Consider the following 57,671-nt stretch of genomic DNA (forward strand, 5'->3'; position numbering starts at 1 on the left):
AGTAACGAAAGCTAGATCTCTATAATAAGGCGCTGTAATATCACCTTCTTCTAATGCGTATGCCATCCCAATCTGAGTTGCTTCTTGTCCTTGACCACTTACAACAAATGGAATTTTACCTGCACGGTTCAATAACCACAGTCTTTCATCTATTTTTCTACCTAAATCCATCCATTTATATATTACTTTTAGGTCTTCTTCGCTAAGGCCTAATGATTTATAATCAATCATGTTAAATCCTCCTATTTATACGTGAATAGCTCTACTTTCTGCTTTCAATCCTAATTCCATCAACACTTCAGAGATGGAAGGATGTGCGTGTGTTGTTAGTCCTAATTCTAATGCCGAGCCATTCATGAACTGTAACAGTGATGCCTCATTAATCAATTCTGTTACATGTGGACCAATCATATTAATACCCACAATTTCTTCAGTTGATTGATCAATCACCATTTCGCTATACCCTTCGTTTGCGTCATGGCTATCAATCACTGCTTTACCAATTGCTTTAAATGGTACTTTAAAACTTTTAACTTTCATTCCCTCTGCCTTTGCTTGTTCAATGTTTAAACCGATAGAAGCAATTTCAGGTTGTGAATAAATACACTTAGGCATCATGTTATAGTTTACTGGGATTGGGTTCCCCTCAAACATATGATCAACAGCCACAACACCTTCTTTTGATCCAACATGTGCCAATTGTAATTTTCCTATACAATCACCAGCTGCATAAATATGTTTATCTTCAGTTTGTTGAAATTCGTTCGTTAAAATATGTCCTGATGTAGAAAGTTTTATTTTAGTGTTGTTTAAACCAATATCTGATGTGTTAGGTTTTCTACCAATCGATAGCAACACTTTATCTACTTTAATTATGTCTGAAGAAATTTCAAACGTAACACCATCTTCGTTAACATTTATATCATTTTCAGAAAGTTTTATTCCCTCATAGAATTTAACACCACGTGCTGACAATGATTTTTTTAATAGTTGTGAAGCTTGTTTACTTTCAGTTGGTAAAATTCTTTCACCTGCTTCTATAACTGTTACGTCAACACCTAAATCTATCATCAATGATGCAAATTCCATTCCGATAACACCACCACCAATAATACCAATACTTGATGGTAACGTCTTTAATGATAATATATCATCGCTAGATAAAATTTTATCATGATCAAATGATAAGAATGGCAACTCTGCAGGCGAAGAACCAGTTGCAATTAATACAAATTGGTTGGGTAATAAGTCTGATTCACCATCTTCATATTCGACAGAAATTGTGCCACTTTGAGGTGAAAATATAGATGTACCTAGAATACGTCCCGTGCCATTATAAATGTCAATGTGATTGTGTTGCATTAAATGCTTTACACCTTGATACATTTGATTAATAATGTCTTCTTTTCGTGCCAACATATTTTCAAAATTAACATTAGCATCTTTGACATCAACGCCAAACATTGCTGCCTGTTTTACTGTTTGAAATACTTCAGCAGATTTAAGCAGCGATTTAGTAGGAATACAACCTTTATGGAGACAAGTACCTCCTAATAGTTGTCGTTCTACTATTGCCACTTTCTTACCTAATTGAGACGCACGTATCGCAGCAACATATCCTGCAGTACCTCCACCGAGAACGACTAAATCATATTGTTTCTCTGACATGTTCTTACTCCTAACTAATGATATATATCCATTGAAAATTTATTAATACATAGTTTTCATGTCCATTAATTACCTATTTTACATGATTGTCTATTTAGTTTGAATGCACATAAATAAATCCATAAATGAGTATTCAACACACTTTGGAAATTATCTACGTCTTTGATTGTGTTGTATCATTTCTCTTGCATTTTCTCGAGTTAAATCAGTAACACTTGCACCTGAAATCATTCGTGCAATTTCATCTACTTTATCATCGCCAATTAACTCTTGAACTTGTGTTGTTGTACGATCATCTTTTGATGACTTCGAAATTAATAAATGATGGTCGCTCATCGATGCAACTTGTGGCAAGTGAGAAATACAAATAACTTGTATATATTCTGCTATATCTCGCATTTTCTCTGCCATTTTTTGTGCGGCTTGTCCAGATACACCTGAGTCAACCTCATCGAATAAAATTGCAGTTTGACCTCTCGATTTAACAAAAATACTTTTTAACGCTAACATAATTCTAGAAAGTTCTCCACCTGATGCAATTTTATTTAAACTTTTTAATGGTTCCCCTTTATTTGGACTGATTAAAAATTCTACAAATTCGATTCCATCAATATTCGGTTCTTCTAATTTTTTAAATGAAATCTCAAGATTTGCGTCTTTCATTTGTAAGTTTTGAATTTCCGATACAATGTGGTCTCTTAACTCCCTAGCGACTATACGACGCTGCTTTGATAACGCTTGTCCAACCTCTATAACTTGATTATACAATGCATTTATTTCTTCTCGTAACTGCGATGTACTTTGTTCATAGTTTTCAATTTTATTGATTTCATTATTAAGCTTTTCTTGATATGCGATTAATTCTGAAATATCTTTTCCATATTTACGTTTTAAATTATTCAGCAAATTCATACGAGATTCATACTCGTTTAACACTTGTTCGTCGAATTCTGTATTAGCCATTTCATCATATAACTCATGTTTTGCATCTTCTAAAATGTAATAAAATTGATCAATATCTTCTTTTAATTTGTCATATTTATTTGGAACTATATCGTTTATTGTTAACAAATGGTTGCTTAGTTCATACAAACGATCAGTGATAGCATTTTCATCCGTTAATGTCATATGTGCGTTATTAAGCGCTAAGCTTAATTTTTCAGAGTTTTGAATGCGTTTAATATCTATTTCAAGTTGCTCTATTTCGCCTTCTTTTAGATGTGCTTCAGACAATTCTTCTAATTGGAATTTCATTAAATCTAAACGCTGCAGCAATGCTTGGTCTGCTGATTCTAAATCTTCTAACTCTTGCTTTTTGGCTTTATAATTTTGAAAAGTTTGGTGATATTTATCCAACAAATCTTGATAACGTGATTCTGCGTAATTATCCAATAATGTTAAATGGTATTTTTGTTTCAACAAAGACTGCGTTTCATGTTGGCCATGAATATCTAATAATTCTTGCATAACTTTTCGTAAATCTTGTAAAGTAACTGTTTGATTATTAATTTTACAAAGACTTTTACCAGAGCTAAAAATTTCCCGTTTAACTAATAAAAAATCTTCATCTACATCAATATCCATATTTTTCAATATATGTATAGCATCTTTACTCTCGTCAATATCAAATATACCTTCGATGACAGCCTTTTTTTCACCATGTCTTACAAAATCAGATGAAGCTCTCATTCCAATTAATTGTCCAATTGCATCTATAATAATTGACTTACCTGAACCCGTTTCACCACTTAAAACAGTTAAACCATCAGAAAATTGAATTTCTAATTCTTCAATAATAGCAAATTGCTTGATTGATAAGGTTTGTAACATAAACTCATCGCATCCTTATAACAAATTGAAAATTCTTGACTTGATTTCATCACTTGCCTCTTTGCTTCGACAAATAATTAAACAAGTATCATCACCACAAATTGTGCCTAGTACTTCTTCCCAATTGATTTGGTCTAATATAGCTCCAATAGATTGTGCATTACCAGGTAATGTTTTTAGAACAAGTAAATTATCAGTACCATCTATATTAACAAAGGAATCCATTAAATAACGTCCCAATTTTTCTAAAGGATGGAATTTTCTATCATTTGGTAAACTATAAACATATTGACCTGAAGGTATAGGTACTTTAATAAGTTGTAGTTCTTTAATATCACGAGAAACAGTTGCTTGAGTGACATTTAAATCATAATCGTTTAATCGTTTAACTAATTCATCTTGTGTCTCTATCTGTTCATTTGAAATAATTTCTCTAATTTTTATATGCCTAACCGATTTTTTGGGCACAGTAAACACCTCTGATTACGAATATTTATACATTTATTTTAACACATGCACTGATTTACGACTACTAAACACCTTTACGTAAAAAGGGTAAACATGGTTTATCTATCTTGGTTATCTATTTATAAATATTTTTCATATTACGCATAACAATTGCTTAAAATATGTATAAAAATGAATATATGTGTAATAAACTTGCTAATTATTAGATTTAATAAGCGTCAATTGTTTGAACATATTTAATTAAAATCACTTTGATGTCACAGATACGAATATTGTCGTATAGAAATTGAAAATTCTATTTTTTAAATGAAAGTCTTCAACATAATTTTAAGTTTCAACATGAGAAAAATCGATTAACAAACAACGTCAGTTGAATATGCCTTTTGAGACATTTCAAACTTTACAATTGTTGCTAATCGATATATTTGCTTTTAGTGATCCCTGCTATAAAATAAATCAACGATTTCTAATAAGTGTTTTGTATTGAATTGTTCATCAATTTGCGTTAGTTCATCCACTGCTGCGTCTCTATGATAAGTCAATTTATCTTCTGCGCCATCTTTCCCTAATAAACTCACGTACGTACTTTTATTATTTTCAAGATCGCTGCCCACTTTTTTACCTAACTTTGCTTCATCACCATAGCAGTCTAATAAATCATCTTTAATCTGGAACATCATACCTAAATGATAACTATAACTTTCTAAATGTTCTTTAGTTGCATCATCGACATTAGCGATATCTGCTGCACTCATAACCGCAAAAGTTAATAATGCTCCTGTTTTTGTTTTGTGTATCATTTCCAAAGTTTCAAGATCAATTGGTTGGCCTTCGCTTTGCATATCTAACATTTGACCGCCGACCATTCCAACATGACCACTTGCTATTGACAGCCGTTGTAGAACTTTTATTTTTACTTCATCAGTTAATCTATCATCACTTGAAATAAGTTCAAATGCTTTAGTTAATAAAGCATCACCTGCTAATATCGCAGTCCACTCACCATATACTTTATGATTTGTTAATTTCCCTCGTCGATAATCATCATTATCCATCGCTGGTAGGTCATCATGAATAAGTGAATATGTATGAATCATTTCTAGTGCAATTGCGCTCTTCACACCTAACTCATACTCGGTATTTAGTGAATCTAAAGTGAGTAATAACAGAACTGGTCGGATGCGTTTACCTCCAGCATTTAATGAATACAACATGCTTTCTTCTAGCTGAGTATCCATTACTGATTTATTTATCGCAACCGATAATTCATTATTGACTTCATCTATTAATTTATTCATCGGTAGATTCGTCATTTTTTACATCCTCAGCTTCTTCTTTTATTAAGTCATTCACCTTTTTTTCGGCATTTTTTAAAGTTGTGTCACAAGCTGCTGATAGTTTCATACCACGTTGATATAAATCTAATGATTCCTCTAAAGATACTGTTTCATTATCTAATTTTTGAACAATTTGCTCTAATTCTTGCATCATTTCTTCAAAACTTTGCGTTTCTTTAGTCATTATTACACCTTACTTTCGTAACTTTTGCATCTACTAAGCCATCTTTCATTGTTAACGTCAATTGATCATTTTCTGTTAAATCTTTAGTACTCGTAATGACTTCGTCTTTTTTATTAACAATTGCATATCCACGCAACATTGTATTAGTTGGACTTAAATTGTTTAAGTTTTCTACTTTATTTTTCAAATCATTTTTATAACTTAATATCTTAGAATTCAATAATTTAACAAGTTGGTTTGTCAATTGAAGATTATTTTGTTGTTCTTGATTAACACTACTTAGTAATGCTTTTAAATTATAACGTTGTTGCAACAGCATTAATCGATGTCTCTGTTGTTCAAAAGTTGCCTGAATTTGTTGTTTCAGTCTCTTTTCTAAATCATCTCGACGTTGTATCTGTTGATCATACAATAAAGTTGGTTGTTTAAACTTGTAATACGATGACAAATGTTCAACATGTTTACGTTGTTGTTCTAAATGTTTCTTGATGAAACGAGTCAATGTAAACTGATATTGCTGTATTTGTTGCAGCAATTCATATTGGTCTGGTGTTGCAATAACAGCAGCTTGAGTTGGAGTCGCAGCTCTGATGTCTGCAGCAAAATCACTTAATGTAAAGTCTGTTTCATGACCTACTGCTGATATAATCGGTGTCTTACAATTATATATTGCACGGACGACAGCTTCTTCGTTGAAATTCCATAAATCTTCTATGGATCCACCACCTCGACCTACAATAATGGTATCTACACCTAAACTATCTGCATATTCAATTTTTTCAATAATGTCGTCTTTTGCTTTTTCACCTTGAACCAAAGTACTAATTTGTATTTGTTCAGCTAATGGAAAACGACTATTTATCGTTGAATGGATATCTCGAATTGCGGCACCTGTACTCGCTGTTAAAACTGCAATTTTTTTAGGAAACTTAGGTATTGATTTCTTATTCGCTTTATCAAAACAACCTTCTTCAGTTAATTTTTTCTTTAATGCTTCTAATTTTTGATATAAGTTCCCTATACCATCTAATTGCATTTTATTTACATAAATTTGATAGTTTCCACGACGTTCAAAAACAGAAACACGTGCTTCTAATAAGACTTCATCTCCTTCTTTAGGTTCGAAGTTTAATTTAGAAGCACTACCTTTGAACATCATGGCACTTATAACGCTCTCTTTATCTTTCACATTAAAGTATAAATGACCACTTGAATGCTTTTTGAAATTTGAAAGCTCACCTTTAATCAATACAGATTGGAGATGTGGATCTTGATCAAATTTATATTTAATATATTTCGTTAAAGCTGAAACACTTAAATAATCTGACATATAACATCACTCAATTTTATTTTTTTATATTACTCAATACACCATTTATAAATTTATAATGATCATCATCACTGAATTGTTTTGTTAATTCAACTGCTTCATTCATTACGACTTTAGCAGGTGTATCACTGTGTAATATTTCATATGTTGCCATTCTTAAAATAATACGATCCGTTTTTAATAAACGTGCAATAGTCCAATCTTTTAAATAAGGACTAATTGTCTCGTCTAATACAGGTTCGTGATCTTTAACGCCAGAAACTAGCCAATGAATAAATTCAAAGTCTAAATCTGGATTATCGTCTTTAATAAAACTTATCGCTTCATTTATCGTTAAATCACTGTCCTTCATTTCTAATTGAAATAAAGTTTGAAAAGCTTGCACTCGGGATTCTTTACGACTCATTTTTAACTCCTTCAAACGTTTGTATTTTTCTTTATTTAATTACTGAATTAGGTATGACATTACTTTTCAATAACGATTTGTGTAATGTGAATATTAATTTGCTTAGGTTCTATCGCTGTCATATTAGAAATTGAATTAAAAATTGACGTTTGAATTTTGTTTGCAGTTTTTGAAATATTAACACCATGTTTTAATGCACAATATACATCTATATATATGCCATCTTCTTTACTCTCGATTTTTAAATCACGGCTTAAATTTTTACGACTAACTTTTTCTAAATTTGTTTCTTTTAATTCAGCAAAATGGCCAGTGATGCCTTCGACTTCCGAAGTAGCTATACTTGCAATAACAGATAGCACTTCTGGCGCTATTTCTACTTTACCTAATTTTGAATTTGAATAATCAGTTACTTTGACCATGGATTGACCTCCTATTAACCTTCATCATTCATAATGCTATTTTGCTCTAAAAAGTTTGTATTAAATTTACCGCTTCTAAATATATCGTTATTCAATAATTTAATATGGAATGGAATAGTTGTATCAATACCAAGAACCACAAATTCACTTAATGCACGAATGCCAGCCATAATCGCTTCATCTCGTGTCGGTTCATGTATGATTAATTTCGCTACCATCGAATCATAATATGGCGGTATCGTATAATTAGTATAACATGCTGACTCTATTCGAACACCATATCCACCTGGTGCAAGATATTGCTCAATTTTACCTGGTGATGGCATAAAGTTCTTGTAAGGATTTTCAGCATTAATTCTAAATTCAATTGCGTGTCCTGTTAATTTAATATCTTCTTGTTTATACGGTAACACGTCACCCATAGCAACTTGTAATTGTAATTTAACTAAATCAATTCCTGTTACCATTTCAGTTACAGGATGTTCTACTTGAATACGTGTATTCATTTCCATAAAATAAAATTTATTATCATTTAAATCATATATAAACTCAATTGTTCCCGCATTTTCATAATTTACAGCTTTCGCTGCACGAACTGCGGCATTTCCCATTTCACGACGTGTTTCATCATCTAAAATTGGGGAAGGTGCTTCTTCCACTAATTTCTGCATACGTCTTTGAATTGTACAATCACGTTCTCCTAAATGAATTACATTACCATAGCTGTCCCCAACAATTTGGATTTCAATATGGCGGAAGTTTTCGATGAATTTCTCCATATAAAGTCCACCATTACCAAATGCAGTTTGAGCTTCTTGTTCTGTCATTCGGAAGCCAGTTTCAAGTTCTTTTTCATCACGAGCAACACGGATACCTTTTCCGCCACCACCAGCAGTAGCTTTAATGATGACCGGATAGCCAATTTTCTTAGCGATTTTCTTAGCTTCTGAGACGTCTTTCATTAAACCGTCACTACCAGGAACAACTGGAACATTGGCTTTGATCATTTCTGCCTTAGCAACATCTTTGATACCCATTTTTTGGATAGATTGATAACTTGGTCCAATGAACTTCAATTGGCATGCTTCGCATAATTCTGCAAAGTCAGCATTTTCAGCTAAAAAGCCATAACCCGGATGAACGCCATCACAACCTGTAGAAGTTGCAATAGATAAGATGTTCGGAATATTTAAATATGAATCTTTAGACAAAGTGGGACCTACGCAATATGCTTCATCAGCAATTTGAGTATGTAGCGCATCTTTATCCCCTTCAGAATAGATTGCAACAGTTTGGATGCCTAAATCACGACAAGCGCGAATAATCCTAACTGCGATTTCACCGCGGTTTGCAATTAAAACCTTTTTCATTATTTCACCTTAAATAACGGTTGGCCATACTCTACCATTTGTCCGTCTTCTACTAAGATTTCAACAATTTCACCTGAAATTTCTGCTTGAATTTCATTAAATAGTTTCATTGCCTCTAAAATACACACTGTTGTTTCATTTGAAACAGTGTCCCCAACTTGCACATATGCTTCTTCGTCTGGAGATGGCGATTTGTAAAATGTACCTACCATAGGTGCATTAATTGTTTTGTGATTATCTGAAGTTGGCTTTGGAGCTTCAGTTTTATTGCTATCAGTTGATTGTGCTTGAGGCATAGGCATTGCCGCAGCTTCAACTGGCATTTGTGAGATTTGTGGCGTGATAATCTCAGTTTCTTTTTCTTTCTTAAGCGTCACTTTGCCTTTAGTATCTTCAATATTGATTTCCGTTAAAGTTGATTTATCCAGAATTTCAATTAATTCTTTGATTTCTTTAAAGTTCATTATTACTGACTCCTTCAGTTTGTTTTCATCTACCCGTCTATTTTACTTGAGACAACTCTTCAATTCAAGCATGTTCATATTGCTGGCGACATTATAAGTCTATCCCAAAGTTATAATAAAACCACATTTTAAATTAAAAACACTTGTGTATTTATTACTTAACATTGACTCATCTTAACTCTTGATTAAAAATTTTATGCATTCAGTTAAACATATCAATGTTATTTTTATTAGCTATTATGTTTTATCCTCAACAATATGATATGTAGATATATACCTTTACTCATGTCTATGTTTTTTCACTACCAATTAGACGATTCGTTTTATATTTTAAAAATTATTTTAAAAATAAAAAGCCTCATATCAGCATATAACCTATAATCATTTTAGGCAATAGCTTTATGAGACTTATTTAGAATATCTTACGTTAAATCAGTATAGTGAATACAAGCTATTTGTTAACAAATTAGAGATTATCCTCTTGAAATGTAGCTTCCATCACCAGTGTTGATAATTAAAACGTCACCTTCGTTTACAAATAAAGGTACATTTAATATATAACCAGTTTCAACAGTTGCCGATTTAGTGGCACCAGTTGCAGTATCACCTTTAATACCAGGTTCTGTTTCAGTTACTGTTAATTCAACAGTTTTAGGTAATTCAACACCGATAGTTTCACCTTCGTATGTTTGAATTTGTACTTCCATACCTTCTTTTAAGTAATTCAATTCTTCTTTTAAGTAATCACTTGAAAGTTCTGTTTGTTCAAAGCTTTCATTATCCATAAATACATGATTATCTCCGTCAGCATATAAATATTGCATGCGACGATTTTCAATCATTGCTGGTTCAACTTTTTCACCAGCTCTAAACGTTTTCTCTTGAATTGCACCAGTTCTTAAATTACGTAATTTTGAACGAACGAATGCTGAACCTTTACCAGGCTTTACATGTTGGAAGTCTATAACTTTCCAAATAGCGTTATCAACAGAAATTGTTAAACCTGTTTTAAAATCATTAACCGAAATCATTCAGTTTCCTCCTCATTTTACACGCTTATGTTAAAACTATAAGGTCTTTTGTGCATTTAGTAAAGACTTGACAACCATTTTCTGTAATTAAAATATCATCTTCTATTCTTATACCGCCCAAACCTTCTATATAAACACCAGGTTCTACTGTAACACAGTTGTTAACTTGAAGTTTATCTTGTATCGTACGAGCCAGCATTGGCCCTTCATGGATTTCTAAACCAATACCATGTCCTAGTGAATGTCCAAATTCTTTTCCATACCCTTTTGACTCTAAATAGTTTCTTGAAATGGCATCAGCTTCTGCACCAGTCATGCCAGGTCTAATCTCATTAATTGCTTTCATTTGAGATTCAAGTACTATTTGATATATTTCTTTCAGTTTAGGATCTGGTTCTCCAATAGCAAATGTTCTAGTAATATCTGAACAATAGCCGTTATAATACGCGCCAAAATCTAATGTAATCATGTCGCCTTTTTCAATAATTTTATCACTTGCAACACCATGTGGTAATGCACCTCTATGACCAGATGCTACAATCGTATCAAATGATGGTCCATCTGCTCCTAATTCTAGCATTTTACTTTCTAATATTGCCTTTAATTCTTTTTCAGTCATACCTGCTTTTACAACAGTTAAAATATATTCATATGTTTCATCAACAATATTAGCTGCTTTTTGAATTAAAGCAATTTCGTCAACATCTTTGACGTCTCTAATTTTATCTACAGTATTAGAAATGCTTATTAATGATATACGGCTTTTATTTAATTCAAGGTATGTATCATAACTTACATGATGCCCCTCAAAACCTATATTTTCAAAATTTTCTTGGTGTAGCAATTCTTTAATCTCACCAATAATAGTAGATTTACGATTAATAATTTCATAATTTGGCGCCTGCTTAGTTGCTTGATCAATATATCTAAAGTCTGTTATCAAATATTGTTTATCTTTAGATATGATAAGTGCTCCACTGGTACCAGTAAAACCTGATAAATATCTTCTATTGTAATCCGAAAGAATGATAATCGCATCTAAATGTTTTTGTTCTAAAATACGATGCACTTGTGTTATTCTGCTCATCTTATTACCTCCTAGTGAAACGTTTGTGCATTTCAACTTTATACATTAAAATAATATCATAATAAGGATAAAAAATAATAGATATTGATTTTAGGGAGATAGTAATGAAAAAATTGGTTTCAATTGTTGGCGCAACATTATTGTTAGCTGGATGTGGATCACAAAATTTAGCACCATTAGAAGAAAAAACAACAGATTTAAGAGAAGATAATCATCAACTCAAACTAGATATTCAAGAACTTAATCAACAAATTAGTGATTCTAAATCTAAAATTAAAGGGCTTGAAAAGGATAAAGAAAACAGTAAAAAAACTGCATCTAATAATACGAAAATTAAATTGATGAATGTTACATCAACATACTACGACAAAGTTGCTAAAGCTTTGAAATCCTATAACGATATTGAGAAAGATGTAAGTAAAAACAAAGGCGATAAGAATGTTCAATCGAAATTAAATCAAATTTCTAATGATATTCAAAGTGCTCACACTTCATACAAAGATGCTATCGATGGTTTATCACTTAGTGATGATGATAAAAAAACGTCTAAAAATATCGATAAATTAAACTCTGATTTGAATCATGCATTTGATGATATTAAAAATGGCTATCAAAATAAAGATAAAAAACAACTTACAAAAGGACAACAAGCGTTGTCAAAATTAAACTTAAATGCAAAATCATGATAGGAGTCTTTTAATGCGTAATATAATATTTTATCTTGTACTTATTATTGCTGCGATTGGATTAGTAATGAATCTAGATGCCTTTATTTTTTCAATCGTCAGAATGTTAATCAGCTTTGCTGTAATAGCTGGTATTATTTATCTGATTTATTATTTCTTCATCTTAACTGAAGACCAACGCAAATATCGCAAAGCAATGCGTAAGTATAAAAGAAACCAAAGAAGAAAATAGATAAAAAAACGGAAGCACTTGTAGGTAAAATAGTCTACGTGCTTCCATTTTTTATTCTAAAAACTACTTTCTAAACATCCATTCATCTGAACGATATTTTTCAGTTAATTCTTCCACTTCTGCCAATTGAGCTTCTGTTAATTCAAGTGGCTTTAATTCTATATTTAAACCTTTCTTAAAACCTTTCTCGAAAGCTTCTTCCATTTGACTAATAGTAATGTGTTCATCTGAAATATCATTGATGGCAACTGCTTTTTCAACGAATGCCTCTTTCATTTTTAATTTTAATCTTTCATTTTTATAAATAAACATATCAAACAGTTCATCAATATCAATATCTTGTAAAATCGAACCGTGTTGGAGGATTACGCCCTTTTGTCTCGTTTGAGCACTCCCAGCAATCTTACGGCCTTCAACAACTAGCTCATACCAACTTGGTGCATCAAAACACACTGAACTTCGAGGTTGTTTTAATTTTTGACGCTCTTCAGGCGTTTTAGGTACCGCAAAATAAGTATCAAATCCTAAGTTTTTAAATCCTTCTAATAATCCTTGTGAAATCACTCTGTACGCTTCTGTAACTGTAGAAGGCATATTCGGATGCGATTCAGGCACAATCACACTGTAAGTTAACTCTTTATCATGTAGCACCCCACGGCCACCAGTTTGACGCCTTACGAGACCAAAACCTTTCTCTTTAACCTTATCAATATCAATTTCTTTTTGTAGCCTTTGGAAATACCCTATTGATAATGTTGCAGGATTCCATGTGTAAAAACGTATAACTGGATCAATTTCACCTCTAGAGACAAAATTTAATAACGCTTCATCCATTGCCATATTATAATATGGGTCTTTACTTCCTGTATTAATAAAATTCCAAGTTTCAGTCATATTCAAGAACTCCTATCAGCAAAATGTATAATATTTGATTCGCTAATTAATCAATTTAACTAAATGAATAATAATTGCAATTCTTTAGTGAAATATTTTGATAATTTGACCTAACAGTCTTATAATTATATTATCGTTTAATTAGGGAGGATGCAAGATGAGTGCTAGTTTGTACATCGCAATAATTTTAGTTATAGCAATTATTGCTTATATGATTGTTCAACAAATTCTTAACAAGCGAGCTGTTAAAGAATTAGATCAAAATGAATTCCATAATGGGATTAGAAAAGCTCAAGTCATCGATGTTAGAGAGAAAGTTGACTATGACTACGGTCACATTAATGGGTCTCGCAATATTCCTATGACAATGTTCAGGCAACGATTCCAAGGATTAAGAAAAGATCAACCGGTATACTTATGTGATGCCAATGGGATTGCTAGCTATAGAGCCGCTCGTATTTTGAAAAAGAATGGATATACAGATATCTATATGTTAAAAGGCGGCTATAAAAAATGGACTGGAAAAATAAAGTCTAAAAAATAGTTTTTGTAAATTTAATATACGATTTAATAAAATCTGAGTGTTAATTGATCATCAATAACAATACTCAGATTTTAATTTTTTAACAAAGCCTGTTACTATATTTCTCTAGCTTCACTGATCATTAAACTTAGTTTCAGCATAATAAAGAAAGTTCAGCTCATTTTCAATACGATTCAATTACCGCAATCTAAAAAATGAAAAGACAATTTCTATGAAAGAATAATACCAAACCCTAAGAGTTATTACTTCGGTTTATTTTTCTTGTTCAAATAGAAATTGTCTTTTTCAATTGATTTTGAAACCATTATCCTTAAATCTTCATACAAAGTTAGAATAATAATTCTCGGAATATGTGTTTAATACTTTATTTTTCCTGTTTAAGATTTTCAAACTTTAATATTGGTTTACGAGCAGCTGTAGCTTCGTCTAATCGATCAATCACAGTTGTATGTGGTGCTTCTAGCACTTTATCAGGATCATTTTTAGCTTCTTCAGCAATACTAATTAATGTATCGATAAAATAATCAAGTGTTTCTTTAGACTCTGTCTCAGTCGGTTCAATCATCATACCTTCTTCAACATTTAATGGGAAGTATATTGTTGGTGGATGTACACCGAAATCTAATAATCGCTTAGCCATGTCTAAAGTACGTACACCAAATTCTTTTTGACGCACACCACTTAACACAAACTCATGTTTACAATATTGTTTATAAGGTATTTCAAAGTGTTCAGATAAACGTGCTTTAATATAATTCGCATTAAGAACCGCTGCTTCCGAAACCTCTTTAAGTCCAGTTGCTCCCATAGTTCGAATATACGTATAAGCTCTTAAGTAAATACCAAAGTTACCATAAAATGGTTTTACACGTCCGATAGAATTTTTAATGTCATTATCATATTTAAATTTGTCGCCATCTTTAATAACCATTGGCTTTGGTAAGTAACTTGCTAGTTCTTTTACTACACCGACTGGACCTGAACCAGGACCGCCGCCACCATGTGGACCAGTAAATGTTTTATGCAAGTTTAAATGAACAGCATCAAATCCCATATCTCCTGGGCGAACTTTGTCCATAATAGCGTTTAAATTCGCACCATCATAATATAATAGACCACCAGCATTATGGACGATTTCACGGATTTCCATAATGTTTTTTTCGAAAATACCTAAAGTATTTGGATTAGTTAACATAATAGCTGCTGTATTTTCATTTACAACACGTTTCAAGTCATCAATATCAACTTCGCCACGTTCGTTTGATTTTACAGTAACTGATTTAAATCCTGCAAATGAAGCTGAGGCTGGATTCGTACCATGCGCAGAATCTGGCACAATGACTTCATCACGATGACCTTCACCATTATTCTCATGATAAGCTTTAAATATCATCAATGCAGTCCATTCACCATGTGCACCAGCAGCTGGTTGTAATGTTACCTCATCCATACCAGTAATTTCTTTTAATTCTTCTTGCAAACTATAAATAATTTCTAATGAACCTTGAACTTGGTCTTCATCTTGTAATGGATGTGATTCACTGAATCCTGGTATTCTAGCAACCTTTTCATTAATTTTAGGATTATACTTCATCGTACATGAACCCAATGGATAAAATCCGTTGTCTACACCGAAATTTTTATTTGAAAGTTCAGTATAATGACGTACTAAGTCTAGTTCAGCAACTTCAGGAAACTCCGCTTTGTTTTTACGAATAAATTTATCATCTAACAATGACTCAACAGAATTTGTTTTAATATCACTTTTTGGTAATGAATATGCATATCTGCCTTCACGAGATCTTTCAAAAATTAATGGACTTGATTTACTAGTCATTTAACTCACCAGCCTTTTCTACAAATGTATCGATTTCATCTTTTGTTCTTAATTCAGTTACAGCTATTAACATGTGATTTTTAAAGTCGTCTGAAACAACACCTAAATCAAAACCACCGATAATATTGTACTTCACTAATTCCTCGTTAACTTGTTGAATTGGTTTGTCAAATTTGACTACAAACTCATTGAAAGATGTACCATCTAATACTTCAAAACCTTTTTTAATAAATTGTTGTTTAGCATAGTTAGCATGTTCTATATTTTGAACTGCAATATCATAGATACCTTGTTTACCAAGTGCTGACATTGCAATTGATGACGCTAAAGCATTTAATGCTTGGTTAGAACAAATATTAGATGTCGCTTTATCGCGTCGAATATGTTGTTCACGTGCTTGTAATGTTAATACAAAGCCACGATTACCTTCATCATCTTGTGTTTGACCGACTAATCTACCTGGCACTTTACGCATTAACTTTTTCGTCGTTGCAAAATATCCACAATGTGGCCCACCGAATTGAGCAGGAATTCCGAATGGCTGAGTATCACCTACAACAATATCTGCACCAAATGAACCTGGAGGTGTAAGTAATCCCAATGCTAATGGATTTGCATATACGATAAATAATGCTTTTTTATCTTCAATAAAGCTTTGAATCTTTTCAAGATCTTCAATTGAACCGTAAAAGTTTGGATATTGTACTGCAACAGCTGCTGTTTCATCATCCACTGCTGCTTCTAATTTTTTCAAATCTGTAACAGTGCCATCTAAATCGATTTCCACTACTTCGAATTCCTTACGCGTCTTAGCATAAGTATGAAGTACTTGTAATGCTTGATAATGTAAACCTTTTGAGACTACAATTTTATTTTTCTTTGTTTGACTAAATGCTAAGATACATGCTTCAGCAAAGCTAGTCATCCCATCATACATAGAAGAATTTGCTACATCCATATCTGTTAATTCACAAATTAAAGTTTGGAACTCAAAAATGGCTTGTAATTCACCTTGAGAAATTTCCGGTTGATATGGCGTATATGCTGTGTAAAATTCTGATCTTGAAATCATAGCATCCACAACTGATGGCGCGTAATGATCATAAACACCAGCACCCAAAAATGATGTATGCGTTTCTTTAGTGATATTCTTGCTTGCAATGCGATTTAATCTTCTAAGTAACGTTGTTTCCGCTTCGCCTTCAGCAATATTTAAATCTCTATTTAATAAAATGTCACTTGGTACATCACCGAATAATTCTCCTATAGATTTTGCACCAATTGTTTGTAACATTTCTTGCTTGTCTTTTTCAGTTAAAGGTATATAACGATGACTCACAATGCACACCCCTTTTTAATTATTTATCAATTTGATTTTTCTTAACAATTTTCGCTTTTAATTGACGCTTACGAACTTGAACAAGCAACTCTCTACCCATTTCAAACTCATCTCTTTTTATCATTGCAAGTGCAATTGATTTTCCTGATGATGGAGACTGTGTTCCTGAAGTTACTTCTCCAATAATATTTCCATCTAAATCCATAACTTCATAACCAGTTCTTGCAATTCCTTTTTCAAGTAATTCTAATCCCACTGTTCTTCTTGGTGCACCATTTTCTTTTTGATCTTTTAATACAGATTTACCAATAAAATCAGCATCAATTAATGGTTTACTTGCAAAAGCGATACCACCTTCATATGGTGTAATTGATTCAGTTAAATCTTGTCCATGTAATGGCAATCCAGCCTCTAATCTTAATGTATCACGAGCGCCTAACCCACATGGCATAACATTATACTCTAATAAACCATCCCAAATTTTTTCAGTATCATCGATATTACAATAAATTTCAAACCCATCTTCACCTGTGTAACCTGACTGAGATAAAATGACGTTTGCTCCAAATAATTTGACACCCTGTTTAAATTCAAACATTTTCATTTCAGTTACATCTTCATCAACTAATTGATTAATTAAATCTCTAGCTTTTGGTCCTTGTATTGCTAATTGACCATATTGGTTTGATACATTTTGTACTTCAACATCAAATTTCTCTTTGTGTTTTAAAATCCAATTAAAATCTTTTTCAGTATTAGCAGCATTAACAACTAATAAATAATTGTCGTCAGCTAATTTATATATTACTAAATCATCAATAATACCGCCTTCTTCATTACATAAAGCAGTATATAATGCTTTTGAAGTAGTTAAATTATCAGTATCATTTGATAATAAATATTGCACAAACTGACTAGCATCTTTACCTGTTACTTCAATTTCACCCATATGACTAACATCAAACAGGCCAATTTCGTATCGAACAGCATTATGCTCCTCTTTAATACTTGAAAATTGAACAGGCATCGCCCATCCTCCGAATTCCACAATTTTTGCACCTCTATCAACATAATTTTGATATAAAGGTGTTTGTTTTAAATCACTTGACATTGAAATACCCCCTTAAAATTATAAAAACAGGATAGCAATCGCTACCCTGTTTATAAATCACCAATTCAGGAACGCGTTACAGTATTATCCTTTTGCCTGAGAGTTTCGTAATAAATTACTTGCACCTTCGGCGATAGAGTCTTAACGCTCTATTCTCTCTAATACTGATCACTCGCTTTTATTAAATTTAGCAATTCATAATATATTTCTGAAATTGATAGCAAATGACTATCAAATTTCTTGAATGCGATTTCATTATATCTTAAAATCCGCGAGCAATACAAGTCATTTAACTGCTTGATTGTCTTATTATTTGCATTAGGTCGATGTGGGTCATCATTGATTCGACTATATATAATATCAATATTACAATCTAACCAAATAATGTTTTTTTGATTTTTCAAAAAATTAAATGCCTCTTCACTTTCAATAATACCACCACCAGTAGCAATTATATCTGCAGTGTTAATACATTCTTGCAAACATGTGAACTCTAAATTCCTGAAATATTGTTCACCATGTTTACTAAATATTTCTGGTATTGTTAACTTATACTTCTCTTCGATATATGAATCTATATCAATAAATGATAAATTTTGCTCATCTGCAACGTATTTACCAATCGTAGATTTACCGGTACCCATGAAACCAATTAAAATTATTGGTGATTTATCATGATTCATGCGTTTCCCCTTCTTTCAATAACAAAACAATCTTATAGTTATAGTCAGTTTCAATATTATATAATGTCTTTAATTTTAAACTATATTGACTGATATAAAAAGTGAAAATGGAAAAATAAATTGCTGTTAGCATCAATAAGAACGGAGTTACATATCCTTTTTCTTTATATAAATCAAAATTAATAAATTATTTCACATCCTTTTTAATAGTACTCATTTAAATTCTAGTAAGTTATACATAAATAGTTTTAGTCTGCAGATTTGTACCGACTTTAACTGTTATCGTTATTTTAATAATAGATTTATAGTAGATATTTGCAGTAAATGCTGTAACATTATTAATCATTGTTATATTTCCTCTGTCATTTACAACTTTAATAATTTTATTATTTATTAATTTGTATTCGATCATTTCTTCACCTTTATGTAAAATGATACGCTGTTGCCTAATTTCAATATCGTTTTTATCTACACCTTTAAAATCCTCTAGAATATCTCTTGAGAAAAATTCGAAATCTACAGTTGTTAATTCCCTACTTTCAATTAGAAAAGTTTTGCTAAGTCTAATTAAGTCTGGAACAATTAGTAAAATTATACTTATAACCATCATCGCTACTAACATTTCAATAAGCGAAAAAGCTTTGACATTAATACTGTATACATGTCTTTTGATAAGAAGTGGTATTTTTTGAAATAGCACAAATTTGTTGGTCACTTTGCTTAATATCATATTTCCCTATAGTTACCCCCTTCTTAAGTTCTTCTTTATTAATTTTAGATACAGTCGTCAAAATTACTTTAGAAGCATCAATTGATTGTAGTTTATGGTTTATACTCGCTTGCATTTGATTCATCATTGGTATCAATAGTAATGTAATCAATCCAATTAGCAAAAATCCAGCCATACTATCTATTAAGAATGATCCTTTACACTTATAGCTTTTCATAACGAATTCTTCCTTTTTCAATATGGAATATTATTCTATAAATTGAATTGTTATTGTCAATTGTTATGCTACCAAATTTATTGATATTCCCTTTTTTATCAAAGGCAATAATATCAACTTTTGCAACATTAATTATTTTGCCTACTTTTAATTTTAGAAATCGTATTTTATTATTCTCTATTACTTTAATAGTGTCACTGTTTTCATAAAATCTAACATTGATATATCCTTGATTTGCTATAGCTTGCGACTTAATATAATTCAATTCAGTAATAAAAGAAATGATATTTGCCTCATCATCTATTACTCTAAGATTGCTTAATCCTTTAGATGTCATTGTCAAAAGTAGAAATATACTGATTAACATCATTACCACAAGCATCTCAATCATAGTAAATGCTGACTGCTTTCTAATTTGCAACTGCTTCTCCATTACTAATTGTTATTGTCTCTCCTGATTTACATGTCTTTTGTGCTTCTTTTATAAAACCATCTGCAATTAAGTCTTCAATAGACGATGGATTTCTATTATGTTTCAATGCATACGCTTCAATTTGACTATTAACCATTTTTACCTGTGCATTACAACCTGTTGATTGTATGTGAGCAGTTTGTTTAGCAATATTTGGAATGATTAAAATTAATAATAAACTGATGATTAATAACACTAATAGCATCTCTATCAATGTAAACGCTTGAGTTTTCTTAAGAAATTTAAACATATATTAACCTCCATTATTTTATACTTTGCATCATTTGAAACATTGGTAACATAATTACTAAATAAATTGCGACAATAAATAAACCTAAAATCAAAAATAAAATAGGCTGTAAAAACTGAGTCTGTTTTATCGCTTTATCTTCTATTTGTTTTACTAATATTTGCGAATATAACTTTAGTTCTACTTCTAGCTTCCCTCTCTTTTCACCTTGTAGCACAAACTTAATTAATTGAGGCTTAAAGCATTTTAGTTTTTCTAAAATTTGAGGCAAACCATATCCCATTTCTGAATAAGTTAATAAGTATTTACCTAGAAACTGTCTAAATGGATCACTACTATGGTTAATATAAACGTCTACTATTGATTGAAGTGTAATACCATTTTTATAAAACAACACTAATTCATTAGTTACAAAATAAGTTTTAAATAATTGGAAATAGCCTGATATTAGCGGTAGTTTCATCACAAAGTTTATCTTATTGAGCATATTTAAATTGTTATAAATTAATTTCATAATAATAGCCAACATAGATACTATTATGAGCATTACTACAATTATAGTAGGTAAGCTGGTAATGAAAAAAGACAATGTTTTTTGAAAAGAAGATAGTTGAATATTCATAGAAGTATATAATTGTTGAAACTGTGGAATTACTGTGAGGTTTAATATAATAATCATAGCAATAAAGATAGAAACTAGTATTAAGGGGTATTGCAGTGTCTTTAACAATCGTTGTTCTGACTTTCTATTCACTTTCATATAATTTACGGTTTCTTCTAGAACGTCTATAATATTGCCAAATCTTTCTGCCAAATATACTTGCATGACGATAGTATCGCTATAACCTATCAGTGATAATATTTGATTGCATGGTGCACCATTTGAAATTTCACTTAGAATGGTGGTACCTAATTGCTTATTTTTATATGTCATTTGAAGATTTAAAAATTGAAAACTTTGATACAGAGTGAAACCATATTTCAACAAATTACATAAATTTGAAAGTAAATCGATTTGTTGGGCCTTACTTAATTGTCGCTTCTTAGAATGTAGTTTAAATGTATTTATCCATTGTAGTTTCACAAATGACACCTGCTTTTGTCATATCATCAAGTTTATCTTCTAAGTTCTTAAATGATGATGGTAATGAATGATTATGGGAAAAGAAATATCGGAGTTGTTGCTGAGATAGAATTTCGCATACTAATTGTCGCTGTTGCTTAATAGTAGTTACAAGTCGTTGGTTTATAATTAAGTTAGTTGCCTGTATCAATTCTTGTACAGAAATGCCCATTTCTAATAGCCTTAAAATAGCACCTTTACAATCAGTTGCATGCAATGTAGTCAGAACAAGGTGACCACTTAAACTAGCCTGTATAACACACTTGGCAACATCTTTATCTCTGATTTCACCTATTAAAATAACATCAGGATCACATCTTAAAATAGCTTTAAACGAATTTACATAGTTAATGCCAGCTTTATCATTCACATTAATTTGGACGATACCAGGAATTTGCATCTCTACAGGATCCTCTATAGAAATTACATTTAAATTCAAGGCTTTATTCGCGTATGAGACCATTTGATACATTAATGTACTCTTTCCTGAACCAGTTGGCCCACTAAACAATAGTAATCCTTGTTTCTTATTCATGAGGTGTTTAAAATCATTGAATTTATAAGTTGATTTCTGTTGTTGAAAAAATTGAGGTACAATTCTGATAACACAACTTTCTTGGCCAAGTGACAATGGTAAAGTTGATATTCTCAAAAAATATATTTTATTGAAATGGTAACTATATCGACCGCTCTGTGCGACTTGCTGTGTAGAAACATCAAGCCCAGCTTGAAACTTCATATAAACTAATAACTTTTGATAAATGCTATTCCCAATTTGTTCATACTGCTCCAAGTTATCATTAATTCTAAATTTAATACTTACTTCATTTTTAACTGGAATAAAATGTACATCACTCGCTTTCATTTCTATCGCTTTATTAATTATTTCTTGAAATAGAATCTTCAAAAAAACACCTCCTACATATAATCACGTAGGAGGTGTTTTTATTACTTCAATTTAACCGTGTAAAAATGGATTTAATTGTTCATCATCAACCGTCGTATATGGACCATGTCCAGGGAATAAAGGTAAATCGCCTTCTAATTCAAATATTTTATCTTGAATAGAATCAACTAGCGTTTCATAATCACCTTTATATAAATCTGTACGTCCGATTCCATTATTAAATAATGTATCTCCAACAACTGCGAATTCATCGAACACATATGTTAAACTTCCTGGTGAATGTCCAGGTGTGTGTAACACATTAAACTTAAATCCTTCTATTTCTGTGCTACCTTCGTTTAACTTTTCAGGAGTTACCTTACTTGTAATAATTGGTAATCCATATTGCTTAAATTTATCTGCTCCATTTTTAACGGGATCTTTTAGAAAATCAAACTCTGCTTCATGCATATAAACCGGGACATCGAATCGATCAACTATATCATCGACTGCTCCGATATGATCAAAGTGTGCATGTGTTAATAAAATAGCTTTTAACGGTTTATTTATTTGGTTTAATTTTTTAATAATTTTTTCACTTTCACCTGAAGGGTCAATCAGAATAACAGCTTTGTCATTTTCGATGAAATACGTATTAGTATCAACTAAGCCTAAAGTTAAGCTTGAAATCCTCATAGGTTTTCACCACTATTTTCTAAATGTTTTTGTACTGATGTTAGTTTATCATTCATTTTTCTAGATTTGTCTCGTCGGTCATCAATACGGATATTTGTACAAACTCTACTTAAACCTTTATCAAAAGGTAATTCATGTATCACTTGCACAACTTCTAATACATCGCTTAATTCACCTTCAATTAGAGTATTCATTGGTGTTAATTGAAAATCAATTTTACCCATTGCTTTATATTCTTGAAGTTTTTTCTGAATATCTGCAATATATTTACTAACACTCGGACCTTCCGTTCCAACTGGAATAACAACCACATCAACAATAGCCATTATTTTACCCCCTCTTTATCTAATACATAGGTCTTGATTAATCCTGCTGCTCCTGTAATACCTGCATCATTACCTAATTTCGCTTGTACAATTTCAGTTTCAAATTGAGCAGGTGCAAATGTTAAATTATGATATTCTGTTTTAATATTTTCAATTAAAATAGGTCCTGCAGTAGACATTCCTCCACCTAGAACGATATATTTCGGATTACTTGTAACACTAATAATACTACATAAATATCCAATATAGTTTGCAACCTTTTCAGTAATGAAAATACAGAATTGGTCACCAGCTTTTGCCGCATCAAAAACAGCTTTTGCTGTAACCTTATTTTCTTTAATCAATTCTAATATAGAAGATCTAAACGTCAACTTCGGATAGTAGAAGTTAACTAAGTTAACAACGCCTGTCGCTGAAGCAACTGTTTCAATACATCCAGAACGACCACAATTACATTTAAATCGTTGATCGAAGTCTGCTCTAAAATGACCTATTTCTGCGCCAGAGCCATTATGACCATGTACGATTTCACCATTTGAAATAATTCCTCCACCTAGACCTGTACCAAGTGTGATGGCAACAACATCATCGGCACCTTCACCAGCACCTTTGTGTTTCTCCCCTAAAGCAGCTATGTTAGCATCATTATCTACATACACTGGACAATCAACGAATTGTTCAAAAATCTCACGTACATTAACTTTTTCTGGCCAATATAAGTTTACTGCTCCATTTACTGTACCTTTTTCAAAGTCAACAGGACCTGGTACACCAATACCTACGCCAAGTACATTTGAAAAATTATAATTATTTTCATTTACTTTTTCAACAAACGAATCATAAATTCCTTTCAAAAGTGTATATCCTGTACTATCAGATGTATCAGTGTGAATAGACCATTTATGTAATTGTTCTAATTCAGGTGTGAAAATACCTAATTTACAAGTCGTCCCGCCTACATCAGCTGCTAAAATAATTTTTGTCATTTCTGTTCATTCCTTCTCTGATTAATTATCAACGTACATTTCAAATATTCTTCCTTAGATAACAGTTCATATTGATACAATGATGAAGTCTCCTGTTGAATCATTTCGTACATATCTTCTGGATTTTTAAAATATATTAGAAATCCGTAACTTTTCAATAACTGTTGTACATCATAAAAGTTATTTATTTTTCGACTCATTTGATTTAGTCAACTCTTTTTCTAAGTTAATATAATCTGTATTTTTAGGGTCTGCATTTAATGCTTTACGCACATATTTTAATGCTTTTTCATCATCATTTAATGAACGATTTGCTATCGCTAACTCAAAATTTAATAAACCTGATTTAGGAAACATTCTAAGTCCTCGCTCCCATTCTGTCATACCTTCGGACTTAGAATTGATAGTAGCCATAATCATACCACTTAAATAATATGTTTGATCATCGGCATAATTTTTATTTATTGTCTGCTTCACAATATTTTGAGCATTATCATAATTACCACTAGTCATATCATCTTTGATCAATTTATTATAAATATTATCTTCTTTAATTGTAAAAATTCTAATTTGAAGTGCAATAAATATAACAAGCATACCAATTAGTAAAATCCAAAAAATATTACGATTCACTTTATAGTAATAGCCAATTAAAGTTATTAATAAACCACCAATGAATCCTCCAATATGCGCCACAATATTTATATTTGACATAAACAGAGAAACACCAACTAATATCACTAATGCAATTAATAACTGTCCTAACATTTTTTTGTTAAATGTTTTTGAAACATACATCATCGCAAAAATTGATCCAATCAGACCAAATATAGCACCACTAGCCCCAACTGAAATTGTAGTCGTATTAAATGATAGTGATACAAAGTTTCCAAACAACCCTGCAATAAAGTATACAGTTAACATCCGCCATGAACCAATAATTGCTTCGACTATTTTACCAAAAATAAATAATGAAAGCATATTCATAAGTATATGTTCAAAACTAAAATGTAAAAACATCGATGTAACAATTCGATACCATTCACCATGTACGACATTAAAATGCACTAACCCGCCAACATCTAATAATTTTACATCCGAAAAATTATTTAAATATAAAATCATACATAACCATATTAAGACATTTACAAATATTATTGTGTATGTTGCCAGTGAAAATTTCTGCATATATTTATCTAAAAAGTTATCGGTTAATACTTTGCGTTTATAGAACATATATGTCTTTTTATCATTATCTTCTGAAATAAGTCTAGCCAAAAATATATTCGGCATATGCTTTATCAAATCTTTTGTGTGTCTTATAACATTGAATTTAATTCTAATTGGCGAAACTTCATTTAATTGTTCTTCTGAAAATTCCGATTCTGTAAAATAATAAAATTCAAAACTTTGTGGTTCGAAAGAAATAAAATTTGCTATTTCATCTTTGTGTTCAAGCACTTTCGCTTTGTCAAAACGTATTTCTTGGGTAGACTTGATATGTTGTTTAAAAATGACTACTTGTTTTTTTCTTTTATGGGCTAACCAAATTTCTTGGTCATCTTTTTCCCTACTGACAATATCAAAATTCAAGTACCTAATCCAATAATATATTGTTTTCCAAAATTGTTTGTCTATGTTCATTTAGTCCTCCACTATGCTGATTGATATATAATCAATTTATCGACTGGTTGATCGAATGATTCCGGTTCAAATGATGTTATTTGAAAATCGTATAATAAGCTTATTGTCTTTGTCTGATAATTAGCTAAAAACCTGTCGTAATAGCCACCACCATACCCAATTCTATATCCATCGTCTTGAAATCCAACACCAGGAACAACAATTAAATCTAGGTTATTCGTTGTTTCACCTTTTGAAGTTGGATAGTAAATCCCCTTATTATCGACATCAATATCTTTGAGATTAAATATTTCTTTAAAAGTCATTTGATGATTTAAATAATCCATTTTCGGTACAAAAATACGTTTATGATCCATTAAGGCTTGTTCAATAATAGAAAAAGTATCTACTTCATGATTAAAAGAAAGAACTAGCGCAATTGCGTTTGCTTCTTTGTATTCTTCAGTTGCAAAAAATTGATTTCTTAACCATGTGTCTGCTTTTCGCTTTTCAGCTTTATTAAAATTCTTCATTTTATGTAAAATGTATTTTCTAATCTCATTTTTAGTCACATTATCACCCACTTTATTCAATTCTATTATATCGTTAATAACAATACATGTCATTATGTTGTCATGATGAATTATGCGACAATTCTAAAATTTATTATTTCAATTGAAAATCTTTTATCATTTCATACGTGTGCATAATTAAAAAGGTGAAACCTCTTATTTTGAGATTTCACCTTTTTTATTGTTAATTTAAATTTAATTTTAATGATTATTTTGTTTCACGGTGTAAAGTTTGTTTGTTTTCACGTGAACAGAATTTCTTCATTTCAACACGTTCTGGATTATTTCTTTTGTTCTTAGTTGTAATGTAGTTTCTGTCACCACATTCCGTACAAGCTAAAGTTACGTTTACGCGCATGGTTATTCCTCCTTATCATTTCTAAATACGACTTTATTATTATACCAACATCTATAATATTTGCAAAGTTAAAATTTTACAACCATGCGCTACACAATCGTCAGGTTAAATTTTATTTGTCTTTGTCTTTATTTTTATCATCTTTACCTAACTGCTTAAAGTAGTAGTTAATTACATCTCTACCTAAGTCTCCACCTGTTAACCATGGTGGTGGTACAGGCTGATTTGTATATACAATTGAAAACGCTAATTTTGGATCATCAATTGGCGCGTATCCTATATAAGTAGAGTTAACTCTTGGCTCTCCGTTTTGGAACACTTCAGCGGTACCCGTTTTACCAGCAGTAGGTACTACTGTATCTTTAAAACTAACATATCCAGTACCATCTTTATCATTAAATGCCATTTTGAATCCTTCTTGAATTTGTTTGATTTCCTTTTCAGTATTATTAACCTTGTTCAAGACAGTGCCATTAATTTTCTTCTTGAGTGGACCAACCTCATCTTTATTAGTTGATTCATGAATCGTTAATCCAATGTGTGGCTGTATTCTATAACCATCATTCGCTATAGTTGAAACATATTGTGATAATTGTAATGGTGTATAGGTATCATATTGACCAATTGATAAATCTAGATAATTACCTGGATTATTTGTTAATGGTTCGATTTGACCTCTTGTTTCATTTGGTAAATCTATCCCTGTTTTCACACCTAAGCCTACTTGATTTAATCCTCTTCTAAGCTTTTGGGCAGGTGAACTTATATCTGAAGGTAAAGCCATACCAGAATAATAAGGGTCTCCCGCTAATTTTAATGCTGTTTTAAACATATATACGTTTGATGAATGCATCAAAGCTTGCTTATCATTAATAGATACATGCCCGTTTTTATTGAAGTATGATCGTTTTGTCAAACCACCTTGGAAATGTAATGGTTCATCGACCATTGTTTCTCCAACTTTGATAGCTTTATTCTGATAACCAGCTAATAATGTTCCACCTTTTACAGAAGATCCAACCGCAAATTGAGAAGTAAACGTACCAATGTCATAATCAGTCATTTTACCACTCTTATTAATCTGCTTTCCGGCAAGCGCAAGAATGTCTCCATTTTTAGGATTTTGTACAACCATCATAGCATTATCCATATCTTTTGCACCTTGGCTGCGAAGCTTCTTAATTTGTTTATCTAATAATGCTTCTACTTCTTTTTGAAGATCTATATCGATCGTTAATTTCAAATCTTGACCGCGAGCGCCAGGATTTAACACTTCTGAAGATGTAACTTTACCAGATTTGTCCGTTGTGTATTTCATTTCTTTCTTCTTACCACGCAATACATCTTCATATTGATATTCTAGGTAAGATTTTCCAACACGATCATTGCGTGAATATCCTTTGGATAAGTAATGTTCTGTCAATTCTTTTGGAATACCTTCAGCAGGTGTCGATACATCTCCGAATATACCTCTTAAAGTATCGCCATATGGATATTTTCTATCCCAATCCATAGACGTGTTAACACCTGGTAATTTGGAAAGTTGCTGAGAAACTGCTGCATACTCTTTTTCACTGACATCTTCATTTTTTATCATTTGTGGATCTAAAACTGTTCCTGCATTCATCTCTCGAAAAATAGCTAAAACTTGTAAATCTTTAGAAGACAATTCATCTAATTGTGATTTTCCGATTTTCGATAACAGTTGTTTATCATATTGATCTTGTTTAATACTTCCATCTGCTAACATAGCTTGTTCTTTTGTCATCATTGCTTTTGCTTTTTTAGGATGCAACTGAATCCAGAAATCTTTCTTATCACGTTCTGTAATTTTCTTAGTATCCATCTTGATTAGCTTTGATAACTTTTCAGCCGTATCCAACATTTCCGATTGTGTTGTTTTTCGACCCCTAGTATATGTAATAGCCATTTTAGAAGCATTATCAACTAAAACTTTCCCATTTCTGTCTAAAATACGACCTCTTGGCACAGACTCATTCACTGTAATGTTTTCATCATTTTTTATAATTTGTTTATAATGTGAGCCTTGTGCGATTTGTAAATAACCTAAACGTAGTACTAGTACTGCAAAAATAAATACAATCACACCAAATATAAAGTTAATTCTCTTGTTAATTGTATTTTGAACGATTTCATCATTTGATTTTTCTTTTAGTCTTTTTAACAAAACTACCTACCTCTATTCAAAGTCTTTCACTTTAAATCATATATGAATTTAGAAATTATTTCTATCTTTTTGACAAAAAAATAACGGTCTCATTTAAGAGACCGAACAAGTAATCATACTTTATTTTGTTGCATTATATAATTCGTCAACTTTTTCCCAGTTAACTACATTCCAAAATGCGCCAATGTAGTCAGGGCGTTTGTTTTGATATTTTAGGTAATAAGCGTGTTCCCATACGTCTAAACCTAAAATAGGTGTTTTACCCTCAGTTAATGGATTATCTTGGTTTGGTGTAGTCACAATTTCTAACTGGCCATTGTTTACGACTAACCAAGCCCAACCTGAACCAAAGCGTGCAGCTGCTTTGTCAGCAAATTCTTTTTTAAATTCTTCTAAAGAACCCCATTGTTCTTTAATTTTTTCTACTACAGTACCTTTTTCTTCTGAGTTTGGTGAAAGTAACTCCCAGAATAATGAATGGTTTAAATGTCCACCGCCATTATTACGTACAGCAGTTTGGATGTTAGCTGGTACACTGTCTAAATTAGCAACAATTTCTTCAATAGATTTAGATTCTAAATCTGTACCTTCTACTGCAGCATTTAATTTCGTAACATACGTGTTATGATGTCTGTCATGGTGAATTTCCATAGTTTCTTTGTCAAAATGTGGTTCTAATGCATCAAATGCGTATGGTAATTTTGGTAATTCAAAAGCCATAAATAATCATCCTCCTAAAATGTCTGTAAGTAAATAATAACAAGCAGTGACTGGTTCAACAAAGAATTTGCTTAAATTCTACTACTTATTATTTTCTCTACTCATTTAATATAACTCAAATCAAAAATAATTAAACATTTTGTATATAAAAAGTTAACAGATTTGCCATAAAATCATACGAACGGAGTATGAAATGAACCTTTATCTTCTATAATTTAAAAAATGAGATTTATGCATACATCTGACCAAATGTGCATAAATCTCATTTCTTTATATTAATCTTGGCAAGACTCACATACACCATAAACTTCAAGTTTGTGTTTGTGAATATTAACACCAGGTAGTGATAACTTTATCTGATCTATTGGACAATAATCTATTACCTTTGTATCTCCACACTTTTCACAGATAAAATGATGATGATGATGGTTTGTACAAGCGATTCTAAACTTCATTTCACCATCAAGTTCTGTATTTTCAATAATCCCTAAATCTTTAAATAAGTGCAGGTTTCTATATATTGTGTCGAATGAAATTCCAGGATAATTTTCATCCATAACTTGTTGTATATACTTTGCGTTTATATACTTATCTTCTTCGACAAAAATATCTAACATATCTTTACGTTTATCTGTATATTTTAAACCGTTCTCTTTTAAAATTTTAATAGCATCATTTGTATTCATTGATATTAGCTCCCTTTTTAAACTTCATTCGCATTTTCTGATAAGCCATTGTAATCATAAGTAAAATAACTAGTAGAACTACAATTACACCACCCGGAGAAATGTCCATATAGAAAGCTAGGACTAAGCCTAATATTACTGATAATTCACCTAAAAATACACTTAGTAATATCAATTGCTTAAAACTTTTTGTTATTCGCATACTTATTGCAATTGGTAACGTGATTAAAGCACTTACTAACAGTATCCCTACAACACGCATTGAGGCAGAAATAACCATCGCTACAATAACAATAAATAAAAATTGAATCCATTTATGAATGCCAATGACTTTACTATATTCCTCATCAAATGACAATATAAATAATTCTTTATAAAACAATGTAATAAACAGAACAACTATGATGGCAATGACAATAATCGTTGTTAAATCACTTATATTCACTGCGCTTATTGAGCCAAATAGCAATCCAACAATTTCTTGATTGAACCCATCAGCTAATGAAATGAAGATTGCACTCAAGGCGATACCAGCACTCATTATAATTGGAATAGCAATTTCTTGGTAAGCAGTGTATGACGTTCTTAATTTTTCAATTAGAAGCGCACCTACTATTGCGAATAAGATTCCAAACCACATTGGATTAATAAATACTAGTGTTGGCATAATAGTAAGTAAAAACATACCGAAGGATATACCACCTAAAGTTACATGACTTAGAGCATCAGCTATAAGTGATAGTCGTCTAACAACGATAAAAGCACCGATTAGAGGCGCAATAAAACCTATCAAGATACCACTAATTAAAGAGTACCTCATAAAATCAAAATTCAATAATGCATCTATCAATTGTGACACGCCTTTCCATTTTAAATAAACTCAAATCTTTATTAATTACAACATTCTCGATTATGCTGATGATCGACAAAACGTACAGGATGTCCATAAATTTTTGAAATTTCAACTTCATCAAGTGATTTAAACTCATCAGTTGTACCATGGAAATGCAAATGCTTATTTAAACATGCTACTTCAGTAGCAGTATCTGCTACAACACCGATATCATGAGTAACTAAGATAATGGTGATACCTTCTTGTTTTAATTGATCTAAAGTATTATAAAATTCACTTACATGTTTTGCATCAATACCATTCGTTGGTTCATCAAGTACTAATACTGCAGGTTCTGAAATCAATGCTCGGGCAATCATTACACGTTGTTGTTGACCACCTGATAATTCTGCTATATTTTTATGAATTAAATCACTTATATTCAGTCTTTCTAGTACTTTAATCACTTTTTCATTATCTTTGCTATTAAATGTTTGGAAAAGACGTTTTGTCTTTGTTAATCCGCTTAAAACAACTTCTTTAACACTTGCTGGGAAACCTGAATTAAAGGCATTTGCTTTTTGTGATACATAGCTTAATTTAATTGATGTTTTCTTATTTTTAAAATCAATACCTTCAACAAAAATCTCACCACTTTGTAAAGGTAATAACCCTAGAATCAACTTCAATAATGTTGATTTACCAGCACCATTTGGTCCAACAATCGCTAAAAATTCACCTTTATTTATTTTAATGTTTATATTTTCTAACACTTTTTTATGATCATAGTAGTAATTGACATTTTTCAATTCAAAGACTGGTGTCATCGTATTCTCACCTCGCATTCAACTATACAACTCCTAGTAACATATGTAAACAGTAATGTTTACGACTCAAAATTAGACAAAATAAAGAGATATGCCCCCTTCAAGTTTTATTTATCGCATTTCTTGAAGAGAGCATTATCATTTTATTGTTGCATAACCTTATTTTTTAATTCTGGGTCAAATTGCTGTTGTTTTAACATTTCAATTTCAAGTTTATATGGCGGTTTTTTATTTTTCTTATCTTCACCAACATAAGGTGTTTCTAAGATTTTCGGAATATCTTTAAAACTATCATGATGCACAATGTAATTTAATGCATCAAAACCAATGTAACCGAAGCCAATATTTTCATGTCGGTCTTTTTGAGCGCCACGGTCATTTTTAGAATCATTGACATGAACAACTTTGATTCTGTCGACTCCAATAATTTTATCAAATTCATTTAATACGCCATCAAAGTCCTCTTTCACATTATATCCAGCATCATGCGTATGACATGTATCAAAACATACTGATAAACGTTCGTTATTATGAACTCCATCAATAATACGTGCTAACTCTTCAAACGAGCGACCAATCTCTGTACCTTTACCTGCCATCGTTTCAAGCGCAATACGTACATTATTGTCATTCGTTAAAACTTCATTTAATCCTTCAATAATCTTATTAATTCCGGCATCAACACCAGCTCCAACATGCGCACCTGGATGTAATACAATATCTTTAGCGCCTATAGCTTGCGTTCTTTCAATTTCTTGTTGCAAGAAATCTACACCAAGATTAAACGTTTCTGGTTTGGTTGTATTTGCAATATTAATGATGTATGGTGCATGAACAACAATATTAGATAAGCCATATTTTTCCATCACTTCATGACCTTTAGTTATATTTAAATCTTCAATACTTTTACGGCGCGTGTTTTGAGGTGCACCAGTATAAATCATAAATGTTGTTTCACCATATTCATACGCTTCTATAGCAGAACCTTCTAACATCTTTTTACCACTCATTGAAACATGTGATCCTAATAACATAAAACACACCTAACCTTTTTTGTTTTGCTTACGTTTTTGTCTATTTTGCTGCTTACTAAATTGTTTACGCTCTTGACGTTTCATTTTTTCAACTTCTTGTTTAAATTTCTTCTTATAACCTGGTTTAACTTTGTTTTTAATTTTACTTCGAACTTTGTTCTTCACTTGATTAGTTAAATGGTCATCTTTGCGCATTCTTGCTTGACGCTGATTGTGCGCTTTAACTTCTTTTAACTCACCATCTTTAATATCAACAGTATTGAATACAAAACCGCGATCTTCTATTAATGAAATATTGTGTTCTTCATCAGGACTATAAAGCGTAATTGCTACACCTTTATAATTCCCACGACCAGTTCGTCCAACTCTATGCGTAAAGAAGTCAATATCATTTGGCACATCAAAATTGATGACATGACTAACACCTTCAATATCAATACCACGAGATGCTAAATCGCTGGCAATAACGTATTGGAATTCTAAATTACGTATACGTTTCATTTGTTGTTTACGTTCACGTGGCGTTAAACCACCATGAATCATACCAACTTTAATACCAGCTTCATTTAGTGAACGTGCTAAATCATTTGCATTATCTCTACTATTACAGAAAATAATACATAAGTATGGATTTAGTATATCAATTAAATTTAAAGTTTTTTCAACTTTAGCTGCACCTTTAGTAGGTATTAAAAAGAATTCGATGTTCTTTTTATTTTGTTTTTTACTGTCGACAGCTACATATTCTGGATGACTTAAATATTTATTTAAAAATGGTTGTAACTGTTGTGGAATTGTAGCACTAAACACCGCAATATTTGCATTATCTTCCAATCTTGCAGCAATGTAATCTACATCTTCAATTAATCCTAAGTCAATCATAAGATCCGCTTCATCAATAACTAAATATGATGCTAAGTGCACATGTAAATGTCCCGTTTTAGCTAAGTCATTAATTCTAGTAGGGGTGCCTATAATCAATTGTGGTTGTGCATTACAACGTTGTCTATCTTTCTCTATATCTGTACCACCAATAAAAACTTTAACTGAAACACCAGCTTTAAATTGGCTTAAATGGTTCGCTGCATCGTATAGTTGTTGTGCAAGTTCTCTTGTTGGTGCAACTACGATTGCTTGTGGTTCTTTTATTTCACTATCAATTAACTGCATTAATGGTAATAAAAATGCATGAGATTTCCCTGTACCCGTTTGAGATTGACCAATTAAATTTGTTCTCTTTAGTATTCTTGGAATAATTCGATTCTGAATTTCAGTTGGTTTTTCAAAATTAAGGTCTTTCACAGCGTCAATTAAACTAGATTCTAGATTAAATTGTTCGAATGGATGTTTTGCCATGATTTGGCCTCCTTATATGTTCATCTTTACTATTATAAAGTATAAATGTGCTATTTTAAATAAAAATATTAAAACCTCGAAATTTCAAAATTTAGAAATCCCGAGATTTTAGTTTAAATATATTGAAATGGATCTGTATTAATTGTAGATGCTTCAACATCTATATTTATTTTTTCTATATTGAACCAATTCATTAGTAACGTTTTTAAACCTTCTTTCATCACATATTCGCTGTAATGATTAATATCAATTAAATTCACACCATGAATTTTAGCATCTAAGGCATCATGATGTTTAATATCACCTGTAACAAAGACATCTGCGCCTTGTTGGACAGCTTGATATTCATATCCAATACCTGAACCACCAATAATTGCAATACGTTTAATTTTCTGATTAGACTCACCAACAAAACGGACACTTGGGATATTTAATTTAGATTTAATATCAGCTGCGAAATCTTCCAATGTCATTTGATTATCCACTTCTGCCATAACGCCAAGTCCATAAAGGGATGTTTGTTTTATCTCAATAAAATCAAATACCGGTGTTTCATATGGATGGTATTGTTTAATTAATTGCTCAGCCCTTGACTTTTGATATGCATCTATCATAAATTCAATTTTAACTTCATCTACATCTTCAATTTTATCAATTTGTCCTATTGTTGGATTAGCTTCACCAACTGGTTTGAATTGCCCTCTTCCTTCACTTTCAAAGAAACAATATTCATAATTACCTTCTTGCGCTAATCCATTTTCACTAAGCTTATCTTTAAATGGTCCAACATTATCCTTAGGTATATATGTTTGAACTTTATAGTATACATCTTGTTGATTATTTATTATTGAAATGTTCTTCAAACCCATCGCCTTCGCCAACATCATATTGACACCATACGGATTTACATCTAAATTTGTATGCATCGCTATTAAATTAATGTCATGTTGAATTAGTTTTCTAATGATCAAACCATAACCATTAGCTTTTAATGATGTTACGCCTTTAAAGATTAGAGGATGATGACTAATAATAGTATTATAACCTTTTTCGATTGCTTCATTTACTACTTCCAACGTACAGTCTAATGCTGTTAAAACACCAGTAACTTCAACATCTCCATCACCTATTAACAATCCTACATTATCCCAAGATTCAGCAGTACTAAATGGCACATGATGATCTAACAATGTCATTAAATCAGCTATTTTCATTACTATAACACCCTTTCAATTACAGCAATTTCGTCATTAATTTGAGCTAAACGTTGATGATGTTGTTCAGTATTGAGTTTCGATTTAATATGATAAAGTGCTTCTAACTCTCTTTGCCATTTTTTTATAAAATATTCATTTTTGTTGTTCAGCAATTTTGGTCCGAATTTCAATTCATCAGATGATAGCTCTATTAATTGTGTAGAATGTTCTGCTACAACAATTTCATAAATATGGCCTTTTTCTTCCATTATTATTTCATCAATTATTTCATAATTCAATTGTTGTAATGTTTGTCTTAAATTTTCAGTTTGTATATTACTTTGTAAAATCAACCTTGGATGTTGACTTAACTTATCTTGCCCATCTTTTAAAATTTTAGCAATAAGTGGTCCGCCCATACCACAAATTGTGATATTATCGATTACGTCCTCAGGATGAATAACACTTAAGCCATCCCCTAAACGTACATCAATTCTTTCTACTAAATGATTTGCAGCTACATTTTTCACAGCAGCTTGAAAAGGGCCTTGAATAACTTCTCCAGCAATACCGCATTCGCATAAATGGTTTTGAATTGCATAGATTGGCAAATAAGCATGATCTGAGCCAATATCCGCGATTGTACCTTGTTTTAAAAATCGACTTACCGTCGTTAATCGGTTATTTAACGAAATCATTTTATTCTCCTTTATGAAAAAAGAGGTTGAACATTATTCAATGTACCAACCTCACTCAAGTTAAATCTTAATCTAAAAATAAATAAGCGCTTATTCATGTCTTGGTATCAATCATTAAAATTGATATAAATTAATCCATAAAGTCTTTCAAACGTTTACTACGACTTGGATGTCTTAATTTTCTAAGTGCTTTTGCTTCAATTTGTCGAATACGTTCACGTGTAACACCGAAAACTTTACCAACTTCTTCAAGTGTTCTTGTTCTGCCGTCATCAAGACCAAATCTTAATCGTAATACATTTTCTTCTCTATCAGTTAATGTATCAAGCACATCTTCTAATTGCTCTTTTAATAATTCATAAGCAGCATGATCTGAAGGACTTTGTGCTTCCTGATCCTCAATAAAGTCTCCTAAATGACTATCATCTTCTTCACCAATTGGTGTTTCTAATGAAACAGGTTCTTGCGCAATTTTTAAAATTTCACGAACTTTTTCTGCTGGTAAATCCATTTCTTCACCAATTTCTTCTGGTGCTGGATCTCGACCTAAGTCCTGTAATAATTGACGTTGAACACGAATTAATTTATTAATTGTTTCTACCATATGCACAGGGATACGAATCGTACGTGCTTGGTCAGCAATTGCACGAGTGATTGCTTGTCTAATCCACCATGTTGCATATGTTGAAAACTTAAATCCTTTGTTAAAGTCAAATTTTTCAACAGCTTTAATAAGACCCATATTACCTTCTTGGATTAAATCAAGGAATAACATACCACGACCTACGTATCTTTTAGCAATACTTACAACTAAACGTAAGTTCGCTTCTGCAAGTCTTGATTTTGCTACTTCATCACCTTGTTCAATACGTTTGGCTAATTCGATTTCTTCTTGTGCACTTAATAAGTTAACACGCCCAATTTCTTTAAGGTACATACGAACTGGGTCATTTATTTTAACACCTGGAGGGGCACTAAGATCACTTGGATTCAGTTTCTCGTCAGTATCTGAACTATCTTTTTCATTAACTAGTGAAATATCATTATCATTTAATTGATCAAAGAAATCATCCATTTGATCAGAGTCGATATCAAAATTCTGAAGTTTTTCAGCAATTTCTTCATGACTTAAATGACCCTCTTTTTTACCTTTTTCAATTAATTGCTTCTTAACATCTTCTAATGTTAATGTCGGATCAATTGTTTGTTTTTTAATTTTAACTGTGTTATCAGACATGAAACGGCCTCCCGATTTTAAATATGAACATTCGAAATTTATTCAATATTGCTATTTTAAACTAAATTCTTAATTAATTCATCCATATTTTTAATTTTATTTTACAAATTGGAACTAATCCCAATATTTATTTTTCAATAGTGTTGTTTAAATGCGGTAACTATCATTTACCCTTATACATTTTGACATAATCATTATTCGTATTATTCTTTAAAATCACATGCTACATGCGTTCTTTATTCTTAGCAACAATTTGCTGTAAATAGTATTTTTGTAATTCTACATCGCCAATCCTTGTAGCTTCCCTTAATTTATGATTCAATGACTCAATTGTTTCTTGTCCTTTTTCATTAATAACATTGACATAATCATCAATTTCATTTTCATATGGTTCGTCATTCAAATTATATTGTTCTAAGCTAATTAGTGTTTCTCTCAACTCATTTGAATTAACATACTGCACAGCATCACTGATATTATATTGATCATTTTCCGCATAAAAATCATGTAAGACTTCGAATACATATTTAAAATGCTGATTTGTGAAGTTATCCTTATCAACACTTTCATAATAATTTAAAAATGTATCTTTATCTCTCATTAAATGTTTTAAAAATGCTCGCTCCGCTTTTTCTTGACGGCTCAAATTGTCAAATTGTGCCATACCAATTGGCTCAGGTTCAATATAACCGCCATACTCATCATAACCGCCATACTCATCTTCTGGATAATAATTGGCTGGTGCTTGATTGAATTGTATTTCGTTAGCTAACTGCTCAGGACTAACATTGAAAAATGGCGCAACATCATTTATAGCCTTTTGTTGCAGAATTGATGACTTCATAAGTGAAATGTCATGACTCAGTTCTTTCAAATAACGTTCATATGAAAGGTCATTATGTGCAATTTCATCTTTTAATATACTTACTTTATAATGTGCAAATGACTTTTTGTCATTTTTTACAAAAGTAGTAAATGCGTCGTTGCCATACTTACCAATGTATTCATCCGGATCCATGCCAGATGGCAATTGTATAACAAATACATTTAGCCCTTGCTGTAACAAATGTTGACCTGTTTTAAGTGTTGCTTCACTACCCGCAAAATCCCCATCAAACATTAATGTTATATTTGATGTTAACTTTCGTATAAAGGTAATATGTTCATCTGACAACTGTGTACCCATTGTTGCAACAACGTTTTTCAAGCCAGCAGTATCAGATTTTATAACATCCATAAAACCTTCTAGTAATACAATTTCATCTAATTTTCTAATTGATTTACGTGCTTTATCTAAGTTATATAACAACTTTCTTTTTTGAAAGATAGGCGTTTCAGGACTATTTAGGTATTTTGGTTCTTGACCGGTATATGTTCGACCTGAATATCCAACAATTCTTCCTTGCGCATTTTTCAAAGGAAACATAATACGATTTCGAAATCTATCGTAATAACTGAAATTTTCTTCGTTACGTGATAATAATCCGGCTTCATATGCTAATTCAATATCGTAACCCTTTTTTTGAAGAAAATCATGACAAAAATGTGAGCTATCGGGTGCAAAGCCAATGCCTCGCTCTTTAATAAGCGCATCTGTAAAACCACGTTCTTGTAAGTATGTTAATGCTTGTTCGCCTTCGACTGTCTTTGTTAAAGCGTAATAATAAAATTCTTGTATTAACTCATGCATTTCAATCATTTGTAAATCATCAGAAGCAATTTGAACATTTGAGTTAGATTGTGTTGCCTCAATATCTACAGCAACATTAACTCTATCACCTAATTCTTTAACCGCTTCAACAAATGATATGTCTTTAATTTCTTGAGTAAATTGAAAAACATTGCCACCTTTTTTACAACCAAAACAATGACAGATTTGTTTATCTTCAGAAACTGTAAATGAAGGTGTCTTTTCATCATGAAAAGGACACAAACCTATATAATTGCGTCCTCTCTTTTCTAGTTTTACATATTCACTTACCAAGTCTAAAATGTCGGTTTTATCTTTTATTTCATTAATGATCGATTGATCTATTCGCAAATTAAATCACCTATTAAGCATTAGTTATACTATTATACCTAATTTTTGACAAAAATGAAATCATTTCGATTTATTTTGTTCAATATAATGGATTATATCGTTTGCTGTTTCTTCGATTGCTTTTTGAGAAACATCAATGACAGGACATCCAATTTCACTTACGATTTCTTCAAAGTAATTCAATTCTTCTTGGATTCGAGCTTCTGTTGCATAACGAGCTGTGTCACCTAGTCCCAATTGTTTTAATCGCTCTTTTCTAATGCGATTTAATTTTTCTTCACTTATTTTAAGTGCGATACATTTCTTAGGATCAATATCATATAAGCCATCTGGCGGTGTCACTTCTGGTACAATCGGTACATTCATAACTTTGTAACTCTTATGCGCTAAATACTGAGATAATGGTGTCTTTGAAGTTCTCGAAATACCAAGTAAAACAATATCAGCTTTAGGTAATCCTTTAGGATCTTTACCATCATCATATTTAACCGCAAACTCTATCGCATCAATTTTCTTGAAATATGCATCATCTAATCTATGAACGATACCTGGCTCATTATAAGGTTTTTCTTCAACCGATGCTGATAATAAATCCATTAATGGCCCCATGATATCAACGGACTTCAATTGGAATTCTGCTACTTTCTCACTCATATATTGCTTCATTTCAGGTTTAATAAGTGTATAAACAATGATAGCATTTGTATCTTTTGCAACTTGAATCACTTCATCAACATCTTCAAAAGATTCAATATATGGATATCTTAATAATTCATTTTTACATTGCTTAGGATTAAATTGTGAAATACCTGCCCTAGCAACTAACTCTGCCGTTTCACCTATAGAATCTGAGGCTACGATAATTTTAATTTTTTCCATTACTTCTCACCTATTCTTTATATAATGCTACTAATAACTTAGCTATTGTTGTTTTGGAAATTCTTCCAATTACTTCATACTTTTGATTATCTTTTTTTCTTACAATTGGAATCGAATCAATTTCTTTTTCAATCATTCTATCTGCTGCGTATATGACTAATTCGCTTTCCTCTAAATAAGTGACATTAGGCATACGTGTCATATTTACACTGATAGGTACTGTATGAATATCTGCTCCAATCATTGAAGCTCTTAATAAATCTTTTCTTGAACACACACCAACAAAATCGTTATCTTCATTAATAATAAATAATGTACTTACATCTTCTAAAAAAATTGTACAAATAGCGTCATAAACTGTTGTATTCTCTCTTAGCACAACAGGTTGAGACATATAGTCCTTAACCTCAAATTGTCGAAGTTTTTCATTAAAAAATTTGCCTTTTGATTTACCTGAATAATAATATCCAACTCGGGGACGCGCTTCTAAAAAACCTGACATTGTTAATATCGCTAAATCTGGTCTAAGCGTTGCTCTTGTTAAATTCAACTTATCTGCTATTTGTTCACCAGTAATGGGTCCTTTAGTTTTAACAATTTCGATGATTCGTTCTTGTCTTTGACTGAGTTCTATAGGTCTTCACCCCTTTTTTATTCACTTATTATTATACCGATATTTCTTTCATGTCACAAACACATTAATTTTACTTGCCTTTAAATAATCTATCAATTAGAATAAACGTACAGCGAGTTAAGGATAGTGTAAGCTTAACAATAAGATTGGCGCAACGAATCATTTTAAAATAAAAGCGAGTGACTACACTAATTTGGGTGGAACCGCGGGTTAAATACGTAACTTATTTTGTATTATATACAATTTAAAATATTAACTCGTCCCATGGAAGTAAAGCATATTTACTATGCTGTTATTTTCCATGGGGCGTTTTCATGTATGAGGAGAGGTAATTATGGCAAAAGATATGGATACAATTTTTTCATTAGCAAAACACAGAGGTTTTGTGTTCCCTGGTAGTGATATTTACGGTGGTTTATCAAACACATGGGATTATGGTCCTTTAGGTGTTGAATTAAAGAATAATGTTAAAAAAGCTTGGTGGCAAAAATTCATTACACAATCACCGTTTAACGTTGGTATCGACGCTGCAATCTTAATGAATCCAAAAGTATGGGAAGCTTCAGGACACTTAAACAACTTCAACGACCCAATGATTGATAATAAAGATAGTAAAATTCGATATCGCGCTGATAAATTAATTGAAGATTATATGCAAGATGTTAAAGGTGATGAAAACTTCATTGCCGATGGTTTAAGTTTTGAACAAATGAAAAAAATTATTGACGATGAAGGTATTGTTTGTCCTGTAAGTAAAACTGCTAACTGGACTGAAATTCGCCAATTCAATTTAATGTTTAAAACATTCCAAGGTGTAACTGAAGATTCTACAAATGAAATTTTCTTACGTCCTGAAACAGCACAAGGTATTTTTGTAAACTATAAAAACGTGCAACGTTCAATGCGTAAAAAATTACCATTTGGTATCGGTCAAATTGGTAAATCATTCCGTAATGAAATCACTCCAGGTAACTTCATTTTCAGAACAAGAGAATTTGAACAAATGGAACTTGAATTCTTCTGTAAACCTGGAGAAGAAATCGAATGGCAAAATTATTGGAAAACTTTTGCAAGTGACTGGTTAACAAGCTTAAATATGAGCAGTGAAAATATGCGTTTACGTGATCATGATGAAGATGAATTATCTCATTACTCAAATGCAACAACTGATATTGAATATAAATTCCCATTTGGTTGGGGTGAGTTATGGGGTATCGCAAGTCGTACAGACTTCGACTTACGTAAACATGCTGAACACTCTGGTGAAGATTTCAGATACCATGATCCAGAAACGAACGAAAAATATATTCCATATTGTATCGAGCCATCACTTGGTGCAGATCGTGTAACATTAGCTTTCTTATGTGATGCATATGATGAAGAAGGCGTTGAAGGTAGTAAAGATGCACGTACAGTTTTACACTTCCATCCTGCATTAGCACCATATAAAGCAGCGATTTTACCTTTAAGTAAGAAATTATCTGGCGAAGCGATTAAGATTTTTGAGCAATTAAGTTCTAAATTCTCAATCGATTTCGATGAATCACAATCTATCGGTAAAAGATACCGTCGTCAAGATGAAATCGGTACACCTTATTGTGTAACATTCGACTTTGATTCATTAGAAGATAATCAAGTTACAGTACGTGACAGAGATTCAATGGAACAAGTTCGTATGCCAATCTCAGAGTTAGAAGCTTTCTTAACTGAAAAAACAAAATTCTAATTAAAAAGACTTTCCACCATATGTGGTGGCTATATAATTTATAAAAAGAGATACTGGTTAGTAAAATTGCCAGTATCTCTTTTCTATTCAAAAAGGTATTCAAATAAACACATCTATGTGGCTACTTGAATACCTTTTATTATTTTATGTTATTGTTCCAATCTTTTTAATTGGTTGATTAGTTTCTGACTTTTAAAAAACATACCTGCATATTCACGATATAACATTAAAATGATATCTGACATTTCATCAATAATTTCTTGATGGATATTCAATGAATTCATTTTATCTATCGGTAATTTTTGTAATACATCTAATAAATATAGTGTTTTATTCGATAATATAACTGCATGTACATCTTTAGAAGCCTCTTGCCTTGAAATCGCACCGTCAAACTTAAAACTATAACCTATTAAATCTGCTTGTGTGTCATTACCACTCACAGCACAGCGATTAAATGATGCAGTAAAACCAAATCGTTTCATGCACTTTAACATAACTACGACTGACATTAACTGTGCAGATGTACCTGATTCTATTTTTTCAAGAACAAATTGTAATAATTGATAGTTATATGGTGCAATGTCACCTTCATCCATTGAGCGCTCAATAGTTTCAGCTGCCAGAGAGGCATAACTGCTTACGTAAAGGTCCATTTGTAATTTATAATGTTGACTAATAACATCTACAGAATTTAACGTTCCCATACCTCGCCACTGATTGTAAATAAACAAACCATAAACAAACAATTGCGTTTGCGCTTGTAAACCCGTCTTAACTTTTTTAGCACGCCTTGCCATAAGTGGTACTTTTGCACCATGCTCATTTAAAATCGTGATAATTTTATCAGATTCACCATAATCAACTGCTTTGATGATAATCCCTTTTTGGCGCATTAACAATTATCTTCACCACTTTTAAGATTAATCTTGGTCTTCAACATAACCAATTTGGCGAATAAAGTTAACTTTGTTTCGCCAGTCTCTTTGAACTTTGACCCATAATTCTAAGTATACTTTAGAGCCTAGAAGCATTTCTATATCACGTCTCGCACGTTTTCCTACTTCTTTTAACTTTTTACCGCCTTTTCCAATGACAATTCCTTTTTGCGAATCTCTTTCAACATATATAGTTGCTTCGATATGAACACGATCTTCGCTTTCTTTAACCATACGGTCCACATTAACACCAATCGCATGAGGGATTTCTTCACTTGTAAGATGAAGGATTTTTTCACGAATGATTTCACCCACTACAAATTGTTCAGGATGGTCTGAAATTTGATCATCTGGATAATATTTAGGTCCTTCGGGTAAATACGTCTTTAAAACATCAATAAAATGATCTACATTTAGCCCTTCTAATGCTGAAATAGGTACAATCTCTGTAAAGTCCATATAACTTTGATATTCTTCAATCTTTGGCATTAATTCATCTGGATGCACTAAATCTATTTTATTTAATACTAAAAATACTGGTGTCTTAACATTTTTCAACATTTCTATAATATATTCATCGCCTCGTCCAATTTCCTCATTGGCATTAACCATAAACATGATTGCATCTATTTCAGATAATGTATTTTTAGCGACTTTCATCATATAGTCACCTAATTTGTGTTTAGGTTTATGAATACCTGGCGTATCAATGAATATAATTTGCGCGTCATCTCTTGTCATAACACCTTGAATTTTATTTCTAGTTGTTTGAGCTTTATCGGACATGATTGCTATTTTATGGCCAATCACTCTATTAACAAATGTTGACTTCCCTACATTTGGTCTACCTATAATTGAAACAAATCCTGATTTATGTTCTGTCATTTATTCTAAATCCTTTCCTGAAAATCCAAATGGTAGTAACTCTGCGACTGTCATCATAACCATATCTCCTTTATGATTTGTCATATACACAGGCATATCATCATCACATAATTCCTTTAAAACTTGACGACATGCACCACAAGGTGATGACGGTTTATCTGCATCTACGGTTACAGTTATTGATTCAAAATCACCTGGTCTGTATCCTTGAGAAATTGCCGATACCAAACTAGCTCGTTCAGCACATATCGATAATGGATAAGAAGCATTTTCTACATTGGTACCATAAAAAGTTCTACCGTCTTTCGTTTTTAAATAAGCCCCTACTTTAAATTGACTGTATGGCGAATATGATTCTTGTTGTGCTTTTCTAACTTCTTGAAAATAATGAGGTTGATAACTCATATATGCCTCCCTAAAATAACGCTATAAAATGTGGTAAAAATACTATTAAACCTATAATAAATGCTAATATTGAAACTATAAGTACACTAAAAGCCGCTATATCTTTTGCGTATTTAGCTAAATCATGATATTCAACGGTCACTAAATCGACAACATATTCAATAGCAGTGTTTAAAGCTTCAACAGTGAGAACTAATGCAATAGCAATGAGTATAAATATCCACTCAATACGATTAATATTTAGTACGAGACCAAAGACAATAGCAACAATCATTGCAAACACATGTAAAAGAAATTTATAGTCTTTTTGAATTAAGATTTTCAGCCCATCAAGTGCATATTTAAACCTTTTCATAATTAGTCTCGTGTTAATCCATAAGCGTTTAATATTGTATCTTGTCGACCAAACATTTCCTTTTCATCCGCTTCAGTCATATGATCATAACCTAATAGATGCAAAAATCCATGTAATGCTAAAAATCCTAATTCTCGTTCAAAAGAATGTCCGTAATTGTTTGCTTGTTCTTGCGCTACATCCGTACAGATAATTATATCCCCTAAAACACGTGGTATATCAAGACCACTAAAATCAATCTCTGGCTCATCTTCTTCTAAAGCAAATGAGATTACATCTGTAACTTTATCTTTATCTCTATATGTTCGATTAATTTCTTGTATTTCTTGTTTATCTACAAATGTAACAGAAAGCTCAGCATCGTCTTCTATATGCTCTTCTTTTTTAGCAAATTCTAATAAATCTTCAATTTGTTTATACCACGCATCTTTAACTAAGCCTGTGTGATCGCTAAAATCTATCGTAAACATTTAATTCTCTCCTTCATAATGTTCAATGATCTTACTTACCAATGGATGTCTTACTACATCGCTCTGATCTAATTTCAATATACTTATACCTTTAACGTTGTGTAACCTACTGACCGCTTCCTTAAGTCCACTTTTAACACCTTTAGGTAAATCGATTTGAGTTTGGTCACCAGTAACTACCATTTTTGAGCCAAAACCTAGTCTTGTTAAAAACATTTTCATTTGCGCATGTGTCGTATTCTGCGCCTCATCAAGAATTACAAATGCATCTTCTAATGTTCGTCCGCGCATATATGCAAGTGGCGCTATTTCGATAATGCCTCTTTCAATAAATCGCTCTGTTTGTTCACGCCCAAGAACAGTATATAGACCATCATATAAAGGTCTTAAATATGGATCTACCTTTTCTTTCAAATCTCCTGGTAAAAATCCAAGTGACTCTCCTGCTTCAACAGCAGGTCTTGTTAATACAATACGTTTAACAGCACCTTTACGGAGTTGCTTTGCTGCATAAACTACAGCTAAGAATGTCTTACCTGTACCAGCAGGACCTATACCAAATACTAAATCATTATTTTTCATGGCATTAACATATATACGTTGCCCCATCGTTTTCGCACGAATCGTCTTACCAAATGCATCTTTAGTTATCTCTTCATCATATAAATCTAACAGATGTTGAATTGTGTTATTATGCGCCATTTTAATAGCTGCTTCAACATCTTTAATTGTAATATTATTACCTAAATCAATAACCTTCAGCAAATTGATTAATACTGATTCCGCTTTTTCTACGTTTTCTATTTTTGTACCTTTAACGGCAACTTCTTGTCCTCTTGCATGGATGACAACATCGAAACTCTCTTCAATTGCTTTTAAATGTTCATCATTATTTCCAATTAAAGCTTGAGATTGGTTCATATCGTCTATTTGTATAATTCCAGGCATACACGCGCTCCTTTTCATATATCATTTATATTCATTCTATGATGCTTTAATATCTACTTAATTATATCATGCAATTGATTGATTTAAACATCTTTGCATTGACTTACTCATTTTTCTTTAATTTAAAATAATCATTTATACTTTTCACCTTGTCATAAAAGCAGTTTCAATTTTAGACTAATCAATTTTTTGCTGTAATTTAAATAACTAATATTTCTCGAAAGATTCTCTTTGTTTTTTAATTTTTCTTAACGTAAAAAAACAAGCAACTACCATTACGATAGTGCTTGTTTTCAAAAAATTTTATAATTGTTTTGGTTTAGCTAAAATTTCTGACCATATCATACCATTGATTACTTCATCTTTATCAAATTGGAACGCTGATTTAGTCAAATCTTTTTCGACATTTTGAGAATTAAGCAACTGCTTTAATTTCAAACGTTTTGTACGTTCAGATAAGTATTTATCCTCAATAATATCTCTAGCACGTTTTTCCATTTTAGCAATTTGCTTTTCTTTTTCTCTATCAATGTCAGTACGAATCGTTTTAATATCATCTCTAAGTGATTTTTCTAATTGACGTCTAATTTCGTCAGAATTATCTTGTCTAGAAGGTCTATGTTTCTGCTCCACCGGTTCTGCTTTAGGCACTGTAATTGGTTTCTCTGTCATCGGTTTTGTTTCTGGTTGTTTTTTAGGTGCCATAGGTTCTACAACAGGTTTCGATTTAGGCTCTTCCTTTGGAAGTTCATCGAATAAAGGTGGTAACGTATCATCATATTTTCGTTTCGATGATTTCTTTTCTTCTTCATTTAATTCTTCACTTATTTCTTTAAACGTTCGCTCAATTTCTTCAAAAAAGCCACCTTTTTTTGGTTCATTATCGGTAGATGTTTTTTGAGGTGGCTTTTGATTTTGTCTATCTTTATGACTATTTTCGCGCATAGTAGTAATGATAGAAATGATCACTGATATGACAAAAATTAGAATACCGACACTCATTTAATCACCTCTCGACTTAATGTTCAGGTGACTCATCATCACTTTGATCAGTTCGTTTATTAATTGCATTTCTCATGCCTGTATCAGCTTCGATATTTTTCAAATTATAATAATCTTTAACACTGATATTACCTGAACGTAATGCTTCAGCCATAGCTAATGGTACTTCAGATTCGGCTTCAACTACTTTAGCATGCATTTCTTGTACACGCGCTTTCATTTCTTGCTCAGTTGCTACAGCCATAGCTCTACGTTCTTCAGCTTTTGCTTGTGCAATATTTTTGTCTGCTAATGCTTGTTCAGTTTGTAAGTCTGCACCAATATTTTTACTAATATCAACGTCAGCAATATCAATTGATAAAATTTCAAATGCAGTACCTGAATCTAAACCTTTGCTTAAAACTGTTTTAGAAATATTATCTGGGTTTTCAAGTACTTCTGTATGATGCTTACTAGAACCAATTGTTGAAACGATACCTTCACCAACACGTGCGATGATTGTTTCTTCACCTGCACCACCAACAAGTCGAGCAATATTAGCTCTAACTGTGATACGAGCTTTGGCTTTCACTTCAATACCGTTCATTGCTACACCTGCGATAAATGGTGTTTCAATGACTTTAGGATTAACAGACATTTGAACCGCTTCTAATACGTCACGTCCTGCAAGGTCAATTGCAGCAGCACGTTCGAAAGGAAGATCAATGTCAGCACGTTGTGCAGCAATATTAGCATCAACAACTCTGTCAACATTTCCTCCTGCTAGATAATGCGATTCTAATTGGTTTGTTGTTAATGCTAGTCCTGCTTTGTGCGCTTTAATTAATGGCGCTATAACTTTTCTTGGAGATACACGACGTAAACGCATACCAACCAATGTACCTATACCAACATGAACGCCAGCTGCTAACGCTGAAATCCACAAACCAATCGGTACAAATGAGAATAAAATAAGTAATGCAACTATTATAATAACTGCTATTACGATAAAACTTAAACTAAACATGGTATCGCTCCTTTTAATTAATCTACTTCCCTCACAACTACTCTTGTTCCTTCAACTTCAAGGATTTTCACCGTTTTATTGCGTAAAATAAAGTTGCCATCTGAAACAGCATCAATACGTTCATTTTCACAAAAAATAATCCCTGCAGGTCGAAGATCTGTAACTGTTTGAGCAGTCTTTCCTACGAGGTGCGAGCGGTTATCATGAGAATTGTAACCTGACTCAGAATTAGTTGAATCTTTTAAGATAACCTTATCCAAAAACGGAATCTTTCTGTTGAAAATCTTCACTAATATCACCCATTCTACAATCGTTAAAATCAAGGCAACGATAACATTCGCAAGCATAAATAGCAAATTATCACCGAGCGTTGTTATGCTTATAGTTATCAGTATCATGCCAATAATACCAATTACTGCACCAACTACAAATAATTCAATTACAACTAATATAACGCCAATTGAGAATATTAAGATAGAATGCATATTGACATTTCCTTGGATTAGAAATCCCAAAAATAAAATAAGTAATGATAATGTGGCGATAATACCAGCTGCATTGATTTTTTTAGAGTAAAGTTGATATACAAATCCTAAGAATGTCAAACAGGTTAATATTAACGTAAAAATAGGTTGAACAATTATATTACTAACTTGTTCAACCCAAGTATCTCCAGCCGTTGATTCCAAGATAGTTGTCATTTGTAAAAAATTATTATAACTCACAATTTCACCTCGCCCTCACATTAATTATACATGAAATTGAATATACTTTATAGTTATAAGAACCTATAGAATATCAATTTGATTATTTATAAACTATATAACTTTTTTTAATTAAAAATTGACAACAAAAAAACATCACATATTAGTGTCAGACACTAACTTGTGATGTTTATTTTATATAATTAATATTCGTGTTGAGGGAGTCAACAGAGGTATTAATTATTTGAATTTACGTTTACGTGCAGCTTCTGATTTCTTTTTACGTTTTACGCTTGGTTTTTCGTAAAATTCACGTTTACGTACTTCTTGGATTGTTCCACTTTTAGAAACTGAACGTTTAAATCTACGTAACGCATCTTCAAGTGATTCATTTTTACGTACTACTGTTTTAGACATCTGTATTTCCCTCCCTCCAAATATCAACGGAACTTTATAGTCAATTGCACAGTAAAACTATGCATTTATAAGTATAATATATCTGTAATTTATGGTCAATTAGTAAATTGTTTTTTATTTGAAACATATTTCACATCAAAATCACAAAGACTTTTAGATTTTGTTCTAAAAATCTCTTAATAATTTATTTAATGAGAAGAGTTGCTTATATAGTAAATTGTGAAGCCGTTAAAACAACGTTACAAAACCTATATCTTTAATACGGAACCTTATGGTATGAATCAAGGAATACTTAAACTAAAACTTCTCTATCAGATTTATTTGTTGCGAAATCAACAACTTTAATTGCTTGCCCTTCATTTAATGGATAATTTGCTTGCGTAATTTTAACTTTTACAATTTGACCTATGAGTGATTCGTCACCTTCAAATTGTACTTTCATATAATTATCTGCATATCCAACTAATGTACCTTCTGTGTCACCCTGTTCCTCAGGAATTACTTCAAGCACATCTTGATCAAATTTAGACGCATATAACTTTCCGAGTTGATTGCTTAGCGTAATTAACTTATGCACGCGTTCATTTTTAATTTCTTCATCAATTTGGTCATCCATTCTTGCAGCTGGCGTGCCAATTCTAGGAGAATAAGGGAAAACATGCAGTTCAGAGAACTTATGCTTTACGATAAAATCATATGTTTCTTGGAACTCTGCTTCAGTTTCACCTGGGAAACCAACAATTACATCACTCGTAACTGCCAAGTCTGGTAAAGCTTTATGCAATTTTGTTAATCGTTCTGAAAATCTATCCATTGTATACTTACGTCTCATACGTTTTAATACTGTATCTGAACCAGATTGTAATGGAATATGCAAATGACGCACAACTTTTGTTGAACGTTCTAAAACGTCAATTACTTCATCTGTAAGTTGACTTGCTTCAATTGAAGAAATTCGAATTCGTTCTAATCCATTAATCGTTTCAAGATCACGTAATAATTGGGCCAAGTTATAATCTTTTAAATCTTGACCATATCCACCTGTATGAATTCCCGTCAATACAATTTCCTTATATCCTGAATTCACTAGTTGCGTCGCTTGTTCAACTACTTTTTCCGGATCTCTTGAACGCATTAAGCCACGAGCCCATGGAATAATACAGAATGTGCAGAAGTTGTTACAACCTTCTTGAATTTTTAATGACGCACGTGTTCTATCTGTAAAATATGGAACATCTAATTCTTCATATTTACGATTTTTCATGATATTTCCAACACCATTAATTGGTTGGCGTTCTTTACGGAATTCATCAATGTAACCTAATAGTTTATGTCTATCTTGTGTACCAACTACTACATCGACACCAGGAATTTCCATAATTTCAGCTGATGAAGTTTGCGCATAACAACCTGTTACACAGATTACAGCATCAGGATTTTGTCTTATTGCACGTCTAATTATTTGACGACTTTTTTTATCACCTGTATTCGTTACTGTACAAGTATTAATAACAAATACATCAGCATTCGCTTCAAAGTCAACGCGCTCATAGTTTGCTTCTTTAAATAATTGCCAGATTGCTTCAGTTTCATAATGGTTTACTTTACAACCTAATGTGTGAAACGCAACTGTTGACATAAATATTCACCCCATTAATTCTTTTTCATAACTTATTGCACTTAACGCATACAATGGCGCAGTTTCTGCCCGTAAAATTCTCGGTCCAAGACCAACAACTGTACTAGTATTACTAAATAATGAAATTTCATTTTCTGACAAACCACCCTCAGGACCAAAAATCATCAACACTTTATCCTGAGCCTTGAATTGTTGTAAAGTTTGCTTGAAATTGCTTAACTCACCATCTTTTGCTTCCTCTTCATATGCAATAAGAATATAGTCATAATTATCAATAGTATCACAAATTAATTTTAAATTCGACTCGAATTGAATAGATGGAATCACTAAACGATAGCTTTGTTCAGCAGCTTCTTTAATTATTTTTTGCCAACGCTCTATCTTTTTGACAACTTTCGCCTCGTTTAATTTAACAATTGAGCGTTCCATGCTCACAGCTATAAATGATGAAGCACCCAATTCAGTAGCTTTTTGTAGCAACCACTCATATTTGTCAGCTTTAATTAGTCCACTGCAAATCGTAACATCAACTGGCAATTCTGTATTAATATTTTGTTTTTCTTTTAAATCAACTGCAATTTTATCACTTGTTATGTCAGCAATTTCACATAAATAAACTGTTTGATCATTAAAAGTTAAAATAATTTTACTACCAACATCATATCTCATTACATTTGTTATATGATGAATATCTTCTTTTTTTGTAATAAAAAAACGCTGACTTACATCAGCGTTTTGGTCTATGAAATAACGTTGCACATTATTCACTCACTTTCTGGCCAACAAGACAAACCCAACCATTGTCATGTTGTTCTGAAATAATTTTAAAACCTACACGCTCCATATGTGACTGTATACCTTCATACTTCTCTTTTATAATACCAGAAGTAATAAAATAACCGCCTTCATTTAGAGTATTATAAGCATCTTCAATCATTTCATCAATAATATGCGCTAAAATATTTGCTATTACAATATCAAATTTTTCTGTTTCGTCTTTCAATAAGTTACCTGGAACAGCTTCAATTAACGTTTCACAATGATTTCTTCTGAAGTTTTCTTTAGCTACACTCACTGCCATTTCATCAATATCCAACGCTTTAATACGTTTTACACCGATTAGATGACTTGCAATACTTAATATACCTGAGCCAGTACCAACATCAATTACTGAATGCTGTGGCAATACATATGTTTCTATTGCCTTCAAACACATACTTGTAGTCGGATGATCGCCTGTTCCAAAAGCCATACCTGGGTCGAGCTCAATGCAAAGCTCTTCATCCGCTTCTTTAGCATATGTTTCCCAACTAGGAACTATTGTGAACTTCTTCGACGCTCGGAATGGATGGAAATAGTTTTTCCATTCATTTTCCCAATCCGTCTCTGCAATAATTTGCTCACTGAATTGAATGTTATGTTGATCAAGTTCATCTAAATTTAATAACTCATCTTTAATTTGCTGTCGCAACTTATCATCATAAGTCATTTCATTAAAATAGGCTTTCAATCTTACTCCCTTATCTGGATAATCCTCTTTTTTCAAAGCGTAAATTTCACCGTATTTATCTTCTGGTTGGTTAATTAAATCATCTGAATCTTCTATCACGACACCATTTGATCCATGATTTTCAAGTATATTGGTAGCCAATTCTACTGCTTCATGATTAATAATAATTGAAAGCTCTGTCCAGTTCATACTTTATTCTCCCTTAAAGAATCTTTTTGCTCTATCTTTAAAATTCGAAGGTTGTTCATTAATTTCTTCACCATTTAATTGGGCAAATTCTTTCATTAGTTCTTTTTGTCTATCTGTTAATTTAGTAGGCGTTACTACTTTAATATCAACATATAAATCTCCGTATCCATAGCCATGAACATTTTTTATACCCTTTTCTTTTAAGCGGAATTGCTTACCTGTTTGTGTACCAGCAGGGATTGTTAACATAACTTCATTATTTAATGTTGGTATTTTTATTTCATCGCCTAAAGCTGCTTGTGGGAAGCTAACATTTAATTTGTAATAAATATCATCACCATCACGTTTAAATGTTTCAGATGGTTTAACTCTAAATACTACGTATAAATCACCAGCAGGTCCTCCATTCACGCCTGGAGAGCCTTCACCAGCTAATCTAATTTGTTGTTCATTGTCGACACCTTCAGGTACTTTCACTTCTAATTTAACTGTTTTATTTTCAGTACCTTTTCCGTGACATGTTGGACAAGCTTCTTCAAATTCTTGACCACTTCCATTACATTTAGGACAAACTTGTTCAGTACGAACTCTACCTAAAATTGTGTTTTGTTCTACAGCTACATGACCAGCGCCATTACAGTAACTACAAGTCTTTTTACTTGTTCCAGGCTTTGCACCATCACCATGACATGTTTCGCATGTTACATCTTTACGGATTGAAATTTCTTTTGTTGTACCAAATACCGCTTCTTCAAATGTTAATGTCATTGTATACTGAAGATCATCACCTTTTTGCGGTGCATTTGGATCTCTTTGTCTGCCGCCACCGAAGAAAGAGCTAAAGATATCTTCAAAACCGCCGCCACCGAAGCCACTAAAACCGCCAAAGTCAGAGCCATTGAATCCTTGTCCACCAAAACCTTGTGGACCATCATGTCCAAATTGATCATAGCTTGCGCGTTTATTATCATCACTTAAAACTTCATAGGCTTCAGAAATTTCTTTAAACTTTTCATCTGCACCTTCTTCTTTGTTAATATCTGGATGATATTTTTTCGAAAGCTTTCGATACGCTTTTTTGATTTCATCTTTTGAAGCATCTTTACTAATGCCTAAAACTTCATAATAGTCTCTTTTGGCCACAGCTATCTCTCCTTTTCTTAATTAACTCATATAGTTTAACGTAATATGTCATACTATCCAAATAAAAAGCCAAAGCCAATGTTCTATTGACTTTGACTTTTCAGATCATGACAACATTCTAATTGTATTGTTTAATTATTTTTTGTCGTCGTCTTTTACTTCTTTAAATTCAGCATCTTCTACAGTACTATCGTTGTTTTGACCAGCATTTGCACCTTGTGCTTGTTGTTGCTGTTGAGCCGCTTGCTCATATACTTTTGCTGATAATTCTTGAATCACTTTTTCAAGTTCTTCTTTTTTAGATTTAATATCTTCTATATCTTGACCTTCTAAAGCAGTTTTAAGAGCGTCTTTTTTCTCTTCAGCAGATTTTTTATCTTCTTCACCAATATTTTCGCCTAAATCAGTTAAAGTTTTTTCAACTTGGAATACTAGACTGTCAGCTTCGTTTCTTAAGTCTACTTCTTCACGACGTTTTTTATCTGCTTCAGCGTTAACTTCAGCATCTTTTACCATACGGTCGATTTCTTCGTCTGATAATGAAGAACTTGATTGAATTGTAATTCTTTGTTCTTTATTTGTACCTAAGTCTTTTGCAGTTACATTTACAATACCGTTTTTATCGATATCAAACGTTACTTCAATTTGAGGTTTACCACGTTCAGCTGGTGGAATATCAGTCAATTGGAATCTACCAAGTGTTTTATTATCCGCAGCCATTGGACGTTCACCTTGTAATACGTGTACATCTACTGATGGTTGATTATCTACTGCTGTTGAATAGATTTGAGATTTAGATGTAGGAATCGTAGTGTTACGTTCAATTAACGTATTCATACGTCCACCTAAAATTTCAATACCTAAAGATAGTGGTGTTACGTCTAATAATACTACGTCTTTAACGTCACCTGTGATAACGCCACCTTGGATTGCAGCTCCCATTGCCACTACTTCGTCCGGGTTTACACCTTTGTTAGGTTCTTTACCGATTTCTTTTTTGACAGCTTCTTGTACTGCTGGAATACGAGTTGATCCACCAACTAAGATAACTTCATCGATATCTGAGTTTGTTAAGCCAGCGTCTTTCATTGCTTGGCGTGTAGGTTCCATTGTTCTTCTAATTAATGAATCTGATAATTCTTCAAATTTAGAACGAGTTAAGTTTACTTCTAAGTGTAATGGACCGTTTTCACCAGCTGAGATAAATGGTAATGAGATTTGAGTTTGTGATACACCTGATAAGTCTTTTTTAGCTTTTTCAGCAGCATCTTTCAAACGTTGTAATGCCATTTTATCTTGAGATAAGTCTACGCCATTTTCTTTTTTGAATTCTGCAACTAGGTAGTCAATAATTACTTGGTCAAAATCATCACCGCCAAGTTTGTTGTCACCGGCTGTTGATAGTACTTCGAATACACCGTCACCTAATTCTAGGATAGATACGTCAAATGTACCGCCACCTAAGTCAAAAACAAGAACTTTTTCATCTTTATCAGTTTTATCTAAACCATATGCTAATGCTGCAGCTGTTGGTTCATTAATGATACGCTCAACTTCTAAACCAGCAATTTTACCAGCATCTTTAGTTGCTTGACGTTCAGCGTCGTTAAAGTATGCAGGTACTGTAATTACAGCTTTGTCAACTTTCTCACCTAAATAGCTTTCAGCTGTATTTTTTAAGTTTTGTAAAATCATAGCTGAGATTTCTTGTGGTGTGTATGATTTACCTTCAATATCTACTTTATAATCAGTACCCATATGACGTTTAATAGATTGAACAGTGTTTGGGTTTGTAATAGCTTGACGTTTAGCTACTTCACCAACTTGAGTTTCTCCATTTTTGAAAGCTACAACAGATGGTGTTGTACGTGAACCTTCAGGGTTTTGAATTACTTTTGGCTCATCGCCTTCTAATACTGTTACACATGAATTTGTTGTACCTAAGTCTATACCAATAATTTTACTCATAATAAAATTCCTCCATTTAATCATTAAATTAATTTAATTTTAAACAATGTCTTTTCGCCAAATTTAAGTTATTGGTTTACTTTGACCATTGATGGTCTTAATACTCTATCTTTAAGCTTGTATCCTTTTTGTAGTTCTTGAGTGATTTCGCCAGATTCAAAATCAGGGTTATCATCTTGAACTACAGCTTGGTGAATATTTGGATCAAATGCTTCACCTTCAGTTTTAATAACTTCAAGACCATTATCTTTTAGTGCGTTAATCAAACTTTCATGCACCATTTGTACACCTTTTTGAAGAGATTTAAAAGTCTCATCATCACCTTCAATTTGAAGTGCACGTTCTATATTGTCTATTGCTGGTAAAATATCTGTTAACACACGTTGTGCTTGATATGTTTTATTTATTTCATTTTCTTTTTGAATTCTACGCTTATAATTTTCAAACTCAGCGTAGAGCCTTAAATATTTCTCTTCGTTTTCATCTGCTAATTGTTGAAGTTCATTAATTTTTTGATCTTTTGGATCTATTTCTTCAATAACATTCTCGTCAGACGTTTCTTCTATTGCTTCATCTTGTAAATGACCTTTACTTTCTTCAGCTTGTTCAACTGAATCATCAATATTTTGTTTGATGTTTGTTTCTTCAACTGTTGATTCAGTGTTTTTTTCAACTGATTCGTCTTTATTTGTCATTTTCTGTCCTCCAATACTTTCTAATCCATCATTACCAAATTCTATTTAATAATTGAATGACATTTTGATAATGCATAGCTGTAGGTCCAATCACAGCGATTTGACCTTTTAACGTTTCATCAAAATGATATTGACTTGTTACAATTGAAATATCACTTAAGCTGTCATCAATTTCATTACC

At 31.9% G+C, this 57,671-nt stretch carries 66 protein-coding genes and 1 riboswitch (2 of these 67 only partly in view); of the genes, 4 read left to right on the top strand and 62 right to left on the bottom strand.

Annotated elements, in window-relative coordinates:
* The 13 genes from NSS86_RS06245 to NSS86_RS06305 all read right to left on the bottom strand — a co-directional run.
* Nucleotides 1-231, bottom strand: the 5' portion of a protein-coding gene (locus tag NSS86_RS06245; protein ID WP_000568351.1) for a thiamine pyrophosphate-dependent dehydrogenase E1 component subunit alpha. Its footprint begins 762 nt before the window's first position; the window shows 231 of its 993 coding nt (coding positions 1-231); the start codon lies at nucleotides 229-231; the stop codon falls past the left edge of the window.
* Between the two features lie 15 nt (nucleotides 232-246).
* Nucleotides 247-1,668: a dihydrolipoyl dehydrogenase gene (gene lpdA, locus NSS86_RS06250; RefSeq protein ID WP_001291533.1), complete on the bottom strand. Its 1,422-nt coding sequence runs from the start codon at nucleotides 1,666-1,668 to the stop codon at nucleotides 247-249.
* Between the two features lie 150 nt (nucleotides 1,669-1,818).
* Nucleotides 1,819-3,498 carry a DNA repair protein RecN gene (recN, locus tag NSS86_RS06255; RefSeq protein WP_000942210.1) on the bottom strand — a complete coding sequence of 560 codons (1,680 nt, stop codon included), beginning with the start codon at nucleotides 3,496-3,498 and terminating at the stop codon, nucleotides 1,819-1,821.
* Nucleotides 3,499-3,513: 15 nt separating this feature from the next.
* Entirely contained in the window at nucleotides 3,514-3,966 is a 453-nt protein-coding gene (argR, locus tag NSS86_RS06260) for a transcriptional regulator ArgR (protein WP_001124985.1), read from the bottom strand.
* Nucleotides 3,967-4,397: 431 nt separating this feature from the next.
* Nucleotides 4,398-5,279 (bottom strand): polyprenyl synthetase family protein, encoded by an 882-nt coding sequence (locus NSS86_RS06265; protein WP_000183383.1) that lies wholly within the window; start codon nucleotides 5,277-5,279, stop codon nucleotides 4,398-4,400.
* Entirely contained in the window at nucleotides 5,257-5,487 is a 231-nt protein-coding gene (locus NSS86_RS06270; protein WP_000159865.1) for an exodeoxyribonuclease VII small subunit, read from the bottom strand. Before NSS86_RS06270 ends, NSS86_RS06265 begins: the two co-directional genes overlap by 23 nt.
* Nucleotides 5,480-6,817: an exodeoxyribonuclease VII large subunit gene (xseA, locus tag NSS86_RS06275; RefSeq protein WP_001286928.1), complete on the bottom strand. Its 1,338-nt coding sequence runs from the start codon at nucleotides 6,815-6,817 to the stop codon at nucleotides 5,480-5,482. The genes NSS86_RS06270 and xseA overlap by 8 nt, the downstream gene beginning before the upstream one ends.
* 16 nt (nucleotides 6,818-6,833) lie before the next feature.
* Nucleotides 6,834-7,223 (bottom strand): transcription antitermination factor NusB, encoded by a 390-nt coding sequence (nusB, locus tag NSS86_RS06280; RefSeq protein WP_000087385.1) that lies wholly within the window; start codon nucleotides 7,221-7,223, stop codon nucleotides 6,834-6,836.
* A 59-nt stretch (nucleotides 7,224-7,282) separates the two neighbouring features.
* Nucleotides 7,283-7,645, bottom strand: coding sequence for an Asp23/Gls24 family envelope stress response protein (locus NSS86_RS06285; protein WP_000241588.1), 363 nt, complete (start codon nucleotides 7,643-7,645; stop codon nucleotides 7,283-7,285).
* Nucleotides 7,646-7,659: 14 nt separating this feature from the next.
* A complete protein-coding gene (gene accC, locus NSS86_RS06290) occupies nucleotides 7,660-9,015 on the bottom strand; it encodes an acetyl-CoA carboxylase biotin carboxylase subunit (RefSeq protein ID WP_000756612.1) in 1,356 nt (451 codons plus the stop codon).
* Nucleotides 9,015-9,479, bottom strand: a complete 465-nt coding sequence (accB, locus tag NSS86_RS06295) for an acetyl-CoA carboxylase biotin carboxyl carrier protein (RefSeq protein WP_001009516.1) — start codon at nucleotides 9,477-9,479, stop codon at nucleotides 9,015-9,017. The genes accC and accB overlap by 1 nt, the downstream gene beginning before the upstream one ends.
* Nucleotides 9,480-9,952: 473 nt before the next feature.
* Nucleotides 9,953-10,510 (bottom strand): elongation factor P, encoded by a 558-nt coding sequence (gene efp / locus NSS86_RS06300; protein ID WP_000626502.1) that lies wholly within the window; start codon nucleotides 10,508-10,510, stop codon nucleotides 9,953-9,955.
* A 25-nt stretch (nucleotides 10,511-10,535) separates the two neighbouring features.
* Nucleotides 10,536-11,597: an aminopeptidase P family protein gene (locus NSS86_RS06305; protein ID WP_000087103.1), complete on the bottom strand. Its 1,062-nt coding sequence runs from the start codon at nucleotides 11,595-11,597 to the stop codon at nucleotides 10,536-10,538.
* 104 nt (nucleotides 11,598-11,701) lie between these two features.
* Here NSS86_RS06305 and NSS86_RS06310 point away from each other — a divergent pair, with 104 nt between their 5' ends.
* Both NSS86_RS06310 and NSS86_RS06315 read left to right on the top strand, forming a co-directional pair.
* The gene (locus NSS86_RS06310) at nucleotides 11,702-12,283 is read left to right on the top strand and encodes a hypothetical protein (protein ID WP_000737686.1); all 582 of its coding nucleotides are present in this window, start codon (nucleotides 11,702-11,704) and stop codon (nucleotides 12,281-12,283) included.
* A 13-nt stretch (nucleotides 12,284-12,296) separates the two neighbouring features.
* Entirely contained in the window at nucleotides 12,297-12,515 is a 219-nt protein-coding gene (locus NSS86_RS06315) for an SA1362 family protein (RefSeq protein WP_001244298.1), read from the top strand.
* A 63-nt stretch (nucleotides 12,516-12,578) separates the two neighbouring features.
* Here NSS86_RS06315 and NSS86_RS06320 read toward each other — a convergent pair whose 3' ends face one another.
* Nucleotides 12,579-13,409 (bottom strand): biotin/lipoate A/B protein ligase family protein, encoded by an 831-nt coding sequence (locus tag NSS86_RS06320; RefSeq protein WP_000141109.1) that lies wholly within the window; start codon nucleotides 13,407-13,409, stop codon nucleotides 12,579-12,581.
* 157 nt (nucleotides 13,410-13,566) lie between these two features.
* Here NSS86_RS06320 and NSS86_RS06325 point away from each other — a divergent pair, with 157 nt between their 5' ends.
* Nucleotides 13,567-13,953: a rhodanese-like domain-containing protein gene (locus NSS86_RS06325; RefSeq protein WP_001276571.1), complete on the top strand. Its 387-nt coding sequence runs from the start codon at nucleotides 13,567-13,569 to the stop codon at nucleotides 13,951-13,953.
* Nucleotides 13,954-14,317: 364 nt separating this feature from the next.
* Here the strand turns inward: NSS86_RS06325 and gcvPB are convergent, their stop codons facing one another.
* The 31 genes from gcvPB to NSS86_RS06480 all read right to left on the bottom strand — a co-directional run bounded on the left by gcvPB (nucleotide 14,318) and on the right by NSS86_RS06480 (nucleotide 41,490).
* Entirely contained in the window at nucleotides 14,318-15,790 is a 1,473-nt protein-coding gene (gcvPB, locus tag NSS86_RS06330) for an aminomethyl-transferring glycine dehydrogenase subunit GcvPB (protein ID WP_000202188.1), read from the bottom strand.
* Complete coding sequence (gene gcvPA, locus NSS86_RS06335) at nucleotides 15,783-17,129, bottom strand: aminomethyl-transferring glycine dehydrogenase subunit GcvPA (protein WP_000019691.1); 1,347 nt, start codon at nucleotides 17,127-17,129, stop codon at nucleotides 15,783-15,785. Before gcvPA ends, gcvPB begins: the two co-directional genes overlap by 8 nt.
* Before the next feature lie 19 nt (nucleotides 17,130-17,148).
* Complete coding sequence (gene gcvT / locus NSS86_RS06340; protein ID WP_000093349.1) at nucleotides 17,149-18,240, bottom strand: glycine cleavage system aminomethyltransferase GcvT; 1,092 nt, start codon at nucleotides 18,238-18,240, stop codon at nucleotides 17,149-17,151.
* A gap of 74 nt (nucleotides 18,241-18,314) precedes the next feature.
* A riboswitch (glycine riboswitch) is annotated at nucleotides 18,315-18,412 on the bottom strand.
* Entirely contained in the window at nucleotides 18,399-18,923 is a 525-nt protein-coding gene (locus NSS86_RS06345; RefSeq protein ID WP_001015120.1) for a shikimate kinase, read from the bottom strand. Its footprint overlaps the riboswitch before it by 14 nt.
* Nucleotides 18,913-19,059 carry a hypothetical protein gene (locus NSS86_RS06350; RefSeq protein WP_001792109.1) on the bottom strand — a complete coding sequence of 49 codons (147 nt, stop codon included), beginning with the start codon at nucleotides 19,057-19,059 and terminating at the stop codon, nucleotides 18,913-18,915. Before NSS86_RS06350 ends, NSS86_RS06345 begins: the two co-directional genes overlap by 11 nt.
* A 96-nt stretch (nucleotides 19,060-19,155) precedes the next feature.
* On the bottom strand, nucleotides 19,156-19,653 hold the full coding sequence (locus NSS86_RS06355; RefSeq protein WP_001788897.1) for a competence type IV pilus minor pilin ComGF: 498 nt from the start codon (nucleotides 19,651-19,653) through the stop codon (nucleotides 19,156-19,158).
* Nucleotides 19,571-19,870: a hypothetical protein gene (locus NSS86_RS06360; RefSeq protein WP_000844410.1), complete on the bottom strand. Its 300-nt coding sequence runs from the start codon at nucleotides 19,868-19,870 to the stop codon at nucleotides 19,571-19,573. The genes NSS86_RS06355 and NSS86_RS06360 overlap by 83 nt, the downstream gene beginning before the upstream one ends.
* Complete coding sequence (gene comGD / locus NSS86_RS06365) at nucleotides 19,857-20,303, bottom strand: competence type IV pilus minor pilin ComGD (RefSeq protein WP_001788899.1); 447 nt, start codon at nucleotides 20,301-20,303, stop codon at nucleotides 19,857-19,859. The genes NSS86_RS06360 and comGD overlap by 14 nt, the downstream gene beginning before the upstream one ends.
* On the bottom strand, nucleotides 20,281-20,592 hold the full coding sequence (comGC, locus tag NSS86_RS06370; RefSeq protein ID WP_000472256.1) for a competence type IV pilus major pilin ComGC: 312 nt from the start codon (nucleotides 20,590-20,592) through the stop codon (nucleotides 20,281-20,283). Before comGC ends, comGD begins: the two co-directional genes overlap by 23 nt.
* 13 nt (nucleotides 20,593-20,605) lie before the next feature.
* Nucleotides 20,606-21,676 carry a competence type IV pilus assembly protein ComGB gene (gene comGB, locus NSS86_RS06375; RefSeq protein ID WP_000776422.1) on the bottom strand — a complete coding sequence of 357 codons (1,071 nt, stop codon included), beginning with the start codon at nucleotides 21,674-21,676 and terminating at the stop codon, nucleotides 20,606-20,608.
* Nucleotides 21,648-22,622 carry a competence type IV pilus ATPase ComGA gene (gene comGA, locus NSS86_RS06380; RefSeq protein WP_000697220.1) on the bottom strand — a complete coding sequence of 325 codons (975 nt, stop codon included), beginning with the start codon at nucleotides 22,620-22,622 and terminating at the stop codon, nucleotides 21,648-21,650. The genes comGB and comGA overlap by 29 nt, the downstream gene beginning before the upstream one ends.
* Nucleotides 22,623-22,673: 51 nt before the next feature.
* Complete coding sequence (locus NSS86_RS06385) at nucleotides 22,674-23,297, bottom strand: MBL fold metallo-hydrolase (RefSeq protein WP_001223008.1); 624 nt, start codon at nucleotides 23,295-23,297, stop codon at nucleotides 22,674-22,676.
* Nucleotides 23,294-23,623: an MTH1187 family thiamine-binding protein gene (locus NSS86_RS06390; protein ID WP_001018871.1), complete on the bottom strand. Its 330-nt coding sequence runs from the start codon at nucleotides 23,621-23,623 to the stop codon at nucleotides 23,294-23,296. Before NSS86_RS06390 ends, NSS86_RS06385 begins: the two co-directional genes overlap by 4 nt.
* Nucleotides 23,623-24,609 (bottom strand): ROK family glucokinase, encoded by a 987-nt coding sequence (locus NSS86_RS06395; protein ID WP_000161314.1) that lies wholly within the window; start codon nucleotides 24,607-24,609, stop codon nucleotides 23,623-23,625. The genes NSS86_RS06390 and NSS86_RS06395 overlap by 1 nt, the downstream gene beginning before the upstream one ends.
* The gene (locus NSS86_RS06400) at nucleotides 24,606-24,809 is read right to left on the bottom strand and encodes a YqgQ family protein (protein ID WP_000087562.1); all 204 of its coding nucleotides are present in this window, start codon (nucleotides 24,807-24,809) and stop codon (nucleotides 24,606-24,608) included. Before NSS86_RS06400 ends, NSS86_RS06395 begins: the two co-directional genes overlap by 4 nt.
* Nucleotides 24,790-26,253, bottom strand: coding sequence for a rhomboid family intramembrane serine protease (locus tag NSS86_RS06405; RefSeq protein WP_001017859.1), 1,464 nt, complete (start codon nucleotides 26,251-26,253; stop codon nucleotides 24,790-24,792). The genes NSS86_RS06400 and NSS86_RS06405 overlap by 20 nt, the downstream gene beginning before the upstream one ends.
* An 11-nt stretch (nucleotides 26,254-26,264) precedes the next feature.
* The gene (locus NSS86_RS06410; protein ID WP_000164546.1) at nucleotides 26,265-26,804 is read right to left on the bottom strand and encodes a 5-formyltetrahydrofolate cyclo-ligase; all 540 of its coding nucleotides are present in this window, start codon (nucleotides 26,802-26,804) and stop codon (nucleotides 26,265-26,267) included.
* Nucleotides 26,805-27,012: 208 nt separating this feature from the next.
* Complete coding sequence (gene rpmG / locus NSS86_RS06415; RefSeq protein ID WP_001265709.1) at nucleotides 27,013-27,162, bottom strand: 50S ribosomal protein L33; 150 nt, start codon at nucleotides 27,160-27,162, stop codon at nucleotides 27,013-27,015.
* Between the two features lie 112 nt (nucleotides 27,163-27,274).
* The gene (locus NSS86_RS06420; RefSeq protein ID WP_000919769.1) at nucleotides 27,275-29,350 is read right to left on the bottom strand and encodes a penicillin-binding protein 2; all 2,076 of its coding nucleotides are present in this window, start codon (nucleotides 29,348-29,350) and stop codon (nucleotides 27,275-27,277) included.
* Between the two features lie 120 nt (nucleotides 29,351-29,470).
* Nucleotides 29,471-30,070, bottom strand: a complete 600-nt coding sequence (locus NSS86_RS06425; protein WP_000863556.1) for a superoxide dismutase — start codon at nucleotides 30,068-30,070, stop codon at nucleotides 29,471-29,473.
* A 275-nt stretch (nucleotides 30,071-30,345) separates the two neighbouring features.
* Nucleotides 30,346-30,756, bottom strand: a complete 411-nt coding sequence (locus tag NSS86_RS06430; protein WP_001095260.1) for a Fur family transcriptional regulator — start codon at nucleotides 30,754-30,756, stop codon at nucleotides 30,346-30,348.
* The gene (locus NSS86_RS06435) at nucleotides 30,743-31,606 is read right to left on the bottom strand and encodes a metal ABC transporter permease (RefSeq protein WP_000564315.1); all 864 of its coding nucleotides are present in this window, start codon (nucleotides 31,604-31,606) and stop codon (nucleotides 30,743-30,745) included. The genes NSS86_RS06430 and NSS86_RS06435 overlap by 14 nt, the downstream gene beginning before the upstream one ends.
* A gap of 41 nt (nucleotides 31,607-31,647) precedes the next feature.
* Entirely contained in the window at nucleotides 31,648-32,433 is a 786-nt protein-coding gene (locus tag NSS86_RS06440; protein ID WP_001213908.1) for a metal ABC transporter ATP-binding protein, read from the bottom strand.
* A 125-nt stretch (nucleotides 32,434-32,558) separates the two neighbouring features.
* Nucleotides 32,559-33,449: a deoxyribonuclease IV gene (locus NSS86_RS06445; RefSeq protein ID WP_000924220.1), complete on the bottom strand. Its 891-nt coding sequence runs from the start codon at nucleotides 33,447-33,449 to the stop codon at nucleotides 32,559-32,561.
* Between the two features lie 9 nt (nucleotides 33,450-33,458).
* Nucleotides 33,459-34,805, bottom strand: coding sequence for a DEAD/DEAH box helicase (locus NSS86_RS06450; protein WP_001062177.1), 1,347 nt, complete (start codon nucleotides 34,803-34,805; stop codon nucleotides 33,459-33,461).
* Between the two features lie 113 nt (nucleotides 34,806-34,918).
* Nucleotides 34,919-36,019: a Nif3-like dinuclear metal center hexameric protein gene (locus tag NSS86_RS06455; RefSeq protein ID WP_000683940.1), complete on the bottom strand. Its 1,101-nt coding sequence runs from the start codon at nucleotides 36,017-36,019 to the stop codon at nucleotides 34,919-34,921.
* Between the two features lie 2 nt (nucleotides 36,020-36,021).
* Entirely contained in the window at nucleotides 36,022-36,699 is a 678-nt protein-coding gene (locus tag NSS86_RS06460) for a tRNA (adenine(22)-N(1))-methyltransferase TrmK (RefSeq protein ID WP_000624577.1), read from the bottom strand.
* Nucleotides 36,700-36,829: 130 nt separating this feature from the next.
* Nucleotides 36,830-37,936 (bottom strand): RNA polymerase sigma factor RpoD, encoded by a 1,107-nt coding sequence (gene rpoD, locus NSS86_RS06465; RefSeq protein ID WP_001283055.1) that lies wholly within the window; start codon nucleotides 37,934-37,936, stop codon nucleotides 36,830-36,832.
* A 223-nt stretch (nucleotides 37,937-38,159) separates the two neighbouring features.
* Nucleotides 38,160-39,977 (bottom strand): DNA primase, encoded by a 1,818-nt coding sequence (dnaG, locus tag NSS86_RS06470; RefSeq protein WP_001217257.1) that lies wholly within the window; start codon nucleotides 39,975-39,977, stop codon nucleotides 38,160-38,162.
* Nucleotides 39,978-40,037: 60 nt separating this feature from the next.
* Nucleotides 40,038-40,856 (bottom strand): pyruvate, water dikinase regulatory protein, encoded by an 819-nt coding sequence (locus NSS86_RS06475; protein WP_000411298.1) that lies wholly within the window; start codon nucleotides 40,854-40,856, stop codon nucleotides 40,038-40,040.
* A gap of 10 nt (nucleotides 40,857-40,866) precedes the next feature.
* Complete coding sequence (locus NSS86_RS06480; RefSeq protein ID WP_001797828.1) at nucleotides 40,867-41,490, bottom strand: helix-turn-helix transcriptional regulator; 624 nt, start codon at nucleotides 41,488-41,490, stop codon at nucleotides 40,867-40,869.
* A gap of 334 nt (nucleotides 41,491-41,824) precedes the next feature.
* Here NSS86_RS06480 and NSS86_RS06485 point away from each other — a divergent pair, with 334 nt between their 5' ends.
* Nucleotides 41,825-43,216 carry a glycine--tRNA ligase gene (locus NSS86_RS06485; protein WP_339302379.1) on the top strand — a complete coding sequence of 464 codons (1,392 nt, stop codon included), beginning with the start codon at nucleotides 41,825-41,827 and terminating at the stop codon, nucleotides 43,214-43,216.
* Between the two features lie 149 nt (nucleotides 43,217-43,365).
* Here NSS86_RS06485 and recO read toward each other — a convergent pair whose 3' ends face one another.
* The 17 genes from recO to hrcA form a co-directional block, all read right to left on the bottom strand.
* On the bottom strand, nucleotides 43,366-44,112 hold the full coding sequence (gene recO / locus NSS86_RS06490; RefSeq protein ID WP_001557361.1) for a DNA repair protein RecO: 747 nt from the start codon (nucleotides 44,110-44,112) through the stop codon (nucleotides 43,366-43,368).
* 27 nt (nucleotides 44,113-44,139) lie between these two features.
* The gene (gene era / locus NSS86_RS06495) at nucleotides 44,140-45,039 is read right to left on the bottom strand and encodes a GTPase Era (protein WP_000134765.1); all 900 of its coding nucleotides are present in this window, start codon (nucleotides 45,037-45,039) and stop codon (nucleotides 44,140-44,142) included.
* The gene (gene cdd, locus NSS86_RS06500; protein WP_000121875.1) at nucleotides 45,040-45,444 is read right to left on the bottom strand and encodes a cytidine deaminase; all 405 of its coding nucleotides are present in this window, start codon (nucleotides 45,442-45,444) and stop codon (nucleotides 45,040-45,042) included.
* Nucleotides 45,445-45,454: 10 nt separating this feature from the next.
* Nucleotides 45,455-45,799, bottom strand: coding sequence for a diacylglycerol kinase (locus NSS86_RS06505; RefSeq protein ID WP_000819532.1), 345 nt, complete (start codon nucleotides 45,797-45,799; stop codon nucleotides 45,455-45,457).
* Nucleotides 45,800-45,801: 2 nt separating this feature from the next.
* Entirely contained in the window at nucleotides 45,802-46,269 is a 468-nt protein-coding gene (gene ybeY, locus NSS86_RS06510; protein WP_000494134.1) for an rRNA maturation RNase YbeY, read from the bottom strand.
* Nucleotides 46,270-47,217 carry a PhoH family protein gene (locus tag NSS86_RS06515; RefSeq protein ID WP_001117767.1) on the bottom strand — a complete coding sequence of 316 codons (948 nt, stop codon included), beginning with the start codon at nucleotides 47,215-47,217 and terminating at the stop codon, nucleotides 46,270-46,272.
* A 303-nt stretch (nucleotides 47,218-47,520) separates the two neighbouring features.
* The gene (locus NSS86_RS06520) at nucleotides 47,521-48,219 is read right to left on the bottom strand and encodes a hypothetical protein (protein WP_000110600.1); all 699 of its coding nucleotides are present in this window, start codon (nucleotides 48,217-48,219) and stop codon (nucleotides 47,521-47,523) included.
* Between the two features lie 16 nt (nucleotides 48,220-48,235).
* Nucleotides 48,236-49,225 (bottom strand): flotillin-like protein FloA, encoded by a 990-nt coding sequence (gene floA / locus NSS86_RS06525; protein ID WP_000492108.1) that lies wholly within the window; start codon nucleotides 49,223-49,225, stop codon nucleotides 48,236-48,238.
* A gap of 17 nt (nucleotides 49,226-49,242) precedes the next feature.
* Nucleotides 49,243-49,926 carry an NfeD family protein gene (locus NSS86_RS06530; protein ID WP_001802667.1) on the bottom strand — a complete coding sequence of 228 codons (684 nt, stop codon included), beginning with the start codon at nucleotides 49,924-49,926 and terminating at the stop codon, nucleotides 49,243-49,245.
* Between the two features lie 243 nt (nucleotides 49,927-50,169).
* Entirely contained in the window at nucleotides 50,170-50,346 is a 177-nt protein-coding gene (gene rpsU, locus NSS86_RS06535; RefSeq protein ID WP_000048060.1) for a 30S ribosomal protein S21, read from the bottom strand.
* Nucleotides 50,347-50,638: 292 nt separating this feature from the next.
* Complete coding sequence (gene mtaB / locus NSS86_RS06540; RefSeq protein WP_000108667.1) at nucleotides 50,639-51,985, bottom strand: tRNA (N(6)-L-threonylcarbamoyladenosine(37)-C(2))-methylthiotransferase MtaB; 1,347 nt, start codon at nucleotides 51,983-51,985, stop codon at nucleotides 50,639-50,641.
* Between the two features lie 6 nt (nucleotides 51,986-51,991).
* Nucleotides 51,992-52,744: a 16S rRNA (uracil(1498)-N(3))-methyltransferase gene (locus NSS86_RS06545; RefSeq protein WP_001190120.1), complete on the bottom strand. Its 753-nt coding sequence runs from the start codon at nucleotides 52,742-52,744 to the stop codon at nucleotides 51,992-51,994.
* Between the two features lies 1 nt (nucleotide 52,745).
* Nucleotides 52,746-53,684, bottom strand: a complete 939-nt coding sequence (prmA, locus tag NSS86_RS06550) for a 50S ribosomal protein L11 methyltransferase (protein ID WP_001104607.1) — start codon at nucleotides 53,682-53,684, stop codon at nucleotides 52,746-52,748.
* Between the two features lie 3 nt (nucleotides 53,685-53,687).
* Nucleotides 53,688-54,827 carry a molecular chaperone DnaJ gene (gene dnaJ, locus NSS86_RS06555; protein WP_001119021.1) on the bottom strand — a complete coding sequence of 380 codons (1,140 nt, stop codon included), beginning with the start codon at nucleotides 54,825-54,827 and terminating at the stop codon, nucleotides 53,688-53,690.
* A gap of 135 nt (nucleotides 54,828-54,962) precedes the next feature.
* Entirely contained in the window at nucleotides 54,963-56,795 is a 1,833-nt protein-coding gene (dnaK, locus tag NSS86_RS06560) for a molecular chaperone DnaK (RefSeq protein WP_000034716.1), read from the bottom strand.
* A 68-nt stretch (nucleotides 56,796-56,863) separates the two neighbouring features.
* Nucleotides 56,864-57,490 carry a nucleotide exchange factor GrpE gene (gene grpE / locus NSS86_RS06565; protein WP_000182211.1) on the bottom strand — a complete coding sequence of 209 codons (627 nt, stop codon included), beginning with the start codon at nucleotides 57,488-57,490 and terminating at the stop codon, nucleotides 56,864-56,866.
* A 31-nt stretch (nucleotides 57,491-57,521) separates the two neighbouring features.
* Nucleotides 57,522-57,671: the end of a heat-inducible transcriptional repressor HrcA gene (hrcA, locus tag NSS86_RS06570; RefSeq protein WP_000627144.1), read on the bottom strand. It continues 828 nt past the right edge of the window; 150 of the gene's 978 nt are visible here — the last part of the coding sequence; the start codon falls outside the window, past its right edge — the gene reads right to left on this strand; the stop codon is at nucleotides 57,522-57,524.

Origin of the sequence: Staphylococcus sp. FSL W8-0056 (assembly GCF_037963075.1) — a bacterium.
GTDB classification, from domain to species: domain Bacteria; phylum Bacillota; class Bacilli; order Staphylococcales; family Staphylococcaceae; genus Staphylococcus; species Staphylococcus aureus.

Bases quoted from the DNA above. Each gene is read 5' to 3' on its own strand.
- NSS86_RS06390 (WP_001018871.1), bottom strand. From the start codon at position 23,623: ATGGCTATTGTTGATGTGGTTGTTATTCCAGTTGGAACGGAAGGTCCG.
- NSS86_RS06425 (WP_000863556.1), bottom strand. From the start codon at position 30,070: ATGGCTTTTGAATTACCAAAATTACCATACGCATTTGATGCATTAGAA.
- NSS86_RS06395 (WP_000161314.1), bottom strand. From the start codon at position 24,609: ATGACAAAAATTATTTTAGCAGCTGATGTAGGCGGGACGACTTGTAAA.
- mtaB (WP_000108667.1), bottom strand. From the start codon at position 51,985: ATGTCAACAGTTGCGTTTCACACATTAGGTTGTAAAGTAAACCATTAT.
- accB (WP_001009516.1), bottom strand. From the start codon at position 9,479: ATGAACTTTAAAGAAATCAAAGAATTAATTGAAATTCTGGATAAATCA.
- dnaK (WP_000034716.1), bottom strand. From the start codon at position 56,795: ATGAGTAAAATTATTGGTATAGACTTAGGTACAACAAATTCATGTGTA.
- recO (WP_001557361.1), bottom strand. From the start codon at position 44,112: ATGCGCCAAAAAGGGATTATCATCAAAGCAGTTGATTATGGTGAATCT.
- ybeY (WP_000494134.1), bottom strand. From the start codon at position 46,269: ATGTTTACGATAGATTTTAGCGATCACACAGGCTTAGTTAAAGATGCG.
- lpdA (WP_001291533.1), bottom strand. From the start codon at position 1,668: ATGTCAGAGAAACAATATGATTTAGTCGTTCTCGGTGGAGGTACTGCA.
- comGD (WP_001788899.1), bottom strand. From the start codon at position 20,303: ATGGAGAAGCAGTTGCAAATTAGAAAGCAGTCAGCATTTACTATGATT.
- era (WP_000134765.1), bottom strand. From the start codon at position 45,039: ATGACAGAACATAAATCAGGATTTGTTTCAATTATAGGTAGACCAAAT.
- recN (WP_000942210.1), bottom strand. From the start codon at position 3,498: ATGTTACAAACCTTATCAATCAAGCAATTTGCTATTATTGAAGAATTA.
- accC (WP_000756612.1), bottom strand. From the start codon at position 9,015: ATGAAAAAGGTTTTAATTGCAAACCGCGGTGAAATCGCAGTTAGGATT.
- NSS86_RS06315 (WP_001244298.1), top strand. From the start codon at position 12,297: ATGCGTAATATAATATTTTATCTTGTACTTATTATTGCTGCGATTGGA.
- NSS86_RS06385 (WP_001223008.1), bottom strand. From the start codon at position 23,297: ATGAGGATTTCAAGCTTAACTTTAGGCTTAGTTGATACTAATACGTAT.
- cdd (WP_000121875.1), bottom strand. From the start codon at position 45,444: ATGAGTTATCAACCTCATTATTTTCAAGAAGTTAGAAAAGCACAACAA.
- NSS86_RS06430 (WP_001095260.1), bottom strand. From the start codon at position 30,756: ATGAATACAAATGATGCTATTAAAATTTTAAAAGAGAACGGTTTAAAA.
- rpsU (WP_000048060.1), bottom strand. From the start codon at position 50,346: ATGTCTAAAACAGTAGTACGTAAAAATGAATCACTTGAAGATGCGTTA.
- NSS86_RS06400 (WP_000087562.1), bottom strand. From the start codon at position 24,809: ATGAGTCGAAAAATAAATAACTTTTATGATGTACAACAGTTATTGAAA.
- prmA (WP_001104607.1), bottom strand. From the start codon at position 53,684: ATGAACTGGACAGAGCTTTCAATTATTATTAATCATGAAGCAGTAGAA.
- NSS86_RS06265 (WP_000183383.1), bottom strand. From the start codon at position 5,279: ATGACGAATCTACCGATGAATAAATTAATAGATGAAGTCAATAATGAA.
- rpmG (WP_001265709.1), bottom strand. From the start codon at position 27,162: ATGCGCGTAAACGTAACTTTAGCTTGTACGGAATGTGGTGACAGAAAC.
- nusB (WP_000087385.1), bottom strand. From the start codon at position 7,223: ATGAGTCGTAAAGAATCCCGAGTGCAAGCTTTTCAAACTTTATTTCAA.
- NSS86_RS06320 (WP_000141109.1), bottom strand. From the start codon at position 13,409: ATGACTGAAACTTGGAATTTTATTAATACAGGAAGTAAAGACCCATAT.
- NSS86_RS06360 (WP_000844410.1), bottom strand. From the start codon at position 19,870: ATGAAAAGCTATAAGTGTAAAGGATCATTCTTAATAGATAGTATGGCT.
- NSS86_RS06305 (WP_000087103.1), bottom strand. From the start codon at position 11,597: ATGAGCAGAATAACACAAGTGCATCGTATTTTAGAACAAAAACATTTA.
- rpoD (WP_001283055.1), bottom strand. From the start codon at position 37,936: ATGTCTGATAACACAGTTAAAATTAAAAAACAAACAATTGATCCGACA.
- NSS86_RS06405 (WP_001017859.1), bottom strand. From the start codon at position 26,253: ATGAACATAGACAAACAATTTTGGAAAACAATATATTATTGGATTAGG.
- grpE (WP_000182211.1), bottom strand. From the start codon at position 57,490: ATGACAAATAAAGACGAATCAGTTGAAAAAAACACTGAATCAACAGTT.
- NSS86_RS06515 (WP_001117767.1), bottom strand. From the start codon at position 47,217: ATGCCTGGAATTATACAAATAGACGATATGAACCAATCTCAAGCTTTA.
- NSS86_RS06530 (WP_001802667.1), bottom strand. From the start codon at position 49,926: ATGACAACTATCTTGGAATCAACGGCTGGAGATACTTGGGTTGAACAA.
- efp (WP_000626502.1), bottom strand. From the start codon at position 10,510: ATGATTTCGGTTAATGATTTTAAAACAGGTTTAACAATTTCTGTTGAT.
- NSS86_RS06450 (WP_001062177.1), bottom strand. From the start codon at position 34,805: ATGGCAAAACATCCATTCGAACAATTTAATCTAGAATCTAGTTTAATT.
- NSS86_RS06485 (WP_339302379.1), top strand. From the start codon at position 41,825: ATGGCAAAAGATATGGATACAATTTTTTCATTAGCAAAACACAGAGGT.
- NSS86_RS06455 (WP_000683940.1), bottom strand. From the start codon at position 36,019: ATGAAAATAGCTGATTTAATGACATTGTTAGATCATCATGTGCCATTT.
- NSS86_RS06310 (WP_000737686.1), top strand. From the start codon at position 11,702: ATGAAAAAATTGGTTTCAATTGTTGGCGCAACATTATTGTTAGCTGGA.
- gcvT (WP_000093349.1), bottom strand. From the start codon at position 18,240: ATGTCAAGTGATTTAAAACAAACACCTTTATATCAAAATTATGTTGAT.
- NSS86_RS06325 (WP_001276571.1), top strand. From the start codon at position 13,567: ATGAGTGCTAGTTTGTACATCGCAATAATTTTAGTTATAGCAATTATT.
- NSS86_RS06285 (WP_000241588.1), bottom strand. From the start codon at position 7,645: ATGGTCAAAGTAACTGATTATTCAAATTCAAAATTAGGTAAAGTAGAA.
- NSS86_RS06520 (WP_000110600.1), bottom strand. From the start codon at position 48,219: ATGAGTGTCGGTATTCTAATTTTTGTCATATCAGTGATCATTTCTATC.
- NSS86_RS06460 (WP_000624577.1), bottom strand. From the start codon at position 36,699: ATGATTTCGTTAAATAACCGATTAACGACGGTAAGTCGATTTTTAAAA.
- floA (WP_000492108.1), bottom strand. From the start codon at position 49,225: ATGTTTAGTTTAAGTTTTATCGTAATAGCAGTTATTATAATAGTTGCA.
- NSS86_RS06440 (WP_001213908.1), bottom strand. From the start codon at position 32,433: ATGCGAGGTGAGAATACGATGACACCAGTCTTTGAATTGAAAAATGTC.
- NSS86_RS06475 (WP_000411298.1), bottom strand. From the start codon at position 40,856: ATGGAAAAAATTAAAATTATCGTAGCCTCAGATTCTATAGGTGAAACG.
- NSS86_RS06355 (WP_001788897.1), bottom strand. From the start codon at position 19,653: ATGATATTAAGCAAAGTGACCAACAAATTTGTGCTATTTCAAAAAATA.
- NSS86_RS06445 (WP_000924220.1), bottom strand. From the start codon at position 33,449: ATGTTATTAGGATCACATGTTTCAATGAGTGGTAAAAAGATGTTAGAA.
- gcvPB (WP_000202188.1), bottom strand. From the start codon at position 15,790: ATGACTAGTAAATCAAGTCCATTAATTTTTGAAAGATCTCGTGAAGGC.
- NSS86_RS06345 (WP_001015120.1), bottom strand. From the start codon at position 18,923: ATGAATCATGATAAATCACCAATAATTTTAATTGGTTTCATGGGTACC.
- xseA (WP_001286928.1), bottom strand. From the start codon at position 6,817: ATGTCAGATTATTTAAGTGTTTCAGCTTTAACGAAATATATTAAATAT.
- NSS86_RS06505 (WP_000819532.1), bottom strand. From the start codon at position 45,799: ATGAAAAGGTTTAAATATGCACTTGATGGGCTGAAAATCTTAATTCAA.
- comGC (WP_000472256.1), bottom strand. From the start codon at position 20,592: ATGTTTAAATTTCTTAAGAAAACTCAAGCGTTTACATTGATAGAGATG.
- NSS86_RS06270 (WP_000159865.1), bottom strand. From the start codon at position 5,487: ATGACTAAAGAAACGCAAAGTTTTGAAGAAATGATGCAAGAATTAGAG.